Genomic DNA, 57,671 nt, shown 5'->3' with positions numbered 1-57,671 from the left:
CGAGCGCCATAGATATGGGCACCAGTGGCAAGCGCCAGTGCTCCCCATGCGATCAACATAGTTTGATCCATTCTTTGATTAGCGTTGACGGTATCGACCTTCCACGCAGTTCGAGTCGTAATTGCTTTCTTTTCCGGAGCGCAATTTCGCCTACTGGCATGATCTCTTCGTATGATTGGGATTCGGATCGCGTGGGTTGTATTGGCGGTCGCCACCGGGATTCTGGGATCCGCGACGGCACAGTGGCCGCTGTACGAGATCACCGATTGCGAAATAGGCCTCGGCCCGCTCAGTTCTGCCGATTGTTACCGCTCGATTCACGACTACTTCGGGCGGGAGCTCTTCTTGGTGCTGGCGTTGCCGGTGGCTCTGTGCGTTATTCCAGCCGTGATCCCACGACCATTAGTTTCCTGGATCGTCTCGGCGACAATGCTTTGCGCTGCAGTATTGGGTTTCTTTGCAGCTTTCAGCTCTGATATGCCTTCTCTGCTGTCGATGGTGGGGAGCCTCCCTGCTGCAGTGCTGGCATTGGTACTTGCTGCGGTGCATCAGGGGATCGCATTGCGCAACAAGGGCGCCATTGCGCGTGCGCGCAGTGGGGTTCGCGATACGCAGCCGAGTGAGTGATCAGTCGGGGCTGAAGAACAGTTCCATCGAGATCCAGAACCACGCCACCATTGCCGCGACCGGCAGGAACGCGAGCACCAATGGCAATGTAAATTGCCGGCCGGTACGACTGGGAATAGTCATAAGTCCGAGCAAGACGAACACGGCGGCAGGCGCCGCCCAACTTATCCAGTAGGTGAGTGGTGGTGGGTTGGGCCCGAACGACGTGAACGAACGGTTCGGATACAGCTGCGGCTGCGGGACATCGGCGAAGTGTTGCCACAGGAGTACCAATGGCAGGTAGCCGAACAGTCCCAGTAGGAGGCCGACGACGAGTCCCGCGAAGATTCGTTCGCCCCTCATCTCAACGCACCCGTCCGAATCAATCGTCCCACTGCCTATGCGACTTCTGGTAAGTCACGAGGCTGAATCCGTAGAGCCCACGCCCGGGCCGCAACGAACGTCATGGCCAATACGAGAACGACCAGCAGTACGACCGCGATCCAGGTGGGAGTGGTGGTGGAAAAGCCCAGCCTCCACGCAGTACCGACACCTACAGTCGTCGCCGCCAACGCCCCGACCGGAAGCATCGCCGCCACCGCTCGCGTCGTGCGAACAGTAAGTCGATCCCCGGCAGCGCGAAGGACTCCGAACACGGCGGCGACCGAAATGCCATACGCCAGGAGACCGCTGACGGCATAGACCAGGAGCGGGGACCATCCGATATCAACCGACCCGGTGAATGCCATGCCGATCAAGACCAACAGGGGCGTCAACCCAAGCGTGACGCCTGCGAGGCCTGCCACCACAGTTGGAACCATTCGATTGTCCTGGCCTCCGGAGATTCGCACGCCCGCGAGGCGGAGCACGAACCCGGTCAGCGCGCCCAGAAGGGCGCCGATCACCGCAGCCTCGATGGGCCAGGTCCATTGCGATTCACCCGCGAAGCCCGAGATTGTGGTGCCACCCGAAAAGAGGGTGATCGTGGCGGACGCCTGTGCCGATCCCTGTGTCAGCGCCGCCGTGACGATGGCAACGGTCGCACCGAACAAAGCAAACCCGAGTGCCTGTTTCCACATCTAGCCATCTTGACCCATCCCGCGGGAGAATTCGGCACAACGGCAGTCTCATCCGGATGCCTTCTCACTGTGCAGATTGGGGGCGCAGCCGACTTCGGCGATAATTGTGTGAAGGGGCTGGTGGTGACACCCTCGTCGTATCACCACCAGCCACGTTCGACACTCACGACCTGCTGTCACGCACGCAATCGGCGACGTGCTGCCAGTGCTGCCGGAAATCCGAGATCTGCATCGATCACTTCACCGGAGAGACGTTCCGAGATTTCGATCAGTCGACTGCATCCGGTCTCTCCGATCGCTTCGTACGGGTACGACCCCAGCACATCGGTCTGATGCTCAACCCGCTTCCGGCGATCACGACCCACCTCGTTCAGGTGAAGCTCGGGGCCGTCTTCGAGCCATCCACGCGCCCGCACACTTTCGACGCCTTCCGCCCACTGATCGTTGTCCCATGCCCGGCTCATTTGCAGAGCAGCAGCAGGAACATCACCGGTTGCGGCGTGGACTACCAACGCTTCGACACCGTTGAGTCCCTCGGCGTGAAGAAGTGCGACATGAGAATCTCCGCGAAACTCCCGGAGCAAGGATTGGGCATGCCACAACACGAGATGAGGCTCCTCAGGCCACGGCAATGATGCGTGCCCACCGAACAGGGGTCGCCCTTGTGGTCTGTTGCAGGCGCGTTCCGCGGCTCGACGTGCGAGTTCGGCAGCTTCGCGAACTTCGGTGCCGTCGACATGTTCTCCCCAGGCCTTGCGCAGCGAACGGTCGACAGCGTCGAGTCGAGCGGTGAGGATCTGTTCGGGGGTGGCGATTGTCCAGGCTTCCGGCAGCACCGCGTGTACCAGTTCGGGGTTGAAGTTGAAGAACGTAGCGATGGTGACTTCAGCCGCTACTGCGCCCATGGGCGCAGACCGCGAAGCGAAGTAGCCCATTCGAGGGTGTGTAAAGCCCAGTGCGGCATATGCTTCCGCGCCGAAAGGGGTGAAGTAGATCATGCCGTGTATTGGTTCGGCTCCACGGAAGACGCGGCGCGCGGTTTCTGGTGCGATCGAGGTCATCGATAGTCCTTCATGCTGGTGGTGTGGTCTTCGAACAGTCGAGTCGGATGGTTGTTCTACGCCGGCTATCTCCCTCTGACATACATGCGGTCCCGGACGGCATCACCCACTCGGTAGACGGCCAGGACGACCAATGAAATCAGAATGCCGGAGGGGAGAATCTGTTGTGGTGCACTCAAGATGTGCAGGTACGCATCGGATAAGTCACCGCCCCAACTCGGAGTGGGGGGCTGTATTCCCAACCCCAGGAATGAGAGTGCCGCCTGCGCGAGAAAAGTCAGGCCGGTGAGCACGGTCACCTGAACGACAACCGGCCCGATTGCGTGCGGAAGAAGATGACGCAGGAGCACTACGTGCGGCGGGCATCCTGAGAGTCGCGCGCTCAGAACGAAGTCTCGGTTCCTCGTTTCGCTGACCCCGGCAGCCAGAATTCTTGCAATTGTGGGTGCATAGACGACTCCGAGCGCTGACATCGACGTGATCAGACTCGGCCCCAGAACACCGGTAATAGCCACTGCGAGAACCAAACCTGGGAATGCCAGCAATGCGTCCGCCACCCGGAGGAGTGACGCGCCGATCCAGCGTGGCCAATATCCGGCGATCAACCCCCACGGAATTCCCAACAGCAGACTGACAGCGACAGCGATCGCGACGCCGAAGAAGGCGGAGCGTCCTCCCCAGATCAATCGACTGAGCACGTCACGACCGAAGCCGTCAGTGCCAAGCAGGTGCTGTGCACTCGGACCGGCGAACGTGTTGGTCAGGTTCTGATCGGTCGGACTGTGCGGAGCCACGAACGAGGCCAAGACGGACGCCGCTATCAGCGTTCCGAGAAAGCAGTAGCTGAGCCATAATCCGGGGTGCAGTCGAGGGAGAGCCCACTTGGAGCGGGTCTCGCCTGCGCTGGTCAGCGCGAGTTGGCTCACGAGATCGTTCCCTTCCTCAATTGTGGGCTGATCATGTTGTTGACGACGTCGACCAGGATGTTCACGAGAAGCACGATCACGACGAACAGCAACACAATGCCTTGAAGCATCGGATAATCTCGCGTGTCGATCGCAATGACGAGAGCGCTCCCGAGGCCCGGCAGCACGAAGATCTGCTCGAGAATGACCGTCGCACCCAGCATCGCCACGGCGAGCAATCCATAGACAGTGACAATCGTGGGAACGATGTTTCGTAGCGCGTAGCGCCACACGATCTTCCGCTCGTCGATACCCATCGCACGCGCAGTTCGTACGTAGTCACTTGACAGTGTCTCGATCATCGCAGCCCTGGTCTGCCGAACCGCAATCGATGCTGCGCCGGCAGCGAGCGCCGTTGCTGGTAGGACCAAATGGCTCAGGTTGTCGATCACACTGTTCTCGAGAGGAACCCAGCCGAGCACCGGTAGAACTCCCAAACCGAGGGCGAAGACATCGACCAGCACGATAGCGAGGAAGAAGTCCGGTACCGCGAGTCCGATCCCCGAAACCGTGCGGGTCAGACCATCGCTGCGTCGTCCCTGCCGCGTCGCGGTCCACACACCGAGCGGTATGGCGACGACGGCGGACAGTAACAGTGCGAGTACAACGAGCTCGGCGCTCGCCGGCAGGCGCGCAAGGATCTGTGGGCCGACGGGGGCGCTGTTCTGTAGCGACGTTCCCAGATCTCCGTGCAGAGCCGACACCACCCAGTTCCAGTACTGGACCAGCAGAGGTTGATTCAATCCGAGGCGCTCGTTGAGTGCCGCGATGGCTTCATCGCTGCCGTTCGGACCGAGAAGTGCCTCGGCTGGTCCACCGGGGATTATCCGGATAAGGGCAAAGGTTATGAAACTAGCGATGATCGCGGTAGGAATTATCTGTGCGAACCGGACGCCGATCATCCGTATGTAAGGATTCACCGGCGATCGGTGAGGGTTTCGGGTCGGAACGCTCTCAGGCTCGGGGGCCAACGAATTCTCTTGCGATACAACGGTCGTCGTCATGACTTCGAGAGGTACGTCAGATTGGGGGAGCCGTTCAGTGCGGGAACGGCCCCGTGGACGTTCTTGGTGTAGGCGACCACGTCGGGAGTGAAGTACAACGGTACGTACTCAGCGGACTTGATCACGACTTGATTGATCTGTTTGACGATGTCGAGCTGAGCGGTTTCGTCATACGTGTTGTTCAGCAGTGCGATCAGCTTCTCCAACTCCTCGTTGGGGACGGAATTCTGCCGGAAGTACGATCGCGAACCCAGAGAGGCTTCGAAATTGAGCGGTGCGGATGCTCGCGTGGGCCATCCCACGCTGAAGACGTCCGCGCTGTTGTGTGCGACGAACTCCGTAATCGCCTGAGGTCCACTCATTTCGACGAAGTCGACCTTGATGCCGACTTTCTCCCATTGTTCTCCGACAAGGACCGCGTTGGTCGAGTGCGGCGGTAGGTTGCCTGCTAGTCCGCGCACGGTGACCCCATTCGGATACCCCGCCTCCGCTAGCAGCGATTTGGCCTTCTCCGGGTCGTACGGCCATGCATCTTCGGTTTCCTCGTCGTAGAACTGCGAACCGGGAGGATATTGACCGAACGCCGCAGTTCCTTCCGAGCTGTCCAGCGCGGCTCGCGCAATTGCCTTGCGGTCGAGCGCATACTGCATCGCCAGACGAACCCGGACGTCGTTAACCACAGGGTTCTTGTTGTTGATCACGACGAGCGCAACTCCGAGTCTCGGGTCGTGACTGACGTTCAGGTTGGGATTCCGTTCGAGGATCGGAGCACTCGACGGTGTGAGCCCGTATGCAAAATCCGCAGCGTTCGATGTCAGGGCATTTGTCAGCGCTGTGGGATTGGAGATCACCTGGATCTGGATCTTGGCGAGCTGGGGGCTGGGTGGACCTGCCGGTTTGTAATCGTCGAATCGACTGAATGTGTATGAACTGTTCGGGACTGCGCTGGTGAATGTGTACGGCCCTGCGCCTACAGGCTTGTTGGCGAAGTCTGCCCCTGCTGCTGCCAGCGCAGTGGGGGAGACCACCATTCCCAATCTGCCGTTGAGCCAGCCTGGTAAACCGGAGGTAGGTGAACTCAACGAGATCGTGACGTGATCTGGGGACGTTGCTTCGATGCTCTTGATCGTCGGGACGGAAACGATTCCGAGACTCATGCAGTGTTCCATGCTTGCCTTGACGGCTGCTGCATCGACAGCTGTACCGTCGTGGAAGGTCAAGCCGTTCTGCAACGTCATCTCGAACGTCAGGTTGTCCGGTCCGGAGAAGCCCCACTCGCTGGCGATTCCGGGCCGCAACTTCTGGGTGGCAGGTTCCGCATCGATCAGTGGTGCATACATCAACTGTAAGTAGTCGATGTCGTATCCGATGTTTCCCGCACACGGGTCGAGCGAGGCGGGCACGTGCGATGTCGCGACCTTGAGTTCGGCGTTCGGATCGGCAGGTCCGGTATCGCCGGCGGTACCGATGGCGCTGCTCGAACAGCCGCTGAGCACAAGAGCAGAAAGTGCAAACGCAGCTACCAGCACACGTGGGCCACTTTTCCCATGATTCTGGAAGCGTGTGATCGGATATCGGGATCGCAAAGACAGACGCGGATTCATATGGTGGACTTTCGCTTTGGTCTTCTCGGAAGGGGGGAGACTGACGCGGCACGCATTTACTGCGGCGGGTTGGAGATTCCGATCGATGTGGCCGGGGACGATAGATGGCAGGCGGAGCTGTGTGCGGAATTCGAGGCCGCGCGAAGTGACGGCGCTTCCGACGCACAGCGATCCATCGCAAACGGGCAGCGGGTGCGGAATCGACAGCCCGAGGGTGGATTCCGTGGGTCGGGTAACTCGCCCCGCACCAATGCTTTCCGACGACTGCGCCGCTCGAGTTCGATGTGCGGGGCCGCGGCGAGAAGCGCCTGCGTGTAGGGGTGCGATGGAGTCCTCAGGACCGTGGCAACCGGTCCGATCTCGACGATTCGGCCGAGGTACATCACCGCGACGCGATCGGCGATCCGTGCCACCGAACCCAAATCGTGCGAAATGAAGATGTACGTGAGGTCATGTTCTTCTCGGAGATCGGCAAGAAGTTGCAACACCTCTTCCTGAAGCGAAACATCCAGGGAGGCAACAGGTTCGTCGCAGAGAATCAGTGGCGCCTTGGAGGCAAGTGCACGAGCGATGGTCACGCGTTGGCGTTGGCCACCGGAGAGCTGGGTCGGGAGGCGGTCGGCAAGCTCAGCGCCGAGACCGACCCGACGCAACAGCTCGACGGCTTTCGGCCGCAAGGACTGTGGGATGCGCAGACGCCCTGGCGCCATCGGCTCGGCTACGCAAGCCCATGAGGCCATCCGATTGTTCAAGGCCGACGTAGGGTTTTGAAAAATGAGATGGGAAGATCCACCCTTGCCGAACGCCGGGTCGTCGAGATTCATAGTGATGGAGCCTGCGGCCGTAGCCACCAGACCCGCGAGAGCGTGAGCCGTCGAGGATTTTCCCGATCCTGATTCACCGATTATCGCAAGGGTTTCGCCCCTCTGTACGGAGAAGCTGACGTCGTCGACCGCGCGAAGAGCTTTGCGTCCGCGTCCGTACTCGACTGCCAGATTCCGAACGTCGACGATGACGTCGGTGTTGCTCATCAGCTCACCAGTCCGAGCAACTCGAGTTCGTCGCTGCGGTGACATCTTGTTGCCGATTCCGGTGATCCGATCAGAAGTGGATGATCGGATATGCAGAGCTCCTCGGAGTAGTTGCACCGGGCGACGTATCGGCAACCCACGCCGTCAGCAGGGGCTTTGCTGGTGAAATCGCCTTGCGCCTTGGGTGATTGGGAGGAGACTTCTTCGAATGTCGAGCGTGCCGCCTCGAGAAGGCTGAACGTGTAGGGATGCGCGGGCCGCCGAAGCAGCGCGTCCCGCGGCGCGACGTCGACGATCTCGCCGCGAAACATGGTGATGACTCGATCCGCGACCTCGGCGACAACCGCGAGGTCGTGACTGATCAACAACACGGCAAGATCGCGCTGTTCGGCCAGTTCTCGAAGGAGATCGACAATCTGAGCTTGGATGGTGACGTCGAGCGCTGTTGTCGGTTCGTCCGCGATCAGCAACTTCGGACCGCATGCCAGGGCCATCGCGATCATCACCCGCTGACACATCCCGCCGGAAAGCTCGTACCCGAACGACTTCAAGGTTCTGCTCGGGTCGGCCAGTCCGACCTGGTGGAGAAGATCTGTAGCCACGTCCTCCGCATCGACTTTCGTGATGTCGCGGTGGGCCTTCAACACATCGACGATCTGGCGACCGATGCTGACGGAGGGGTTGAGAGCCGAACTCGGGTCCTGGAAGACCATACTGACGTCGCGACCGCGTATTTTCCTCAACTCGGCGGCGGGCAGACCCACAAGTTCCTGTCCTTCCAAACGGATGCTTCCGCTGGTTGTTGCCGTACGGGGCAAGAGACCGAGCAGAGCGAGTCCGGTCAGTGTCTTTCCGCTCCCGCTCTCTCCTACGAGGCCGGTGATTTCGCCCGACCCCAACTCGAAGCTCACTCGGTCGAGGAGTCTGTTCGAAATCGTTTCTGTCCCAATGTCAACCGTGAGGTCTCGTACTTGCAGAAGTGGGCTCATCGTCGGGTCGTCCACGTGTGATCGTTCATCGCATTCCTCCGTAAACAACTGAACTGTTGTGACTGGAATCACGTACCGGGGAACCATAAACACTCACCTGCAACAAAGTCAATGAATGTTGCAACGATTGCCGTCGATGGCGCCGTCTGATCGCCTCCGGCTACCGACCAGCACGTCGTCAGCGATACATTCACTCCATGGCCGAGACACGTGACATCCGCGCGGAAGCGTTGAGTGCCGCCCGACGACAGTTCGCAGCCGGAAAACCGCTCGATGTGAACGCTTTGGCCACCGAGTTGGGGGTGGATCGGACCACCTTGTTCCGGCGTGCAGGGAATCGCGACACAATTACCGGTGACGTGCTCGATTCGCTGGCGCGCCGAACGTGGCGAATGGGCCTCGAGGAGTGCGGTGGAAGCGGAGCGTCAAGGGTTGTCGACGTCCTCACTTACCATGCACGGGCGACAATCGAGACCGAATTCTTCCGGACGTATTTGACTCGGGAACCGCAAAAGGCGTTGTGCATACTCACAACTGGACTGGGGCCGATTCAGGGCACGATGGTCGAATCCGTGCGAAGGCTGATCGAAGCTGAAATACCGGAGCAGATTCGGCCAGACCTGCCCGTCGAGGACATGGCATATCTGCTGGTTCGCGTGGGTGAGTCGTTCATCTACAACGATTTGCTCACTGGTGGCACTCCGGATACGGAGAAGGCTCGCTTGGCGTTCCGGCTCATCCTCTCGCGTGACTAGTGTGCCGAGTTTCCGTTTTCTCAGTTTTCGTGAAAGCGCTTCGAATGCAAGCTATTTCATAGCTATGCCTGGTTGTATGACCCAATCAGGCTGGTGGGATCGGCACAAAGCTCCGCATCTCGTCCCGTCCGGGCCGGATGACGCCTGCGGCGGATTCGGGAACCTCGTTCCAGGCGCCGGGAAGGTCACGTAGTGGCTCGGAGACGACGATTCGGGTCTCCTCACTCAGATGGTGCAGGGCATCCACCTCAGGATGGAGCTTGCGCAACGTGGAAATCTCGGTGGAGAAGAACAACGACCTCGACTGGTGCTCGCTGGAATAGCGAAAGATCCAGGTGGAGATGCCATCCGACGTGGCGACGGTCATCTGAACCGGATTGTCGATTCCCTGCGAGCGGGCCGTGTGCTCGACGAATCCGACGGCCCTCGCGACACCTTCGAACGGATCGTCGGTCAGGCCGAACGTCAGCGCGAGGAAGAACAAGGTTTCCGAGTCCGTCGATCCTTCGAGATCCGGAAAGAGCGACGGATCAATGGCAGTCACCAATTCCCGTTTCATGTCGTGGAATCCGTGTAGTGAACCGTTGTGCATCCACAACCATTGCCGGTGCCGGAACGGGTGACAGTTGCTGCGCTGCACTGCAGTTCCCGTCGAGGCGCGGATGTGAGCGAACAGCAGAGGGGTGCGCAATTGGGAGGTGACTTCGCGCAGGTTCGAGTCGTTCCACGCGGGTTCGATGCTCTTGAAAACTGCCGGTTGGGGGCCTTCCCCGTACCAGCCGATTCCGAAGCCGTCGCCATTTGTCGTCGTGGCCCCGAGTTGAGAATGCAGGCTCTGGTCGATCAGCGAGTGCTGTGGCCTGAACAGCAAGTCATGGGCCAGTATCGGCTCTCCGGAATACGCCATCCACCTACACATACTTTCAACTCAAGCAGATCGAGTCGGCGTTGACGGTGCATGCGTAGCGGCGTGCGTCGTCTGGGTGGGCTTCCATGTCGACACAGCCCAGATCACGACGATGTTCAGGGCGATGATGAGAGTCGACCACCAGGGGTAGTACGGCAGCCACAAGAAGTTCGCGATGATCGAGATCGCGCAGATCACCACTGCCGACACCCGCGCCCAGGCCGCTCCGGTGAACAGTGCAAGCCCGACGAGAGCGACGAGCGCGCCCAACACGAGATGGATCCAACCCCACGTCGTCAGGTCGAACTGATAGACGTAGTCGATCCCGACTACGAACACTTCGTTTTCGGCGACGGCAGCGAGTCCTTGGAAGAACTGCACGATGCCGACCGTCACCAAGATGACGGCTGCCCCGATCGATGTTCCTACCGCGAAACCCTGCTTGACTGATGTTGTATCCGACATGACGGTTTCCCTTGATTCGGTGGGGGGCGACCGGACACGTGCCCGGCACGCTCGTTGTAGTGATCGTTGTTCCACCGGCTGACCGCTATGAAACGGAAATACCTGTCCAATGCGGTGAGAAATCAGTGCGATCTGCTCCGATGTGCGGGCGAAATGTAACTTCTGACCCCTGTTGATCCGATGTACCCCTTGCCGGAACGCGTGTGCGGAGAAATTGCTCGTAACCGAAGTTCACAGAAAACAAGAGGAATTCGGCACGGAATTCGACCTATTTGTCCAGCTGTACTGGTATTTTGACTGAATTGACCGGAAGCTACGGTCCGCGGAAAAAGGTAGCGAGAGAATGACGATCTTCGGCAGGCGTACCGCGGGCATCACCGCGACGGCCTTCGTCTTGGCGACCGTTGTGTCGACAGCACTCCCCGCAGTGGGATCGGCTGCCCCCGTTTCGCTCACCCGCGCGTGCAACTCGGAAATCAACGAAAATTCGATGTCACTCGATCCGGCCGTGATCAACGGTTGGTACGACATCTCGACTGGATCGCCTGGAACGAAAATCAACTCGATCGAGGCGTGGCGGACAGTGCCGGGAGACATCCTCGAGTTTCGCGCATCGGTGACGATCAGAGCCCACGGAAGTCCCGTCCGAGGGACCCTTCGGATCGACGGCGCCGGCTTGACCGGAGATCAGGATTTGATCTCCAGAATGACGTTGACCCAAGATCTCGGCCGGTCAGGGTCAACGGTCACCGACGCTGACGACGGTTCGGTCATCCCCGTACGTGCCAAGCTCGCATTCGACGTCACAACTCCTGGACAAGTCGCGCAGAACCAGACGGTCAACCTCTCGGCAGTCAAGATTGTCTTGGCAGGCGACACCACCGATCCGGGAGGTGAGTGCCCCGGCCCCGGCCCCGGCGGCGGGGGGAATGGAAGCGGTGGCGGAAACGGCAGCGGTGGTGACGGTTCCGGTGGGAACGGTGGGGATTCCGGTGACGCACTTCCCGGTCGTGACGTCGGAAACCGAGTACCAATTTCCCAGATTCCGTCCGGCCCGACTTCTCGTCCGTGACAGCGGCACCTGGATCCACGGCCAGCCGAACGTGGGCCGCTGCAGTAGTGGCGACGATGCTCTTGATCGGCGGATGTTCCGACGACGGTGACTCGCCGACCCGCGTCCTCGCGACCGGCCAACAAGATTTGCCGCCAGAGATTCGCGCGGTGGTCGACGGTCCGGATGTCCCGACCACGCTGCGCACAGGCAACAGCACCGCTGACATCCTGCCGATCAAGACGACGACGGACGGCTCGCTCATTCCGCCCGAGGATGTCAGTGAGATCGGATGGTGGGCAGATTCGGCATTTCCCGGCTCCGGCGCGGGCACCGTGGTGATCACCGGACACATCAACGACATCTATCAGGGTGACGGTTTCGGAAAGAAGTTCTCGACACTGGAAATCGGCTCGGTCGTGACCGTGGCGGGCGCCGGGGGACAGACCTGGAACTACCGTATCGATGCGGTCGATCACTACAGCAAGGACGGCGAGCTGCCGGTCGAGCGATTGAACAGCCTCGACGGACCCGAAACCCTCGCGCTGATCACCTGCGGCGGCGAGTTCGTCGGTCCGCCGTTCGGATACGAGGACAACGACGTCGCGTGGGGAACTCCGGTGCCCGCATAGCCGAAAACCAGACGTCGGAACGGTTGATAAACTGGGTCCCGCGTTCGTGGCCATCCACGCACGTTTCGAAAGTCCGAAGAAGGAGATTGTGCTGTGGTTGACCTCGCCTATGTCATCGCTGGGTCCGAAGCGACTGGCGGTGCCGGCCTGCAGGTCGACCTGAAGACGTTCCAGGCATTGGACGTCTACGGCGTAGCGACCACCACATGTATCGTCTCGTTCGATCCCAAGAACAACTGGGGTCATCGCTTCGTGCCGATCGCTCCTGACGTGATCGCTGATCAGATCGAGGCTGCCACTGCGGCTCACGATCTGGACGTCGTCAAGATCGGCATGTTGGGCACGCCCGCCACCATCGAGGTTGTGGCAGAGGGCCTGCGTCGGCAGTCCTGGCGCCACGTCGTCCTCGACCCGGTCCTGATCTGCAAGGGCCAGGAGCCCGGCGCGGCTCTCGATACCGATACAGCACTTCGTGATTCGATCCTCCCGCTCGCCACCGTCGTCACACCCAACCTGTTCGAGGCACGCACCCTCGCCGGAATGGACAGCATCGAAAGCGTCGACGACCTCATCGAGGCCGCACGTCGTATCCATGACCTCGGACCCAAGTACGTGCTCGCAAAGGGCGGTGTCGAACTCGCCGGTGGCGACGCCGTCGACGTGTTGTTCGACGGGACCGACGTGACGGTTCTCTCCGCCCCCAAGGTCGGCGAAGAGCGCGTCTCGGGTGCCGGTTGCACGCTGGCCGCCGCAGTGACCGCCGAACTGGCAAAGGGCGCCGACGTGGGAGAAGCCGTCGCTCTGGCCAAGAAGTTCGTCACGGCGGGCATCGAAGGCCGCGTCTCGGCACACACGCCGTTCGACACCGTCTGGCAGGGCGCGTTCAAGGGATAGGCGCACGGCGGCTCACATCGCCGCGCGCGGCCTGGCAGGATCGAGTGCGTGAGTACTGCGAACCTGAATCGAAGCGAAGTCGCCGAACGATCTCGAGCCATCTCCGTCGCCGGTTACCGGGTGGAGTTGGATCTGCGATCGGCGGTCGACTCCGCCGTGAAGACCTTTTCGACGGTCACGACAATTGATCTGACGTCCTCGGTGGAGTCCACGTGGCTCGATTTCATCGGTGCTGCAGTCGATTCCGTGGACGTCGACGGTGCGTCGATTCCGGTGGAGTACGACGGATCCCGGATCGGGCTGCGCGGACTCGGCGGATCGAACGTCGTTCGGGTGGCAGCTCACGGCCACTACAGCCGTTCGGGCGAAGGGCTGCACCGATTTGTCGACGACGCTGACGATCAGACGTATCTGTACACGCAATACGAGCCTGCCGATGCCAGGCGTGTTTTCGCCTGCTTCGAGCAGCCGGACCTCAAGGCGCCCTTCACATTCGAGGTGACAGCACCTGACGGCTGGGAAGTCCTGTCGAATCAGCCCGCGACCCAGACTCTCTCCGTGGACGGTGCACAACGCGTCACTTTCGCCCCGACGCTGCCGATCTCGACCTACATCACCGCGATCGCGGCCGGGCCGTATCACCGCGTGGCGTCGTCGTGGAGTCGCGGCGAACTCACTGTCGAGTTGGGTGCGCTGTGCCGGGCGTCGTTGGCTCCACACCTTGATGCAGACAACGTTTTCGACATCACCCGTCAGGGGCTGGACTTCTACGCCGAGTACTTCGACTATCCGTATCCGTTCGGCAAGTACGACCAGATCTTTGTCCCCGAGTACAACCTCGGCGCCATGGAGAACCCGGGACTGGTGACCTTCACCGAGGCATACGTGTTCCGCGGCACCGCAACCGACGAGCAGCATCAGCGCCGCGCCAACACGATCCTGCACGAAATGGCGCACATGTGGTTCGGCGATCTCGTGACCATGGTCTGGTGGGACGACCTGTGGCTCAAGGAATCTTTTGCCGATTTCATGGGATCGCTGGTCAGCGCCGAAGCCACTCGCTTCACCGATGCCTGGGTGGCATTCGCCATCAAGCGAAAAGCGTGGGCGTACCTCCAAGATCAGCTGCCGACGACTCATCCCATCGTCGCCGACATCGTCGATCTCGAAGCTGCGAAGCTGAACTTCGACGGAATCACCTACGCCAAGGGCGCCAGTGTCCTCAAGCAACTTGTGGCGTTCGTCGGCCGTGACGCGTTCTTCGAAGCGGCACGACGGTACTTCAAGGCCCACGCCTTCGGGAACACCACGCTGGTTGATCTGCTCGACGTGCTCACGGAGACTTCCGGACGTGATGTGCGCGAATGGGCCCGAATCTGGTTGCAGACCACCGGAGTGTCCACGCTGTCGCTCGACGGAACAGACCTGGTCCAGACGGACCCGAGGCCGCATCGGCTCGCAGTCGGAATCTACGACTACAACGAGTCCGGAGACCTTGTTCGCACCGAACGCGTCGAACTCGACATCACCGAATCACGCACGTCGGTCGACCTTCCGCCCGGAGCACTCACACTGCTCAACGACGAAGACCTCACCTACGCCAAGGTGCGATTGGACGCGGAATCTCTGTCCACTGTCGAGGCATCCCTGGACCGCGTGAGCGATCCGCTTGCGCGCGGGGTGATCTGGTCGTCGCTATGGAACTCGGTGCGTGATGCGCAGCTCTCGGTGTTCCGGTACCTCGACATGGTGGAACGATTCGCTCCCGCGGAGACAGATCTTGCGATTCTCAGCTCGATCCTGACCGATGCCCAATACGCGGTTATTCACTACGTTCCGAAAAGTTTGCGGCCCAATGTCAGTGCAGGCTGGTTGGAAACGACCTGGAAGGCGGTGTTCGAAGCCGAACCGGAGTCCGGAAGACAGCTGGCATGGGCACGGGCTCTGTCGGCCGCTGCAGCGGTCAACGATGCTCGCGCCGACGAGGTGCGGTCGATACTCGACGGCACCTGCCCGGGGCCGGTCGGACTGGCTCTCGATCCTGATCTGCGGTGGGCTTTGTGGATCGCCCTGTCGGCGACCGGCCATGCGAGTGTGAGCGACTTCGACGGTGAGCTGAGCAAGGACAGCACGTCAGCGGGTCGAACGGCGTACGTCCGCGCCGCGGCGTCGATTCCCGATGCCGAGACCAAGGCGGCTGCCTGGGCGTCGGCGACCACCGATGCCTCACTCTCGAACGACCGCCTGGATGCGACGATCGCCGGATTCCGTTCGGGCACAGACCCGTCGTTGATCGAGGGATATGCGGTCGAGTACTTCTCGTCGCTGGGGAAGTGGTGGTCCGAACGCAGCATCGAGATCGCGCGACGGTTGGTGAACGGGCTCTTCCCGGCAGCTGAAGACACCTCTGCTGTCGATTCCTGGATCCAGGCCAATGCTGAGGCGCCCGCGTCGCTGCGGAGGCTTGTTCTCGAGCGTCGGGATCACCTGGCCCGAGACCTACGTGCCCAGGCGTCGAACGCAGTGATCTGACGCCATCAGCTCCGAAATGTCCTGTTCTTGGATATTGTCTAAACAGGGCTGCGACGGGAGACGACGTGCACACGATCACGGATCTGTCGCTGGTCACGGGCCCGGTTCCGCCCGTGGTGACGGTGCTCGGAATTCTGGCACTTCTGTGGCTGATCTTCTCGAGATCGAGGCGTCACGTGCTGATCTCGATTCCGGTCTGCATCGTCGCGGCAATCGCGATCACTCTCGTGCTGTACTGGCTGATCGAGAAGGTGTGGCACCCGTTCCCCGATCCGATTGCCCGTCCGGTCTACGTGTGGATCGGGTTGGGCATTCTCGGCGTGCTGCTGGGCGTTTCGCGGGTATTTGCGGCGACGCGGATCGACGGCCGCGTGCTCACCGTGGTCTCCGTGCTCCTGGTGGTCGTGTCGAGCGCGGCTCACGTGAATCTGCAGTTCCAGTCGTATCCGACGTTGGGAACAGCGCTGGGACTCTCGGACGCGGAGAAGGTTTCACTCGCCGACCTGGACGACGGCAAGGACGGCGCGGTACCGGTTTCGCAATGGAAGGCTCCCGCGGACATGCCGTCGACCGGCAAGGTCAGCACGGTCACGATTGCGGGGACGGTCTCCGGATTCAGCACCCGCGACGCCGAGATCTACCTACCGCCCGCGTATTTCACCAACCCGCGACCGGAGTTGCCCGTGTTGGTCCTGCTAGCCGGCCAACCAGGCGCGCCCGAGGACTGGCTACAGGGCGGACGTCTCGTCCAGACCATGGACACCTACGCCGCTGCGCATTCGGGCTTGGCTCCCGTTGTCGTCGTTGCTGACGGGACCGGGTCGGAACTGGCGAATCCGCTCTGCGTCGATTCCCAACTCGGGAACGTCGCAACGTACCTTTCGCGCGATGTTCCCGACTGGGTGCGCGGGAACCTCCAGGTGGATCCCGACCCGAGGAAGTGGGCGATCGGGGGACTTTCCTACGGCGGTACCTGCGCGTTCCAGATGGCGACGAACTTCCCCGCGGTCTATCCGACGTTCCTGGATCTGTCCGGTCAGATCGAACCCACACTCGGCGATCGCAAGCAGACGGTCGATGCAGCGTTCGGCGGCAATGAAGCCGCGTTCGTGGCAGTGAATCCGCAGGATCTGCTCCGGGAGAAGAAGTTCCCCGACAGCGCCGGGGTGTTCGTGGTCGGCAAACAGGACAACGACTACCGCCCAGGTCTTCAAACGCTCTACGAAGCCGCAAAAGCCGCAGGGATGGACGTCCAATACGCCGAGGTCGACGGAGGACACAGCTTCCAGGTGTGGTCGGCTGGATTGGCGAGTCAATTAGGTTGGCTGGGAACGCGACTCGGCCTGCCCGGATGAACGATCGTCCGGAAGTTCCGAAGACCCGATGATCAGCGGGTGAATTCTTCCGGTCGCCCCGGCTTCGGAGCCCAATCCCTGCGGATCCGCCACACTCGCGAGCCGAAGGTCGAGTGCGCCGGTCCATTCTCGGGCCAATTGCGCATCGAGTGCGTCGACGCGCTTGAGTAGCGGAGGGTGCTGGTCCGGCGGGCAGGCTTCGAGCAAGGTCGCGAATACCGCGCGTAGACGGCGCTGGACCTGCGCGGAATTGGTACTGAAGTGCCGGATCTCGTCGGTGGCGACGGACACGTAATCGGTCCAGGTGCGTTGCTGCCCTCTGATCAGCGTGAGATCCGAGGTTGATGTGTCGAAGCGGACCCGCGGGGCGAGAAGTACCAGAAGATCTTCGATGTGGTCGAGAGCCTGGACGGCTCGGCCCGGGTCGTTGATGGCGGGTGACAGTGCCTTGAGCGCGATGTCCACGATCGACTGCAGCGCTGCACCGGGGCTGACGACCGGGCTGTGCGTGTCACCGAAGATCAAGCACGACATCAAGGTGTCCGGGCGTACCTTCAGCGAGGGTCCGCGTACCTCGAAGAGGGGCGCGTTCTGGGCGACGAACTCGCCGATGCTGGGGACGACCTCGACCGAGACGTCCCAGCGGCTGGCCAACCGCTGCAGTCGTGCGAGATCGATCGCCAGCAGAATCCGGCCGTCGGGTGAGAGGTGGCGCAGGCGAATCACCAGTGCGTCGGCGCTCTCGGAGGTTTCGGACTCGCGCGGTTGGGGGAGGGGGAGCGGCTGACTGGGTTTCGGTGCGCCGGAAGGTAAGTCCTCGTACAGCGGATAGGCACGAATCGTCGCGCTGCGACCCTGGGCCGCTATCCAACGCAGCAACCGACTGGAATTGAGAATCGACCCGACCTTCGCCACCAACGCGATGAACAGGATCGCACTGGCCAATGCCAGAAGCAGTGCGATCGCCGTGGAGATGGTCGGTGAGGAATTCTCCGAATCGAGCGCCAGATCGAGCGCAATGATCAAGGAGAAGACGAACGTGGCCAGAAACATGCCGATCGACCACCGCATGACTCGCTGTTGCGCAAGCATCGGGACCACCCGCACCGAAATCTGCGAGGCGCCGAACTGCATTGCGAGGGTGATGGCGGTGAACACCAGACCGGTGAGAGTGATCATCCCGCCGGCGATGACGCTGAGCAGCGTTGCGGTGGCCCCGGCGTCCACGCCCTCGGAAATGGTACCGACGTCGCCGTCGCTCACCAGGTCTCCGTCGATCCCGACGAGGATGTTCGCGGTGACGACGGACAGCACGACGAGGATCACGGGGAGGCGCCAGACCGGGACTGTTCGTAATCGTCGGCGAGTTCGGCGCCAGCGAATTCTGTCCGAAAGCCGCCGTGATAGTCCGACTTTCGTCGTAGGCGTCGTGGTGTCGACGACTGGGAGTGGTGGTGGGGTCGGAGGAGTGGAACCGAAACTTCCTGACACCGTTTCCTGAACGTAGATCTTCGCGTGGATCATCGGCTCGCGATACCGCTGCTCACGGGCGACTGCCCGGCTCATCTTCGCGGGCTTGTCGCGGTAACGCGAACGCGCCCACGGCGCACCCGGGCGACTCAACCGAATTGCTCCGACCAACAGAAGCGGGGTGAAGAACAGTCCGATCAAGCCGGTCCAGAGTTTGCCCTTCATCAACGTGATCACGGCGAGTCCGAGTTGGATCACGATCGCGACGACAACGCCGATCAACGTCGCCAGGCTACGGTCCTGCTCATACGGGTCGAACTCTCCCGCGAACCCGATCGGGTGGACTCCGAGAAGGAAAAGGAACGAGATCGCGATGGCAACGAACACCGCGTCGATGGACGAGCGACCCTCTTCGGCCCAGTAGACGTCGCGCAGATGTAGCACGAGTGCGTACTCGTCGAGGACCAGCGCGCTGCCGATACCGAACACCGACGCAAGAACACAGTTGGCGATCGGGGTGTGATAGTCGGCCAGAGCGATGAAGGCAAAGCCGGACACGAGCATCATCATCAAACCGAAAACCATGTGGTGGATGTGCATTCCACCGGGCGTGACATTGCCTGGCCACCACGAGACCTCAGCTCGGATCATTCGAACGCTGAACCGAATGAACAGGAACGTCAGGACAAAGGCGAGCAGAAGGAAGAACAGTGGGAGTCTGCCGGTGTCGACGACCGTGTGCTCGAACCAGGACCGCACGGCGTCAGCTCTTGCTGGTGGCGAGCTTGATCAGCTGAGGAGCTGTCGCGTCCGGAAGGTAAGCACGCGTGAGCGCGATTCCGATTCGAGGCAGGTCGGCCTCGTCGCGGAAACACAGGAAAACGGGTTCGTATCTCGGCTTGAACTTCTTCTTGAATGCGTGAAGAGACCGGAAGCCGTAGAGCGGTTCCATCGCGGCTCCGAGCATGTCGAGCAGGCGGTCCATCGATGCGGCGTCGGCGCCGTCGTCGCTGCGGGCCAGCGGCGCGCCGGACAGTGAGACGAATTGGGCACCTTGTTCTTTGAATTCGAGGGCCGACGATGCGATGAGGAACTCGACCACCGGCCGGAAGCCGTCCGGGCGTCGACGCATGACGTCGAGCGTCCAACCCCGGACCACGCCGCCTTCGCCGTACACCGGCAACCACGAGGTGACGCCGTGAATACTTCCCGTCGGGTCGACGGCCAAACCGACCCGGACGTCGCGATCGAGCGCCTCCTCGACGCTGCCGAGGGTGAACCCCATCTCGGGGAGTCCCTTGTCGCCCACCCATTCCTCGGATATAGCGCGCACTTGAGCCAAGACGGAAAACGGCTCGTCTGCCAGTGTTGTCATCCGGAAGGTGATGTCGTCCTTCTTGGCCTTGTTGAGCGCCGAGCGGATGTCCTGCCAGGACTTTCCGGTGAACTGCAATTCCGGCAGGTCGACGATCGTGTCCTCGGCGACCTGAACGGTGCGCCACCCGCGCCGTGTGGCGGCATCGGCTGTTTCCTTCCCTACGGAGAACAAGCAGGGAGTGAGGCCGTTGGCTTCGGACATCGTCGTGAATTCGTCGACCGCCGCGGCAAGTCGGTCGGGGCTCGCTATCGGATCGGCCAGCACTACGACGACACCGACATGCCGTTGGAATGCAACGACGCTCTCACCCGACTCGCCGAAGTAGTAACTGTTGCCGTCCCACGTCGTCATCCACGACATGGTTCCGCCGCCGTGCTGTTTGAGCAGTTCCCGAGCAGTGGCGCGAGGATCGTTCCCGGACAGCGGTCCGCCTCGAATCTTGCGCCGCATCGGCACGTGAAAAGCGTGACGGCCCTTGATCAGCAAGATGAGTTCGAGAAGCCAGAGCAGCGCGGTACCGACCGTGACGGCTCCGGCGCTTTCGTAGTCGAAGAAGATGACCGAACCGAGGACGAGGGCGGTGGCCAAGACCGTCAGAGAGCCGAACACCACGGCAACCCACCAGGCCCAGCGGCGACCTCGTCGCAACTGATCCGCGATCAGTGCAACGATGATCACGTCGACCAATGCGGTCCAGCCCGAACCGGTTTCGGCTTCCGTCGGCCCGAAGGGTCCACTGCCGGGGAACAACCACACGGCGATCTCGACCACTCCGATCAGGAGCAGGCCGATGAATCCGAGCAGACGGATCTCGCGTCGCGTTCGGGGGATGAACCCGCGCTCTCCGTCGCCGAAGAACTTTTCGCCGACCGGAAGGAAGATCGCGACCGCGATGAGGTGCTGTACGTCGGCGAGGCGACCTTCGAAGAGAAAGGCGATCGCGATGTACGCGCACAGGATGGCGCGCACTCGCATTCGCCAGGGCGAGCGCAGAGTTGCGGTGGTCGCGGCGAGTGCGGCGATGATTGCGGTGGTGACACCGACGTCGCGGTGGGTGGCGAGGTTGCGAGCCCAATCCCAATCGGTGTGGCTGCCCGCCCAGAGGAGGAGCGATGCACCCAGTTCGCCCGCCAACTGACCGCTGATCGTGACGATGGCCGCGTTCTTGGTTCCCAGGCGCCACTCGCACCAGCCGACCGCGAAGGCAAAAACGACGATGATCGAAACATACTGACCCGGCGTCAAGCCGAAGAACCAACCCGTGACGAGAGTCCACCACTTACCTTCCTGCAAGGCAGGGACTCCGTAGGCGATGTCGTCGAACCACGAGTAGGTACGGACGTGATTCCACAAGGCACCGGTTGCGATCCCGACGACGGTGATGGTGAGCACGACGATCGAGGTGAACGGCACGCGACGCAGGACGCTCAGCGCGTCGGAGGCAAAGCGAGAGGCCCGATTCGGCGCGCCTGGCGCGCTCTGGTCGGTCTGCGGGGTGGGGGTCTGGGACTGCTCAGCCATCGAGGTTCTCTTCTCGCCATGCCGCACGGTGGATTCTGCCTGTTCAGCATGACAGGAATACAGACCGATAATCAGGCGAAGCGGTCAAAATGGACGAGACTGGCTGGGGGTCTCAGTCTCGTGGCGCTACTGTCGAGCCATGGTGAACGGAGATTTACTGAATCGGGACCACCTGGTCGCCTCACTTGCCGCTTTCGAACCTCGGTCGGTCGAATTGGACGGAAGGCGCTCGGCGTCGGTGGTCATCGTGGTCATGCGGACTGCGGACGGAACACCCGTGTTCCCGGTGACGAAGCGGCCGAGCAAGATGCGCGCTCACCCCGGTCAGTTCGCGTTGCCAGGCGGAAGCGTCGACCCGGGTGAGTCTTCCGAACAAGCAGCGGTTCGGGAGCTGTCCGAAGAGTTGGGCGTCGACGTCCCTGAGTCGAACATCATCGGCCGGCTCGACGACTACGTCACCCGTTCGGGATTTGTGATCCGACCGTTCGTCGTCTGGTCCGGTGAGGACATCGGGGGACTGGTACCCAATCCCGACGAGGTGGCCCAGGTGTATGCCGTGACGTCGGAGGAACTCGACGTGGACTCGCGATTCGTCACCATCGAGGAATCACCGAACCCGGTGATCCAATGGCCTTTCCGAACGAGCCTGATCCATGCGCCGACCGGAGCCGTCATCTATCAGTTCCGCGAAGTGCTGAACGGACGGAACACGCGCATCGACAACCTCGAGCAGCCGGTGTTCGCCTGGCGATAAGGTCAGCTCGACACGTTCGGGACAGTTCGGGCTACGGCGCCTCGGCGAATAGTCCGTCGTGCTGTGGAAAGCTGGCCGCACGGCAATCGAAAGACGCGAGGTGTGTGCAGTGAACTCTGGCGAACAAGAACTGGTCCCCACGGATCGGATTCTCACTGTTCCCAACGTGCTCAGTATCGTGCGTCTACTCGCTCTGCCGCTGTTCGCCTACCTGCTGCTCGTCACGCACTCGGACGGCTGGGCATTGGCGCTGCTGATGCTCAGCGGGTTCACCGACTGGCTCGACGGCAAGTTGGCCAGGGTGCTCGGGCAGACCTCGCGTCTGGGAGCGCTTCTCGACCCGTTGGTCGATCGCCTGTACGTCGTGACGACACTGGTCACCTTCGTTGCCCGCGATTTCATTCCCTGGTGGGTCGCGGCGATTTTGATCGGCCGTGATCTTCTACTCGCGTTGACGCTGCCGATCTACCGCCGGCGTGGACTGCCGCCGCCCGAGGTCATCTACCTCGGCAAGGCTGCGACCTTCCTCCTGATGTTCGCGCTGCCCTTGATTCTTGCCGGACACGGAGACTGGGCCATCGGACCGTTCACCCATGCCTTCGGTTTCGCTTTCCTGATCTGGGGAACCGTCCTGTACGTGTGGACTGCTGCGATCTACGTGCTCAAAGCCGTTGACGTTGCGCGAACGCACGAGGTCGTGCCTCGATGAAGTCGACCGGGGAGGACGTCCGTCGTAACCCGGTACCGTCGCTGCTTCGGTCGCTCATGACCGAACATCTCGATCCGGGCTACGAAGCGACGGCATTCGAACGCCAACACGAGCACACGACGAACAGATCCTCGAAGACGGGGCCGTGGCTGGCCCTCGGTGCACTGCTGATCGGGTTCATCGTCACGGTCTCTGCAGTTCAGGCCACCAAGCAGGTGACCGGCACCGAGGAGGTTCGAAGCGAGTTGGTCGCCAAGGTCCGTGACGCGGAGGATCGAATCGATTCGCTGGCCGCGTCCCGCGATTCACTCGGCGGCGACGTCGACGCCGCCCGTGGCTTGGCGCTCGAAGGTGATGCCAGAGGCAGCGCGGTCCTCGATCAATTGCGAGCAGTCGAATCCGGCGCAGGAGCCGAAGCTGTTCACGGGGAGGGGCTGGTGGTGACGTTAACGGACCCGGCCGGGCGCCCGAACCTCTCGGATGCGTCCCAGCGCAGCGTCGGCGGTAAGACAGTTGTCCTCGATCGCGATCTGCAGACCGTCGTCAACGCCCTGTGGGCTGGGGGAGCGGAGGCAATCGCCGTCGGCGGCGTGCGAATCGGGCCGACGGTGACCATCCGTCAGGCGGGCGGCGCGATGCTCGTCGACAACCAACCTGTCTTCTCGCCGTACCGCGTCGAGGCGATCGGCGACACGCGCGCGCTGCAGCGAGAGTTCGTCGTGAGCGACGCCTACGTGAGAATGTCGAGCGTCTCGCAACTGTACGGAGTCGGTTTCGCAGTGGCCGAGGACGACTCGTTGACACTGCCGCCCGCGACGCCTCGTGCGGTCCGGGTGGCAACAGAACCCACAGAACCCAAGTGACAGAAGGAGTTCGATGAAGGCCGGTTCCGCCCTGTACGGACTCGCAGCACTGGTCGTCGGCATCGTCTTGGGCGTCGTTTTCAGCCCGCAGGTGCCCGACGTCATCCAGCCCTATCTTCCGATCGCTGTCGTTGCGGCACTCGACGCCGTCTTCGGCGGACTACGCGCGTATCTGGACGAGATCTTCGACGCAAAGGTGTTCGTGGTCTCCTTCGTCTTCAACGTGCTCGTCGCGTCGTTGATCGTCTGGCTCGGCGATCAGTTGGGTGTGGGTACTCAACTTTCGACGGCAATCGTCGTCGTGCTGGGTATCCGGATCTTCGGCAACGCAGCGGCATTGCGACGACGACTGTTCGGAGCGTGAGCCATGTCCGACCACGCAGCGACTGACCCCGAAGAACCACCAGTGACGACTACGGGTGAAGGTCGTCACGAGTTGCGTTCGTCGTCGAAACATCGCACGAACGTCGTGTTCGCGATCCTCGCCGCCGTGCTTCTGGGTGTGCTCGGTGTCGCGATTGCCACACAGGTACGCAGCACCGTGGCCGGAGATTCACTCGACGCCGCGCGCCCTGCCGACCTCCTGGTGGTTCTCGACAACTTGAATCGGCGTGAAGCCGCGCTGAGGCAGGAAGTCGCGAATCTTCAGGAATCGCTTGCCACTTTGGAAGCCGGCGGCAACACCGGAGCAGCGCTCGACGAGGCGCGGGCGCGGCTGACCTCGCTCTCCATTCAGGTGGGGACCGCTCCTGCTACCGGACCGGGTGTGACGATGACCCTGACGGATCCAGCAGGGGGCGTCGGCTCCGAAGTGATTCTCGATCTCATCCAGGAACTACGTGCTGCCGGTGCCGAAGCCATCTCGATCGCAGGTGCGAACGGCGAACCCATTCGTATCGGCGTGAACTCGTGGGTGAGTGGGCGCGGCGGCGAGATCGAATTGGACGGAACCCCGATCGAGCAGCCGTACACTGTGACCGCAATCGGGGATCCACCGACGTTGGCAGCAGCGTTGAACATTCCCGGAGGCGTTTTCGACAACGTCGCACGCAACGGCGGAACTTCCTCAGTCGACCAATCGCAGCAGGTCACGATCTCCGTCTTGCGACAATTGAATCCGCGCCAATACGCTCAACCCGGAAATTGATCTTTTGCGTCCGACTTTCGGACGGCCTGTGAAAGGAAGCCACTGTGAGTGAGCTCGATACACCTACCGATCTGCGCTACACCGCGGAGCACGAGTGGGTGAAGCGGACCGGCCCGACCTCAGTTCGAGTCGGTATCACCGACTTTGCTCAGTCGCAGCTCGGTGACGTCGTGTTCGTCCAGCTTCCTGCTGTCGACGAAGACGTGACCGCCGGTGAATCGCTCGGTGAGGTCGAGTCGACCAAGAGCGTCTCCGACATCTTTGCTCCGTTCACTGCGAAAGTTCTTGCAGCCAACGGTGAATTGGACGGACAGCCTGACCTCGTCAACACCGATCCGTACAACACGGGTTGGTTGGTCGAGCTCGAGGTCGCCGACGAGGCCACACTCGACGCCGCACTCGCGGCAACGCTGGACGCGGAGGCATACAAGGGACTCACGTCCGAGTAGAAAACCTGCGCGTGGACCGGCCAACTCGTGTTGTGTCGCGGCCTGTCTCGCTGCACGCGGCGGTCTGCGCAGGGTACGGTCGTTAGGTACGCATGTGCCGAGTCGGGGCGCAGGGCCGTATCGAACGTGACTGTGAAAGATGCTCGTGAAGAAAGTGCACTGCGTAGTCCAGTGATTCATGATCTGGATGATTGACCCAGGAGGAGAAACAGTGAGCGAGAACGGTAACGACGCGGGCTATGGGGAGTCGCCGGCGGAGACCACTTCGGTTTTCCGTGCGGACTTCCTCAATGAGCTCGACAACACCTCCTCTGCAGCACCGGCCGCCGAGCAGCCGGTTTCGGGCGTGGAAGGCCTTCCCGCCGGAGCCGCCCTTCTGGTGGTCAAGCGGGGACCGAATGCAGGATCCCGCTTCTTGCTCGATCAGCCGACGACGTCGGCAGGTCGACACCCGGACAGCGACATCTTCCTCGACGACGTGACCGTCAGCCGTCGTCACGCCGAGTTCCGTCAGGAAGATGCAGATTTCCACGTCGTCGACGTCGGAAGCCTCAACGGCACCTACGTCAACCGTGAGCCTGTCGATTCGGCAGTTCTCGCGAACGGTGACGAGGTTCAGATCGGCAAGTTCCGTCTGGTGTTCCTCACCGGCCCTCGTGCCGGCGGTTCGCAGGTCGGCGAGTCGTCAGCAGGTGCGGGTAGCTAATGACGGCAGTGCGGCAGCAGAGCCAGCCCGGAATGTCGATTGGTTCCGTGCTGGATCGGTTGCGTCCAGATTTTCCCGACGTGACGATTTCGAAGATCCGTTTCCTCGAGTCCGAGGGTTTGATCAGCCCACAACGGACACCGTCGGGATACCGCAGATTCTCTGTCGAGGACTGCGAGCGTCTTCGCTTCGTGCTGACCGCTCAACGTGATCAGTACCTGCCGCTCAAAGTGATCAAAGAACAACTCGAAGCGATCGACAGCGGCGCAGCGACGGTGAGTGCAGAAGTTCCTGCGCCTCGTCGTGCTCGCGTCCTGTCGATCGCTACGGGCGATGTCTCACCCGAGGCTTTCCGGGTCGATCGCGAAGTTCGAGTCGGTCGTCAGGACCTTCTCGCTCGCGCCGACATCGACGATCGGTTTCTGACCGATCTGATCCGTACCGGTTTGGTCGTTCCCGGCGCAGCGGGCTTCTTCGACGAGGACGCCGTGACGCTGGCGCGCACCGCGAAGGCGATGTCCGAGTACGGCTTGGAGGTTCGTCATCTGCGGGCGTTCAAGTTGGCTGCTGATCGTGAAGCGGGACTCGTGACCCAGATCGCCGGACCGGTTGCCAAGGGTCGTGACGCCGGAGCACGTGATCGAGCCGAGGAAATGGTCCGGGAACTGGCTGCGCTGTCGCTGACATTGCACACATGTCTGGTCAAGTCGGCGGTTCGGGGAAGTCTCGATCGCTGAGTTCCTCGATCAGCGGGGCACACTCGAATAGAATTTCAGTACGACCGCATCGGAGTCGGTTGGCTGGATCACGTCAGGTTGGAGGCAAGCTCGATGGGCGAAATGCGTGTGATCGGAGTTCGTGTCGAGCAGCCTCAGAATCAGCCGGTCCTGTTGCTGCGAGAGTCCGACGGCGATCGGTACCTGCCGATCTGGATCGGGCAAACCGAAGCTACCGCGATTGTTCTCGAACAACAGGGAGTCGAGCCGGCGCGACCGCTGACTCATGACCTGATCAAGATCTTGATCGAATCATTCGGTCGGAGCCTCAAGGAAGTGCGGATCGTGGACCTGCAAGAGGGCACCTTCTACGCGGATCTCGTCTTCGACGAGCAGACCACCGTCTCGGCACGTCCGTCGGACTCGATTGCATTGGCCCTGCGCATCGGCGTTCCGATCTTCGCGTCGGAGGCTGTTCTCGCCGAGGCCGGTCTGGTCATTCCCGACGAGCGCGAAGACGAGGTCGAGAAGTTCAAGGAATTCCTTGACACCATCTCGCCGGACGACTTCAAGGCCACTGACGGTTAGTCCTGTTTGTCCGTAATCAGGCTTTAGTCTTCAACTCTCAAGTAGAGGTTGAGTCTCGGTCGGCGTGTTGCGTTGACCGAGCACCCTCGTGGTCTTACCGTTGCGTGCGGTGGAGATCTTCTCGCCTTGTCGATCGAGGCGTACTCTGGGTAAGTCCACTCATGGAATTACCTGCCTTGGATTCACATCTGAAAGTTCGGTCGGCACGGGATTCTCGTGACTGCTGATAGCACAGGTTGGTTACATGATGGCGAAGCGAGAGGGAGACGGCAGTGGAAGAACAGTCGAATGAGCGCGGAACGGGCATAGCCGATAGTGCCGAGCCGACTGCAGAAATGTCTTCCGAAGAGCTGCAGCCAGGCCTGTTCCCGGACGATTCCATCCCCGACGACCTCGTCGGATATCGAGTACCCAGTGCGTGCCAGATCGCCGGGATCACGTACCGCCAACTCGACTACTGGGCACGGACGTCGTTGGTTGTTCCGTCAATCCGTGGCGCTGCCGGATCCGGTAGCCAACGTCTGTACTCCTTCAAGGACATCCTCGTTCTGAAGATCGTGAAGCGTCTGCTCGACACCGGCATCTCACTGCAGAACATCCGCGTTGCCGTCGATCACCTCCGTAAGCGTGGCGTCCGCGATCTTGCCAACATCACCCTGTTCTCCGACGGCACCACCGTGTACGAATGCACGTCTCCCGAAGAGGTCGTCGACCTCCTCCAGGGTGGGCAGGGTGTATTCGGCATCGCAGTCAGTGGAGCGATGCGTGAACTCACCGGAACGATCGCCGACTTCCCAGCCGAGCGGGCTGACGGCGGCGAAAGCGATCCCAACCCGGAAGACGAGTTGGCTTCGCGACGCAAGAATCGCGCCAGCCGCAAAACCGGATAACGCACGTCACATCTCTTTGGAGGATGCCACGGTGCAGGTAGGCGTTTCGGTCAACTAGACTGGGCCTGCGTCGCCGGCGTACGGGAGAGCCTCGGATACCGATTCACCGAACTTGTCTTTGTTTCAGTCTTTGTCTCAAAGGTCAGTCGTGAGCGGGATCAGGGCGCCGAAGGAGCAATACCTCCCCGTCAATCTCTCAGGCACCAAGGACCGTACGGGCTCCGACGCCTCTGGAAAGCGGTGGGACAACCCACCCGCCGACGGGGAAAGGCTGTGGCTTCCGTCTATCGGCGGATCACTACCGAATCTCTCAGGCGCTCGGGAATCGAGCATGCGACAGAGGGGGAGGAACGCACCGCAGTTCGGTGTGTGTCCTGATCCTCCGATCTGTCTGGGAGTTGTCGTGATCGACGCTGCAAGCCGTATATTTGCCGACCGCCATGTCGGTCCGAACGCCGCGGAACTCGCGCGCATCCTCGAACTCGTCGGTGTCGATTCACTCGACGAACTGGCAACCAAGGCCGTTCCCTCCGTCATCCTCGACGCTGCCCCGAACGGCATCGCGGCCGGACTCGACGCTCTGCCGCTTCCGGTCGGAGAGCACGAGGCACTTGCCGAACTGACTGCACTCGCAGCCCAGAACACTGTCGCGACGTCGATGATCGGCCTCGGCTACTTCGACACGTTGACGCCGCCGGTGTTGTTGCGCAACATCATCGAGAACCCGGCCTGGTACACCGCGTACACCCCGTATCAGCCGGAGATCAGCCAGGGCCGCCTCGAAGCCCTCCTCAACTTCCAGACCATGGTCGCCGATCTCTCCGGCATGGAACTGGCCAACTCGTCGATGCTCGACGAGGCCACCGCCGCTGCCGAAGCCATGACGCTCCTGCGCCGCGCGAACCGCAGCAAGTCCCCACGCTTTGTCGTCGACGCGGACCTGTATCCGCAGACCCTCGCCGTCATCGAGACACGCGCCGAGCCGCTCGGCATCGAGATCGTCTCCGCAGATCTCACTGCCGGACTGCCCGAGGGTGATTTCTTCGGTGTCATCGCCCAGATCCCGGGCGCTTCGGGACGCGTCGTGGACTACACCTCGATCATCGCGGAAGCTCACGAGCGCGGCGCGCTAGTTGCCGTCGGCGCCGACCTTCTTGCGATGACGCTCATCACCTCGCCGGGTGAACTCGGTGCGGACGCGTGCTTCGGCACCACCCAGCGCTTCGGTGTTCCCATGGGGTACGGCGGACCGCACGCCGGTTACCTGGCCGTGCACTCCAAGCACGCGCGTCAGCTGCCCGGCCGTTTGGTCGGCGTCTCCATCGACGCCGACGGAGACAAGGCATACCGCCTCGCGCTGCAGACACGTGAGCAGCACATTCGCCGTGAGAAGGCGACGTCCAACATCTGTACCGCGCAGGTGCTCCTCGCGATCCTCGCTGCGATGTACGCGAGTTACCACGGCGCCGAGGGGCTCAAGGCGATTGCGTTGCGCGTCGCTGCCCGCGCACACGCGTTGGCAAACGGCCTGCGCGAGGGCGGCGTGGCCGTAGTCCACGATTCGTTCTTCGACACTGTGCTGGCTCAGGTTCCGGGTAAGGCGGCCAGCGTTGTCGCTGCGGCCAAGGAATCCGGGATCAACCTGCGTCTGGTCGATGCCGATCATGTCGGTATCTCCTGCGACGAGGCCACCACCGCCGACCACGTCCTTGCCGTGCTCGACGCGTTCGGGATCGAGGATGCTGTTGTCGCCATCGAAGCCGAGGGCAATTCGGTTCCGGCTGCTCAGGAGCGCACCTCCGACTACCTGCAGCACGAAGCCTTCACCCGTTACCGTACGGAAACGGCAATGCTTCGCTACCTGCGCGCGCTCTCCGACAAGGACATCGCCCTCGATCGCAGCATGATCCCGCTGGGTTCGTGCACCATGAAGCTCAATGCGACCGCCGAGATGGAATCCATCACCTGGCCCGCGTTCAACGCGATCCATCCGTTCGCGCCCACGTCGGATGCACCCGGTCTGCTGAAGATCATCAAGGATCTCGAAGACTGGCTGGTCGCGGTCACCGGCTATGACAACGTCAGCCTGCAACCCAACGCCGGCAGCCAGGGGGAGTACGCGGGCCTGCTCGCGATCCGCAACTACCACCTCAGCCGGGGCGACGACCACCGCGACACCTGCCTCATCCCGTCGAGTGCTCACGGCACCAACGCGGCGTCTGCCGTCATGGCCGGGATGCGCGTCGAGGTAGTCGCCTGCCGTCCCAACGGTGACGTCGACGTCGACGATCTGCGCGCGAAGATCGCCGATCACGCCGAGCGTCTCGCCGCGATCATGATCACCTACCCTTCAACACACGGTGTCTACGAGCATGAGATCTCCGACATCTGCGCATCGGTACACGACGCCGGTGGCCAGGTGTACGTCGACGGCGCCAACCTCAATGCGCTTGTCGGCCTTGCCCGTCCGGGCCGATTTGGCGGCGACGTCAGCCACCTGAATCTGCACAAGACCTTCTGCATCCCGCACGGCGGCGGCGGACCCGGCGTCGGCCCGATCGGTGTGCGCTCACACTTGACGCCGTTTTTGCCCGGACACCCGATGGCCCCCGAACTCGGTGGTAGAGGAACGATCTCGGCAGCGCCGTACGGCAGTGCGTCCATTCTGCCCATCACCTGGACCTACATCCGGATGATGGGTGCTCAGGGCCTGCGCCGCGCCAGCCTGACCGCCATCGCGTCGGCCAACTACATCGCGCGTCGACTCGACGAGTACTTCCCGGTTCTCTACACCGGCGAGAACGGCATGGTCGCGCACGAGTGCATCCTCGACCTCCGTGGGTTGACCAAGGACACTGGCGTCACCGTCGACGACGTGGCAAAGCGTCTGGCCGACTACGGTTTCCATGCACCGACCATGAGCTTCCCCGTGGTCGGCACACTGATGGTCGAGCCCACCGAGAGCGAGAACCTCGAAGAGATCGACGAGTTCTGCGAGGCGATGATCGCTATTCGCGGCGAAATCGATCGCGTCGGCGCCGGCGAGTGGACGGTGGAGGACAACCCGCTACGCGGTGCTCCCCACACTGCCGGAAGCATTGCAGCGCAGTGGGATCACCCGTACTCGCGTGAGATCGCCGTCTTCCCGCGAGGCAAGGCTCGCCCGAAGGTGTGGCCGTCCGTGCGTCGTATCGACGGTGCACATGGCGACCGCAACCTGGTCTGCTCGTGCCCGCCGATCGAAGCGTTCGCAGGCAACTAAGGCGTGTGCCCGCCGGAGATCATCACCTCTCGCGTACGAGTTCGAGAACGGTGATCTCCGGCGTTGCGCCGACGCGTACCGGCGGGCCCCAAGCCCCGGCGCCACGCGTCGTGTACAGCACTGTGTTTCCGACCCTGTCCAAGCCTTGCACCGAAGGCTGCTGCAGCGGAACGAGATACCTCAGCGGCCACATCTGACCGCCGTGAGTGTGCCCGGACAGCTGCAGATCGATACCCATCTCGGACGCCTCGATCGCCTGACGCGGTTCGTGCGCGAGAAGCAAGGCGAAAGTATTCGGATCGCGACCTGCGAGCGCGGCAGTAAGGTTCGGCTCGTACGGGGCCGGCGACGTGTAGTCGTGGATGCCCACGATGTCGATGGTGTCGCCGTCATGCTTGATCGAGGCGCGACTGTTGCGAAGTGTGGTGATCCCCAATGTTTCCCACACGTCGAGCCATTTGCCACCGTCGTCCGCGTAGAACTCGTGGTTTCCGCTGACTCCGAAGATTCCGTCCGGCGCCTGAAGATCGGCGAGCGGAGCAAGATCGGGAGCAACTTTTGCGACGGTGCCGTCCACGAGATCGCCGCCGATCGCGATCAGATCGACATTCTGCGAGTTCACGATCTCGACCACCTTGCGGGTGAAGTCGACCCCGCGGGCCGGTCCCACGTGCAGGTCGGTGATCAAGGCGATCCGGTATCCGTTGAAGCCCTCAGGTAGGCGAGCAAGCGGCACGCGGACGCGTGAAATCTTGGGGCCCGACGCCTCGTAGACGCCGTAGCCGGCGGTGCCGATCGCCGCGAGAGTGACTGCTGCTGTAGCCAACTGCAACGTACGACGCTTGGCCGGGTCGACTTCGGTCGTGGTATCCGTGCGGCGTGCACGTAGTCGACTGATCCCGGCAAACAGCCCGATCACGAGCAGTCCGGGAATCAGGTACAGCCACGAAGCCAGCCAGACCCATCCGAGAAATCCGATCGGTCGCGCCCAGGACGTCGGGAAGATTTCGCCGCTGCCGACCCCGATGAGCGTCGAGACAGCCAAGACCACAAGCGCAGTGTCGGCAAGACGAGCCCATCGCCTCGGGATGCCGGTGGCGCGAACGAGTCGGCGGTGCAGGAACCAGGTCAGAAGGGCGAGAAGGACCGCAAAAACCGCGACGCGCCCCATCAGGACAGCATCTTGGTCACTGCGGCCGCGAGAGCGGGGTCGGACGTCGAATCGACGCGAACCAAGGTTCCGCCGGTCCGATCCGAGACGTCTTGGAGTGTGGAGACGTCGTCGCCCGCACCGACGACGATCACGTCGACCTGTACCGGACGCGACGGATTGCCCGCAGCGGCGATCGCGCTGAGCAGTTCGGCTCGCGTCGTGGTGGATTCGTCAGGTGTACTCGAGGTGATCAGCAGCACCGAGTTGACTCGTCCCGCGTCGAAACCGTCAACCGCGGCTTTGTACGAACTGGCAAGCGCCGGGTACTTGGAGGTCTTTCCGCCGGCTCGAAGCCCGTTGAGGAAATCGGTGATGGTGGCACGCCGATTCGGCTCGGACAGTGAACCGCCCGGAACCAGGATGCGCTCGGACGGTTTTCCGTCGGTGCCCGTGCTGAACTCGCGAAGGCCGATGTCCGAAGCGTCAGGGCTGCGACCCAATTGCGTGTTCACTGCCGCGGCAACGTTCGCCAAGCGGGTAGTGCCACCGTCGTCGGTACCCATCGACGCCGACGTGTCCATCAGGATGGTGGCACTACGCGGAGAGACCGGATTGGCGACGATGTCACCGAGCGCAGCTGCGGTTTCGGCCGAAGCCGGTTTCAACGTGGACGAGATCTTGGCCGGAGACACCGCACCGAGATCGGGAAGATCTTGACCCTCGACCCGGAAACCGGCGCCGACGAACAACTGTGACTGATTCGGCTCACGCATGAAATCGGCAAACTGCGCCGCTGCGCGCGAGGCAGTTTCGTCGATCCCGCTGCCCGAGACGATGACCGCCGGATAGTCCGCGACTGGCGTTGCGCCGGCGGGGGAGTACGTCGTCATCGCCGCGTTCGCGCTCTGCGCTATCGACTGTTCCGTGGCCGGAACGGCTTTCACCGAATCCGGTGTTCCGGCGCTCAGTGCTCCGAGGGCTTCGGCGGTGGACGTCGGGGGAGTCGGCAAGGATTGGAACTGCAATGCCCGCGCACTGAGCGCAGCGTTGACCTGCGCGGACTTCGCCTGATCCGTCGTGACCGGACCGGCACCCGCATCGGCGACGTCGGCAGCGATTGCCTGTGCGGCCATCGAGGTTTCGGTACTTCCGACCGGCAGGGCGACCGTCAGATCGGAAGGCAATGACTTCCAACTCGATGCTGCGCCGGCCAATGCTGCCGCGGTCTCGGGGCCGGTTGCCAGAACGATCGGGGAACTCGCGAGCGAGCGAGGATCACCGTTGATCACGGCCTTGCCCGCCAGCGGCGCGAGTTCGAACGAGCTCGTCGGGATCCACAGGGAGGGACGCGGTCCCAATGCTGCGTCGTCCCAGGATGCCGCCGGACCGGCTTCGAGTGCCGTCGAGACCGACGCGGACGGCGCACCGTGCACCACGACGGTGATGCAGTGATCGCGCACGACCGGAGAGGTCTGGGTGTACCGCTTGGCCAGTTCCTCGATCTGTGGGGCGATGGACGGATCCGCGGTGACGTCGAGTGTCTTGTTGCCTTCGACGCACGTACCTGCTGCCTGCTGGCCCTGATCGTCGATCCGGTTGCTGAGGGCCTTCCACCCGAAGAAGCCTGCAACGATCAAGACGATCAGCACGACGACGAGAATCGGCCCCTTGCTGATACCTCTGGCGCCTGACCCGCCGCGATGTTCGCCCACGTACCTTGCCCTACCTTGGTCACTCGAAGAATGTCTGCTGAACGGACTGTGTCCTCAGCCAGTCTAGTGACGAATCTTCGGGGCCTACGCGAACAGCCTCGACACCGGTTAGCGGTGCCGAGGCTGTTCGGGTTCAGCTTCGAGTTCGAAGAGGGTGAAATCAGGCGTTGGCAGCCTTGTACTCGCGGCGGCGGCGATGCAGGATCGGCTCCGTGTATCCGCTGGGCTGCTTCGCGCCTTCGAGGATGAGTTCCTTGGCAGCCTGGAACGCGATGTTGGAATCGAAATCAGGTGCCATGTTGCGGTACTCGGCGTCGCCCTCGTTCTGACGGTCGACAACCGGGGCCATGCGCTCGAGTGCACTGACAACGTCGCTCTCGCTGACGATGCCGTGACGCAGCCAGTTGGCGAGCAGCTGGCTCGAGATGCGCAGGGTGGCGCGGTCCTCCATGAGCGCGACATCGTGGATGTCGGGAACCTTGGAGCAGCCGACACCCGCGTCGATCCAGCGGACGACGTAGCCGAGGATGGACTGGCAGTTGTTGTCGAGCTCTTCCTTCTTCTCCGCGTCCGTCCAGTCGGTGCTGGGAGCGAGCGGGATGGTCAGGATGTCGTCGACGCTCGCACGCGGCTTGCCCTTCAGGCTGTCCTGAACAGCGAACACGTCGACGCGGTGGTAGTGCGTCGCGTGCAGCGTTGCGCCGGTCGGCGAAGGAACCCACGCGGTGTTGGCGCCGGCCTTGGGGTGGCCGATCTTCTGCTCGAGCATGTCTGCCATCAGCTCGGTCATGGCCCACATGCCCTTGCCGATCTGCGCCTTGCCCTGCAGGCCGCAGGCCAGTCCGGTGTCGACGTTCCAGTCCTCGTAGGCACCGATCCACTTCTGCTTCTTCATCTCGGCCTTGCGCACCATCGCGCCGGCTTCCATGGAGGTGTGGATCTCGTCGCCGGTGCGGTCGAGGAAGCCGGTGTTGATGAACACGACGCGGTCGACGGCTTCCTTGATGCAGGCAGCGAGGTTGACTGTCGTGCGACGCTCCTCGTCCATGATGCCGACCTTGAGCGTGTTCTCGGGAAGCCCGAGGACCTGCTCGACGCGGCCGAACAGTTCGGTGGTGAAGGCAACTTCCTCGGGGCCGTGCTGCTTGGGCTTGACGATGTAGATCGAGCCGGTGCGGCTGTTGTCGAGCGGGCCGTTGGCGTCACTGATCGAGAGGCCGTGCACTGCACAGGTGCTCGTGATCAAAGCGTCGAGAATGCCCTCGGGGACCTCGTTGCCGTCGGCATCGAGGATCGCGGGGTTGGTCATGAGGTGACCGACGTTGCGGACGAACAGGAGCGAACGACCGTGCAGGCTGAGTTCGCTGCCGTCGACGGCGGTGTACTTACGGTCGCCGTTGAGCGTACGAGTGAAGGACTTGGCGCCCTTCTTGATCTCCTCGGACAGATCACCGCGATTGAGGCCCAACCAGTTCCGGTAACCGACAACCTTGTCGTCGGCGTCGACAGCGGCGACCGAGTCCTCGAAGTCCATGATCGTGGTGACGGCCGATTCGAGAACGACGTCCTTGACACCGGCGGCGTCGGTGCTGCCGATCGGGGAGGACGCGTCGATCTGGATCTCGGCGTGCAATCCGTTGTTGAGCAGCAGGATGCTCGTCGGTGCGTCCTTCTCGCCGAGGTAGCCGACGAACTTCTCCGGCTGGGCGAGGGTGGTGACCGTACCGTCTGCCAACGTGATCTTCAGTTCGCTGCCGTCGATCACGTACTTGGTCGAATCTGCATGCGACCCCGACGCGAGAGGTGCTGCCGCGTCGAGGAATTCACGCGCCCAGGCGATGACCTTGTCGCCGCGGACCTTGTTGTAGCCGGAACCCTTCTCGGCGCCGTTCTCCTCCGAGATGGCGTTGGTGCCGTACAGCGCGTCGTACAACGAACCCCAGCGGGCGTTGGACGCGTTGAGAGCGAAGCGCGCGTTGAGGATCGGCACGACCAACTGCGGGCCGGCCGTCGAGGTGATCTCGGTGTCGACGTTCGCGGTGGTGACCGAGAACTCGGCAGGCGTCGGCAGGAGGTAGCCGATCTCTTGCAGGAACGCCTTGTATGCGGCAGCGTCGATGGGAGCGCCGGCATGATCGCGATGCCACTGATCGATCTGAGCCTGCAGATCGTCACGCTTGGCAAGCAAATCGCGGTTCTTCGGTGCGAGCTCGGTGATGACCTTGTCGGCGCCGGCCCAGAACGTCTCGGCGTCTACACCGGTGCCGGGAAGAGCCTCCTCGACCACGAAGTCGTAGAGAACCTTGGCAACCTGAAGACTGCCGACCTGAACGCGCTCAGTCATGAATAGCCTCACTTTTCCGAAAGCGGAGCACCACATATGGATGCCATGAACCAACATCAATGTTACCTGGGAGTATTCCCACCGCTGTCCGCGCCCTGAGCTGCGATAATCGGGCGCGAAGAGCTGAAACGATCAAGTGAAATTCGTTCTGTCTAGAGTTTGCGCGCGGAAATCTCGAAACCGGCCTTGGTTAGACGCTCGACCAGGACGTCGCCGAGCGCTGTCGATGGAGTCAATACGCCGGTGGCCGCGGGGAGATCCTTGTGGTCCTTCGCCAATGACAACGCAGATTCGCCGAGCATTACCGCCGTCGCGCTGTATCCCGGGTCGCCCTTCGCCTTCACTCGTGAGGTGTATCGAGCGCCGGTCGTGGTCGTGGTGAACACATCGAGCGTGAAGTGCCCCTTCTTCTGGGTGCTCTCGCTCGGGCCCTCGCCGGGCGCAGGCAATACCTTGTCGAGAAGGAAACGCGTCGGAGGAAGAGCGAGTCCGGCGACCAGCGCGCCGAGGCCGATTGCGACACCGCCCGCGATTACCGGTGACACCACCGAGGAACCGACACTCATCACCTCGCTGTACTTGAACTTCTTGCCGTACGCCCACTCTCGGAGCGCATTGCTGCGACGGACGACTCGTGTGTTGTACGACGCCATCACGAACGGTGCCTTCCAACCCTTCAACGAAGGATCGATCTTCTTGCCGTCGACCACGCTCACGTCGCTCTGTCGTCCGAGGTCAGGCTCGCGGTCACGATCGGGGCTCAATGAATACGGCGAGGCCGCGAGTTTCCTTAGGCGCGCATCGTCTTTCGACACGTCGATCTGATTGCGAAGCGAATCGATCGTGCCACCGCTCACTCCGCCGCGCAGCGCCGTGACCACCAGCGTTGTGTCGGTGAGCTCACCGGCGCCGTCGGCAGTGACCTTCTCGTGGAGGACGTGAACTCCGAGATCGGAAGGGATGGAATCGAATCCGCAGGAATGGACGATCTTTGCGCCGGTCGAGACCGCCAGCTCATGGTTGGCGTCGATGCTCTCGCGGTGGAACAGCACCTCACCGGTGAGGTCAACGTAATGAGTTCCGGCGGAGGCGCATTCGTGAACAAGGGTGTGACCGTACTTGGCGTACGGGCCGACCGTGGTGGCGACGACCCGAGTTCGCTGCGCGAGCGCCTTCAATGCGGTGGCGTCGTCGGCGTCGGCGATGATCAAGGGGAGATCGGCCGCGGCGGTACCCAGATCGGCGCGAGTGGCTGCCAACTTCTCGAGGGAGCGGCCACCGAGGCCGATCTTCGTGCCTTCGGGAGCATGTTTGACGAGGTAGTCGGCGAGTAGCTTTCCGACGAAGCCGCTCGCTCCGTAGACGATGATGTCGAGTTCTCGGGCGGGCGAGGTTCCAGTCATGGAGCCAGCCTACAAACGCGCACTCGAAAGTGATGTGACCGAGGTCACTCAGCAGGGAGGGGTTCCTTGACGACGAGGATCGGAGCCTCCACTTCGAGCAGGAGACGCTGCAGCGGGCGTTCGAGGAGGAACTTGCCGATGGGGGACATCCGGCGTGTTCCGACGATCAGGAGATCGACACCCGCGCCGTGGACCAGATTGACGAGCGCGGTCACCGGATCGCCGTCGTGCTCGGTGGTGCGCAGATCCCACTTCGTCTCCGAGAATCCACCGGCGTCGAGCGCTGACTGAATCTCGCCGCGAAGAGCGGCCCGATCGTCCTCGGTGTCTCCGGTGTCGGCCGTGTCCCCGATGTTGACATCGTCCAGGACGTGCAGAACCAGCAGTTCCTCGCTTCGACCCGCGGATTCCCGTGCGGCGGCCACGATTGCGGCGCGGCCTTCCGGGCTGTCCTTGTGTACGACGGCGATCGTCATGGTTCCTCCGAGTCGGTGAGCAGGTTCGCAGTCCATTATCGCCTGCAATGCTGTGCCCTACCTGAATTGAGCTACTCGACACGGGGGTTTGGCGGTGACGAGATCGCCACATCGGGGCGCCTAGGTGCTGCCTGTCACCACTGAGGGGTGCCGCCCATCACCACGGCGAGGGTTTGTAATCCTTGAGGAAGCAGCCGTGCAGGTCGACGCCCAACTCGCCCTGAACGATGGGGTCGTAGACGCGGGCTGCACCGTCGACGAGGTCGAGTGGTGCGTGGAAACCTTCGTCGGCCAACCGCATCTTGGTGAAGTGCGGGCGTTCGTCGGTGATCCAGCCGGTGTCGACGGCGGTCATGAGGATGCCGTCGTCGAGCATTTCCTTGGAGCTGGTGCGGGTCAGCATGTTCAGTGCTGCCTTGGCCATGTTGGTGTGCGGGTGGCCAGGGCCCTTGTACGCGCGGCTGAACTGGCCTTCCATGGCGGAGACATTCACGACGTACTTGCGTCGCGCAGCTGCCGCGGCCATCGACGGGCGCAGGCGTGAAACGAGGATGAAGGGCGCTACCGAGTTGCAGAGCTGGACTTCGAGAAGCTCGATCGGATCGACTTCCTCGACGGTCTGGACCCAACTGTTGGTGTGCGCGAGGTCCGGCAGCAGCCCGCCGGCGTCGATGGCGATGCCTTGCTCGATGCGATCGGGTGAAGCCGACTTGGCGACGAGTGCGAGTGAACTGACCGCGTCGGCGGACAGATTTCCGGAGGTGATGCTTGCGACGTCCGACAGCGATCCGGCCAGAGCCGCGGGGTGGGCGTCGCTCGTCTTGCCGAAAGTCAGGACATCAGGGAGTTCACCGGCGGGAAGCGCACCGGACTCGGCGTCGACCAAGGCGCCGTAAGCACCGGGGGAGCGTCGAACAGTTTGTGCGGCGTTGTTGATCAGGATGTCGAGCGGACCCTGTGCGGCAACGGAATCCGCGAGTGCAACAACCTGGGCGGGGTCGCGGAGGTCGATGCCGACGATGCGCAGACGGTGAATCCAGTCGTTGCTGTCTTCCATCGCCTTGAATCGGCGGATCGCGTCGTTGGGGAATCGCGTCGTGATGGTCAGATGTGCGCCGTCACGCAGCAGGCGCAGCGCGATGTACATACCGATCTTCGCGCGGCCGCCGGTCAGAAGTGCGCGTCGGCCGGTGAGATCAGTGCTCGCATCACGTTTGCTGCGGCTGGTGGCAGCGCAATCGGGGCACAGTTGGTGGTAGAAGGCGTCGACTGCGGTGTAGCGCTGCTTGCAGATGTAGCACGGTCGCGCCTTGATGAGCGTGCCGGCGGAAGCGCCCGCGGTGTTCGACTTGATGGGAATGCCTGCGGTCTCGTCGTCGATGCGATCGGGTGAACCTGTGGCAGTCGCGGCGACTACTTGGCGGTCCGCTTCGTTGACGGCTGCGCGCGAGGCGAGGCGGCGCTTCTTCTTGAGTCGCTTGAACAGATGGCCGACAGCTCGCTGCATGGTGATCGAATCGGGATGCTCGTCGTCGAGTTCGGCGGCTTCGGAAAGGACCTTCAGGCAGATTTCGAGTTCTGCGGGGTCGAGGCCGGTGAGTTCGGCTCGAGCAGATTCTGAATCGGCTGTTTCCAGCGAATCTGCCTGCAGTGCATCCGACTTCTTGGTGTCTGTATCCACTTCGAACTTCTGTTCCATCTCGATCGCCGCTCGCGCGGACTGTTCCCTGGTGCGGGAACTTCGCCAATTACGAGAAAAGCTCCGGTTCGATGAACCGGAGCTTTTCCTGTCTGTCTCAACACAGAGTGTCCGAGGGGGGACTTGAACCCCCACGTCCGTTAATAGGACACTAGCACCTCAAGCTAGCGCGTCTGCCATTCCGCCACTCGGACTCGGCCCCGATTTCTCGGTGCTGGGAAAGAGTATCCGATGCCATCGCCAGGTCCCAAATCGCCCCACTGCTGTGCGCCTTTATTAACCGCCGGGGGTTAATAAAGGCGCACAGCAAAAAGACCCCAACCTGATCAGGCTGGGGTCTTTTTGCTGTATTCGAGTGTCCGAGGGGGGACTTGAACCCCCACGTCCGTTAATAGGACACTAGCACCTCAAGCTAGCGCGTCTGCCATTCCGCCACTCGGACTCGGCCCCGATTTCTCGGTGCTGGGAAAGAGTATCCGATTAGGTGAGCTGCCCCAAATCGCCAGGTTGCGGGCCATTCCGGTCGCCCGCGTCGTTTGATTCGATGGTAGGAAAGTGGAATGACCACAACCCCGAATAATCCGAATCCGAGCAGAGCCGAAGCAGAAGTAGTCGAACTGGTCAGTTCTCTCATCCGCTTCGACACCTCGAACACGGGAGAACTCGAAACCACCAAGGGTGAGCGTGCGTGCGCGGAGTGGGTTGCCGCGCAGCTTCAAGAAGTCGGCTACGAGACGGAATACGTCGAGTCCGGTGCGCCCGGCCGCGGGAACGTCTTTGCCCGCTTGAAGGGAGCTGAGTCGGGTCGAGGTGCATTGATGCTTCACGGTCACCTCGACGTCGTTCCGGCCGAGCCCGCCGACTGGAGCGTCCATCCCTTTGCCGGCACCGTCCAGGACGGTTACGTCTGGGGGCGCGGCGCCGTGGACATGAAGGACATGGTCGGGATGATCCTGGCCCTCGCCAGACAGTTCAAGGCGGAAGGCGTCGTACCGCCGCGTGATCTGGTGTTCGCCTTCGTGGCGGACGAGGAAGCGGGCGGAAAGTACGGATGCCAGTGGCTGGTCGAGCACCGCCCGGATCTGTTCGAGGGAGTGACCGAAGCCGTCGGTGAGGTGGGCGGTTTCTCGCTGACGGTTCCGCGGCCGGACGGAACCGACCGACGGCTCTACCTCGTGGAGACTGCGGAAAAGGGCCTCGGTTGGATGCGTCTGACGGCCAAGGGACGTGCCGGGCACGGCTCCTTCCTCCACGACGACAACGCAGTCGCGACACTCGCCGGCGCGGTCTCGAGACTCGCTGCTCATCAGTTCCCGATCGTGATCTCGGATTCGGTTGCCGAGTTCCTTACCGCCGTCGGCGAAGAGACCGGATTGGACTTCGATCCGGGATCACCTGACATCGACGGGACTCTCGCGAAGTTGGGGACGATAGCCAACATCATCGGGGCGACGTTCCGTGACACGGCGAACCCGACGATGCTCAAGGCCGGATACAAGGCGAACGTCATTCCGCAGACTGCCGAGGCGGTCTTCGACTGCCGCGTGCTGCCGGGACGGCAGGCCGAATTCGAGCGCACGGTGGACCAGCTGATCGGCCCCGACGTGACCCGCGAGTGGATCACCAAGCTGGATTCGTACGAAACAACGTTCGACGGCCATCTCGTCGACGCCATGAACGAGGCGATCCTCGCCCACGATCCGGAGGCTCGCACAGTTCCGTACATGCTCTCCGGCGGAACCGACGCGAAGGCATTCGCGAAACTCGGCATTCGCTGCTTCGGCTTCGCACCTTTGCAGTTGCCGCCCGAGCTGGATTTCAGCGCGCTGTTCCACGGCGTCGACGAGCGAGTTCCGGTGGACGCACTACTGTTCGGGACACGTGTTCTGGAACATTTCCTGCTCAATTCCTGACGAGCACGTAGATAGATCCGTGAGCTCGACGCACATCGAGCTCTCTTGTCACAGAAAGGATTCGCATGGCGCACGATCCGTACGAACCATTGCCGAAGTTGCCGAGTTTCGAGCTGACCAGTGACGACATCACTGCGGGCCAGCCGCTGAAGCTTGCTCAGGCCAGTGGAGCCTTCGGAGTTCCCGGTGGCGAAGACATCTCACCGCAGCTCTCGTGGTCCGGCTTTCCAGCCGAGACGAAGAGCTTCGTGGTGACGGTGTTCGATCCGGACGCACCGACGGCGTCAGGATTCTGGCACTGGGCCGTGGCGAACATCCCCGCTTCCGTCACCGAACTCCCGGCCGGTGCCGGCGCGGCGGACAGCGATGTCCTGCCTGCCGGAACCGTCACCCTCCGCCACGACGGTGGCGGGTTCGGTTTCATCGGTGCAGGCCCGCCTCCCGGGCACGGTCCGCATCGCTACATCGTGGCGGTGCATGCCCTCGACGTGGAGACGCTCGACGGAGTCACCCCTGACTCGTCGCCGGCGTTCCTCGGTTTCAACGTGTTCCATCACGCGATTGCGCGTGCAACCCTGACCGGGACGTTCGAGGTCGAGTAATCACTTTGCTGTGCGCCTTTATTAACCGCGGGCGGTTAATAAAGGCGCACAGCAGTTTCTAGCGAGGGTTCTCAGCTCCCACAGCCTGGGCAATTGACGAGAAACCGGCTGCGCGGACCCGCTTGGCTATGCCCTTGTGGATGCTGCGAGCCCAGAACGGTCCGCCGTAGATGAAGCCGGTGTACCCCTGCACCAGCGTCGCGCCGGCGAGGATGCGCTCCCACGCCTGGTCGGCTGTCTCGATACCGCCGACCGAGATGATGGTCATCTTGTCGCCGACTCGGGCGTACAGGCGCCGGAGCACCTCGAGCGAGCGGTCGGCAACCGGTGCACCGGACAGCCCGCCAGCGCCGAGTGCAGCTACCTCGGCATCCGGGGTCTTCAAACCGTCGCGGCGGATCGTGGTGTTGGTCGCGACAATTCCGGCAAGCCCGAGCTCGACTGCCAGATCGGCGACAGCGTCGACGTCCTCGTCCGAGAGATCGGGCGCGATCTTCACCAGTACCGGCACGCTGACGGTGTCGAGCACGGCCTGCAGGATCGGGCGCAGAGATTCGACGGCCTGCAGATCACGGAGTCCGGGTGTGTTCGGCGAGCTGACATTCACGACCATGAAGTCGGCCAGCGGACCCAGAAGCCGTGCGCTGGCGGTGTAGTCGGCAGCGGCGTCGGCAGCTTCGACGATCTTGGTCTTGCCGATGTTGGCACCGATCGGCACCGTGACGCGGCGCTGTCGCAGGAAATTCGCCGCGTGACCAGCGCCGTGGTTGTTGAAGCCCATTCGGTTGATCAGAGCGCGGTCGGCCGGAAGTCGGAAGAGACGCGGCGCGGGGTTACCGGGCTGAGCTTGGGCCGTTACTGTTCCGACCTCGGCGAAACCGAATCCCAACGGGCCCCAGGCGTCGACTCCGGTGGCGTCCTTGTCGAATCCTGCGGCCAGACCGAGAGGTGCCGGGAACGTCAGACCGAAAGCCTGACTGCGCAGAACCGGGTCGTCGACGACAAGGACTTTTGCGACCAGCCAGCGAAGGGGAGCGAACCGTGTCACCAGTTTCATCGCGGTGAAGGCAATGTGGTGGATGCGTTCCGGTGGGACTCGGAACATCAGGCTCAGCAGCAGTTGGTACACGATTCTCCAGCTCTTCGATGGTGTGATTTTGTCAGCGGTTTCGATAGCGGCGGGTTCTGGTCGTCTGTTGAACGATCAGTGCTGAATGCCGTCCGGATCGGTCACGTGCAGCGGCGTCTTCTTTCGCTTGAGGAGCACGCGACGGCTGCCGTCGGGGTAGAGACGGACTCGGGAGAGTTCCCACCCGCCGAACTCGGCGGAGATCGCCAGGCGCATCGACGCCGTGACCCGCGAAACGTTCGGCGGTAGCCGGAGCGGCACGTAGTCGAACTTGTCGTCCGACGTCTCCCACTGCGCGGGGATCCCGCGCGTACGCTTTTCCATCAGTTCTCCCGTGACGGGATGACCTGCAGCCCGTCACCGGTTGCCGATCCGACGATCAGATTGCCGTTGGAAGAGTCTACGGCCAACGAATTCGGCTGTCGCACCGTCTTGAACCGTCCGGTCTCCACGGGGATGCCGGACGACAGATCGAAGCCGACCACTTCATTGGTCGCGGTCAGTGTCACCCACACCCGATCCGCGGTCTCGTCGTAGGCGACGGCGTATGGCGACTCGCCGACGGGGTAGCGCTGGTGCATCAGGAGCGGATCGGCCGTGAAGACGAGCAGTTCGTCGCCGGTGGTGTCGGTGACAAGGATGCGTCCGAAGCGATCGGTGGCCAGATGAGTTGCGCCTTCACCGGCGCGGAGAGCGACGCCGAGTTTGCCGTCTTCGAGATTGATCGCCGTCAGCGAGGTCTGACGGTGATCGAGGGCGCTCAGGTTGTCGCCGGTCACCGCAAGTTCGTCGACGGATGCAAACCCCGAAACCGTCTGTGACTGATCGGTCTTCGGGTCGACGATGTGAACTGAACCATTGTCCGTGCCGATCGCGATGCGGCCGTCGGTCAGCTCGACCGCGGAGTTCGCCTGGCCGTCGACCGGTATGGACGTCTGTTCGCCCGATGTCAGATTCAGCTTCACTACCTGGCGATCCATCGCCAGCAGAGCGCTACCGTCGGAGCCGATCGAAACGTCGCGTACGTCTGAATCCAGAGCTATCGGACGACCTGCGGAGGCGGGGTCGGCGCCGGCCAAACTGTCCGAAGGAACGACCAGCACCGATCGTGGGTCGTTGGCAACCAGAACAGCGCTGCGCGTGATCGGGTCGAATGTGATGGAATCGATCAGACCTGAATACGGGTGAACCACGCCGTCCGGGGTGCTGGTGGTGGCCGGTGAGACCGCTGCCGTAGCGGGATCGATCGTGATGAGGTCGTCTCCGCCATCTCCGGAAGAACATCCTGTGACCAGCAGAACCGCCGCCCCCATTGCTGCTGCAGTGGTGCGGATCCCTAGGCGAGCCATGTGTAGTTCCTCTTTTTCTTGTCATCTGTTCTTCACGCAGTGCGACTGTCATCGATCATCCCTGATCGCAGTCGGGCGCCGTTCATCGCGTCGAGGAACTACCGACCATTCCGCTCACACCCTTGACGCGATACCGTACGAACAGCGGTTGCGGTTGACGCTGCAATCACCGAGGAGATCATTGTGATTCCCACAGAACCCACCGATTCCGGCGCACAGCCGCCCGAACCGGCGCGGCCGGGCTTCGAGATCGAGGACCTCACCGTCGGCGCTCATGCACACGGTTTCGGCAGGTCCGACGGTCGAACTTTCGCGTTCCGCGTACGCAAGAGCGTGCTGTTCGTCGAGGTATACGGCGAATACTGCGAGCACAGTGTGCCGACCCCTTCGGACGTTGTCGCCACGGCGGAGCGATCGGTCACCGACATCGATCTGACCGACGAGCGAAGCATCGCCGGTGTGGTGCGCGACGCAGTTCTCTCGACCGAGACTGATTGGTCACATCCGGACGTCGGTGACGGCGTTCGTCAGGGCGAGGGTCGCAGCCTGCCGACGGTGAGAGCAGTCCTGAACAGGCTGGGATCGATCATCGATTCTGTTCGGTGAATTCTCGGCGCGGGATAACCAGCGTTGCTCCGGTTGTCGGATGCGGGAACACCTCGACCGGATAACCGTAGACGCGGGTCAGAAGCTCTTCGTGTAGCACCGATTCCGGGGGACCGTCGGCGGCGATGCGTCCATTCTCGAGTACGACGATTCGGTCGGCATACGCCGCTGCCAACGCGAGATCGTGCAAAACGACGACGACGGCATCGCCGTCCGCAGCGCGAGCGCGCGCCACGGACATCACCGCTTCCTGGTGTCCGAGATCGAGTGCTGCAGTCGGCTCGTCCAGCAGGATGGTCGACGTTTCCTGTGCCAGTACCCGGGCAAGAGCGACCCGCGCCTGCTCGCCACCGGACAGCACGGCGAACGGCCGATTGGCGAACCCCTCGACATCGCAGGTCTTCATCGCCGCGGTGATAGCAGCGCCGTCGCGGTCTTCTCGGCGCGTTCCGGCCCATGGCGCACGTCCCATGCGAACGACCTGGCGAGCGCTGAACGAAAATCCGATCGTGTGTTTCTGGGGGAGAACCGCGCGTCGGCGCGCCATGTCGATCGGCGACCACTGAGTGAGGTCAGTGCCTTCGACGTCCACCCGCCCAGCGATGACGGGCTGATCACCGGCCAACGCCGCAAGAAGAGTCGACTTACCGGCGCCGTTCGGTCCGACGAGGACGACGAGCTCGCCTGCCCGGACTTCGATGGATACGCCTTCGAGAATGTGTCGACCACCGCGTTCGACGGTGATGTCGCGCGCTTCGAGGGTGACATCACCGACGCCAGGGCTTTCCGGTTCGGGGGTGACGCGGCCGAACAGTTCGCGCCAGTTTCTTACGAGGCTGCTCATGCCCACCCGCCCTGTTGCGCGCGTGTTCGTCGGAGAAGCCAGAAGAAAAAGGGGCCGCCAACCAGAGCGGTCAGCATTCCGAGGGGCAGGTCTGCGTTGTCGATCAGCGACCGCGAGCCGAGATCTGCGACAAGCAGAACCAGTGCGCCGGCAAGGGCGCTCGCCGGAATCAGCGCGCGGTGGCCGGGGCCGACAAGAATGCGCATCAGGTGCGGAACGACCAGGCCGACGAAGAGGATGATGCCGGTGAAGGCAACACTCGCCGAGACCAGGAGAGCGACGATCAGAACCGCGAACTGGCGCAGCCGTTCGACGTTGACACCCAGGTGACGAGCTGCGTGTTCACCGAGTGCGAGAAGGTCCAGACGCGGAGCGATCATGACCGTCGCGGCAATTCCGACAACGGTCATCGGCGCCACGATCATGACGGCATTCCACGACGCTCCGTTGAGTGAGCCGAGTTGCCAGAACACGATCTGATCGCGAGCGGACGGGCTGGCGACGAAGGTGAAGAACGCGATGAGTCCGCCGGCGAACGCATTGATCGCGACGCCGGTCAGCACCAATGTCACTACTTCGGTTCGGCCTTCGTGGCGCGCAAGCAGGTAGACCGCCGCGGTGGTGAACAGCCCGGCGACGAACGCTGCCGCAGCAACGGCCCAGCCGGCCACGAACGTGCCGCCGACGACGATGACAGCGCTCGCGCCAACTGCAGCGCCCGCGGACACTCCGATCACCCCGGGCTCCGCGAGTGGATTGGAGAACACACCCTGCAGGAGCGCACCGGAACATCCCAGCGCCGCGCCGACACAGATGGCGAGCACGACGCGGGGGAAGCGAACCTCCCACAAAGTCACTTCACCGCTGGGATGGGCGGGCATCGGACCGAGATCGATCCCGATGCGGTGCAGGATGCTGCCCAAAACCTCGAGAGGCGATGTCGGAACTTGACCGATGCACGCCGACAGCACTGCGACGATCACCAGGGCGAGAGTCAAGCTGACCAGAACCGCACTCACCCGCGACCGCGACGCGGGGCCAGACGCCGATTTGTCGGCGCCCCCGACGTCATGTGAATCCTCGGCTGCGGACACAGACTTACCTGCTTCGGAACTACCTGTTTCTGTACTCACGAATCAGCACTCACAAATCTTTGCTCACGATCCACCGGGCTCGTAGATCGCTTCGGCGAGTGCCGCCATGACGCGTCCGGTGTTCGGCCCGAAGCTGAGCAGGACACCGTCCTCCATGTCGACTACTCGTTTGTTCTTTCCGGCCGGCGTCTGAGCGATGCCAGGGACCTTTTCGAGGCCGTCGATTCCGCCGATCGATGCCAATCCGTCCGTCATCATCAGCAGGGCGTCAGGCGCTGCGGCGATGAGCGCTTCGCTGGTGATGGGTACGAACTGTTGTGTGATGCCCGAGGCGGTACCCGCATCTGTGGCGCCGAGGGCCTCGATCAAGGAATCGGCACCCGAACCTTCACCACCGATCATGGTGATGGCCGATCCGCGCATGTAGAGGAACGCGATCTTCAGTGGATCGCCGTCGTTGGGAACCAGATCGCGCGCAGCAGCGATCTCCGATTCGGTTCGATCGATCAGCGCTGCGCCCTGGGCCGGAACGCCGAGCGCGTCGGCGACTGCTTGGATCTGCCCCGGCACACCTTCGAGGGTTCGGGTCGGGTCGAAGAACACCACGGGAACACCGGCGGCGCGCAACTGATCCTGGACGCTCTTGGGCCCGATGCTCGTGTCAGTGAGAACCACGGTGGGATTCAAATCGAGGATGGCTTCGGTATTGAGCGATTGGCCGCCGACCGTGACAACCGGTACGTCCGCGACCGCGGGGAACTTGGCGGCGGTGTCGCGGCCGACAAGGTTGTCACCGAGGCCGAGCGCCACCGTTGTCGTTGCGAGCGTCCCGTAGCGGTCGGCCGCAACGATCCGGCTGTTGTCGGTGATGGTCACGTCGACGCCGTCGAAGCTCTTCACCGTCACGGGCAGCGTTGCGGTCGGGTTGTCGGACACGGGAACCGGGCTGGAATCTTCGAGTACTGCGGTCCGGGCACCCTGAGATGTCGTGGAGTTGTCGCTCGATCCGCAAGCCACCAGACCGAAACCGGCTGCTGCGACCAGTGCCGCCGCGGCCAAGCGCTTCATCATTTGACGAGGTAGCTCTCGATGTCGCCTTCGAGGTCGGCGAACAGGTCACCGTTGAGGCGGTACGCCAGATTCACCTCGTCGATGAAACGCTGCTGTTCTTCGGCCGGAATCTGCAGCGCATCCAGATTCGAGCGGTAGTCGTCCTTGAAAGGCTTCGGCTTGGGGATGCCTTCGAAGATGTAGAAGCGAAGTCCGTCGGTCTCGAATCCGTAGGCGCGCTCGAGCATCCGGCGGATGATCTGTCCGCCCGAGAGGTCACCCATGTATCGCAGGTAGTGATGTGCGACGAAGCCGGCGGGCCAGTCGAACGCCACTTCCTTCAGGCGGGCGATGTAACGCTCGGTTGCCGGCAAGGCCACGAGTTCGTCGCGCCAGTTCGGTCCGCCGAGGAACTCGAGATCGGCTTCGAGCGAAGCCACCCGCAACAGATCCTCGGACAGGAACGGAGCGACCAACTCGTTGTCGGCGTGTGTGCGGCCGGCCTCTTCGAGGCTCGTGTAGACGAGGTACGTCTGTCCCAGAAGAGCGGCGTAGCCAGCCGTGGTCAGCTCACCGCCGAGAAGCGCGCCTACGAATCGGGACTGCTCCGTCTCGCGGTGTGCTGCGTCCGTCTCGGTCTTGATTCGTTCGGAGAAGGCGGGGCCTGCGTCTGCGGAAAGGCTGTCTACGTCGAGCGTGGTCATTGATTCTCCTGAGGCTGTAGTCAAGCGTTGCCTACTAGGTTAGCCTGCCCTGGCCAACACGATACCTTCGGTATTTCGATCAGCGGGACAGATCAAGCGCTCACATCGTCGAGAGCCGCGGCAATCGCTTTCGGAAGTTCCAATTCTTCGGTTGCCAGTACTCCTGTCAACTGGGCGAGATCCCGCGTGCCGACGACGGCGCTGGCCACCCCGGCGCGATCGCGCGCCCAGGCCAGTGCCACCGCCAGTGGGGAAGTACCCAGACCGTCGGCGGCGGTAACGACGGCGTCGACCACCCGGATCGAGGAATCGGTCAGATAGCTCTGTACATCTTGCGAATGTGCTTCGTCGGCGCCGCGGGAATCGACGGGAATGCCGTCGCGGTACTTGCCGGTCAGAACACCGCCCGCCAGGGGTACTGCGGCGAACACTCCGACGCCGTGGTGGGCCGCCGCTGCGAACAATTCTTCCTCGACGCCGCGCGCGAGCAACGAGTACTCGGCCTGCGTCGCGGCGAGTGTTGTTGCGCCACCGGCTCCGACGGCCGTCGCGAGCTGCCAGCCGAGGTAGCCGCGCACGCCCACATACCGCACCTTGCCGCTCGAGACCGCGTAGTCGAGGGTTGCTGCAACCTCGTCGACGGGCGTGAGCGGATCCCAGGTTGCGACCTGCCACATGTCGAGGAAGTCGGTTCCGAGTTCACGAAGAGTCGCGTCGAGCTGACGGAGCAATCCGCGCCGCGAGCAGTCGACGCGGTCGGTGCCGATCGGAGTGGGATCGATGCCGGCGCTCGAGCTGATGATGAGTTCGTCACGTGGAACGACGTCGTCGAGCAACTCGGCGAGGATCCGTTGCGCCGCACCGGCGCCGTATGCGGGCGAGGTGTCGACCAAGGTTCCGCCGGCCTCGGCGAAGGCGAGCAGCTGCGCCGCAGCCTCGTCGCCGTCCGTGTCGCGTCCCCATGTCAGTGTGCCGAGCCCAAGTCGCGAGACCCGAAGTCCGCTCGTTCCGACAGATCTGTGCTTCATAACCGCCTGCATCTCGCGCCCGACTCGTGTGCGCAAGTGCGGCACCCGAGAGATCTCACCACGTGCAGACTAGTAGGCGCTCGCCTCGAGTCGGGGTATTCGGACACGGACGTGCCGGGCGCGGCGCGGCGTCGTGGGCCCCGGTAGCGTGGCGCCGGTGAAACGTGAACCCGACACACGAAACCTGTGTGCAGTAACCCCATTCGAATCAGCCGGGATCGGTGAGTGATGGGCGAAGCGATGACCTGGCTCCAGGCCGTGATCCTGGGCCTCGTGCAGGGATTGACCGAGTTCTTGCCCATCTCGTCTTCCGGACATTTGCGAATCGTGTCGGAGATATTCTTCGGCAGTGACGCCGGTGCGTCGTTCACCGCGGTGACGCAGCTCGGCACCGAACTGGCTGTGTTGATCTACTTCGCGCGCGACATCGTGAGGATCATCACTGCCTGGTTCCGGGGTGTGTTCAATGCCGAGCACCGGGGCGATCTCGATTACCGGATGGGCTGGTACGTCATCATCGGTACCATTCCGGTCGGCATCCTCGGGTTTCTGTTCAAAGACCAGATCCGTACCGGCGCACGCAATCTGTGGCTGATTGCCACGATGTTGATCGTGTTCGCGCTCGTCATCGCCGCTGCCGAGTACTACGGACGCAAGACGCGCCCGATCGAATCGCTCACAGCGCGCGACGGCATCATCATGGGTTCGGCTCAGGCGCTCGCGCTCATCCCGGGTGTCTCACGTTCGGGTGGCACGATCAGTGCCGGTCTTTTCCTCGGACTCACCCGTGAGGCCGCAGCTCGTTACTCGTTCCTGCTGGCGATCCCGGCGGTTCTCGCCTCCGGTTTGTTCAGCCTCCCGGATGCCTTCGAGCCGGCCGGTGAGGGTCTGAACGCGAGCGGTCCGCAGTTGCTGGTGGCAACCGTCATCGCCTTCGCGGTCGGTTACGCAGCGATCGCCTGGCTGCTTCGATTTGTTGTCGATCACTCCATGTACTGGTTCGTGGGATACAGAATCGCTCTCGGCGTAGTCGTCCTTGCGCTGCTGGCCACAGGGGTCGTGTCCGCGACATAGAGCCCGTTTCGACGTCGACCACCCGTCCGTGCGGCCACCGCCCCATTAGGGTTGTGGAATGACAGTTGTCCTACTGCGGCACGGGCGGTCGACGTCCAACACTGCCCATACCCTGGCCGGTCGAACGCCGGGTGTGGAACTCGACGACCACGGCCGGAAACAGGCCGAAGGCGTCGTCGATCGGCTGGTCGGTCTGGACATCGCGGAGATCGTCCGCTCGCCGCTGTTGCGGTGCGAGCAGACGGTCGGCCCCATTGCCGTCGACCGTGGTCTGACGCCGGTGGTCGAGGATCGCCTCATCGAGGTCGATTACGGCGACTGGACGGGTCGCCCGCTGAAGGAACTCTTGGAAGAACCGCTCTGGAAAGTGGTGCAGCGCCACGCTTCCGGTGCGGTCTTTCCCGGCGGTGAAGGGCTGGCCCAGGTACAGGCGCGAGCCGTTGCCGCGATCCGAGAGCACGATGCACGGCTGGCCGAAGAGCACGGCAAGGACGTCGTCTGGATCGCTTGCACACACGGTGACGTCATCAAATCGGTTCTCGCCGACGCGTTTGCGATGCACCTCGATTCGTTCCAGCGGATCGTCGCCGAGCCGGCCTCGGTCAGCGTGATTCGCTACACGGCCACACTGCCGTTCGTTCTTCGAGTCAACGACACCGGAGACGTGCTCGCAGCGATCAGTGCAGCGAAGACCGCGACCAACGGTTCGGCTCCCGCGCAGGAGTCCGTCCCCGGTGGAGAGGTCGGTGCGTGAGCTGTGACGGATAATGGGTATTCAGTGATGTTCTGCTCGAACTCGAGGAGGTGCAATGTCGCGCGCGATTCACGTATTTCGCACTCCTGACCGATTTGTCGCAGGAACGGTGGGCGAGCCCGGTGACAGGTCTTTCTATCTCCAAGCCGTGCACGATTCACGGGTGGTGAGTGTGCTGCTCGAGAAGCAGCAGGTTCAGGTCCTCGCCGATCGCATGGGCCTTCTCCTCGAAGAGGTACATCGACGCTTCGGAACCGAGGTTCCGCCGCAGGCCGACGATGTCTCCGATCTCAGCCCGCTGGTCACACCGCTCGACGCGGAGTTCCGGGTCGGCACGATGGGGCTCGGTTGGGACGCCGATGCCGGTGCGGTCGTCGTGGAGTTGCTTGCCGTCAGCGAGACGGAGTTCGACGAATCGGTTGTCCTCGACGACGCCGACGACGGTCCGGACGCGGTCCGTGTGTTCCTGACCCCGGAACAAGCGCGCGAATTCTCGCTCCGATCCGAACGCGTCATCGCGGCGGGACGCGCGCCATGCCCTCTGTGTGGTGAGCCGCTGGCGCCCGAGGGGCACGTGTGCATCCGAACCAACGGATACCGGCGCGGCGAGTCCTTCGGTTTTGCGATCGACGACGCAGACGACGACGAGGTCTGACGTCGTGTCCGAACCTGGAGTGCCGGACGTTCTGCTCGAGGGAGATCTGACCCTGATCGGCCAGATCACCACGGCAAGCAACGCCACGCTGGTGTGCGAGTCGACTCTGGGGGAGCAGTCCACCCGTGTGGTCTACAAACCGGTGCGGGGTGAACGCCCACTGTGGGATTTCCCGGACGGCACTCTGGCCGGGCGTGAGGTTGCGTCGTACCGCGTGTCCGAGGCGCTGGGCTGGGGAGTGATTCCGCGAACAGTGTTGCGGGACGGCCCTTTCGGGACAGGCATGGTGCAGCGCTGGATTGACACCGTCGATCGCCGCGCGGATGGATCCGGCGGACTCGAGATGGTCGACCTGTGCAGTCCCGGCAATGTTCCGCCAGGGTGGTTCGAGGTCCTGCAGGCCTTCGACTCGGAGGGCGAACCAGTCTCTCTGATCCATGCGGACGATCCACGGCTGCAGCGAATGGCCGTTCTGGACGTCCTCATCAACAACGCCGACCGCAAAGGTGGTCACGCCCTCGAAGGCGTCGACGGCTCGGTGTACGGCGTTGATCACGGAATCTGTCTTCACTCGGAGAACAAGCTGCGGACCGTGTTGTGGGGGTGGGCGGGGCAGCCCGTACCCGGTGCTTTGATCGCCGACGTCGCCGAATTCGCGACAACTCTCGATGGAGATCTCGGGGACGAGTTGTCCGAACTGATCACCGAAGAGGAAATCGTGGCCTTGGCGGTCCGGGCGATGCAGTTCGCAGAGTCGGCCGTGATGCCCGAACCGAACGGCCATCGAACGATTCCCTGGCCGGCTTTCTAGTCTCGAGACGTTTCCTGCTGTTCGCGAGTTGCCGTCTTCAATCCGGGTGAGCGAACCAATCGCAGTAGTTGTTCGCGCAGCGCGGCGACGTCCCCGACGCCGACGGTCAACGCCGCATCTTCCTTCTCGAGCGTCAGTAGTCGCTCGTACGTCAGTCTTCCGGCGTCGGTTATCGCGATCACGCGCCGGCGCTCGTCCCGCGGATCGGTGTCACGCGTGACGTAACCCGCTCGTTCGAGACGGTCGATCGTGCGGCTCATCGTCTGATCGGTGACGCGGGCGTTCTTCGCGATGTCGCGTTGAGATGCCGCCCCACCGGCGATCGAGTGGAGCACGATCAGGCCCGCGTGCGTCATGTCCTGAGACCGCAGAACCTTCTCCCACGAGTGCTCTACCAGGCGCGCAGCGGTGGACAACAGCCGGCCGGTTGGCCAGTCGTCCAGGCCGTCGCTGCTCATGTTTTTGCCTTCCGTTTGCAATTACTCAGCATGCTGAACAAAATAGTCGGCAAGTCCTCTCTGCTGCCGATCCCTGGAGACCCAGTGAGCACACCAGTACAAAATCGTCCTGTTCGTCGCCTTCGATGGATTGTGCCAGCTCTCCTCGTCATCGGCTGGCTGGCAATCGGAGGATTCGGCGGCCCGTTCGCCGGAAAGCTCAGCACCGTGCAGCAGAACGACAACACGTCGTTCCTGCCGGCGTCGGCCGAAGCCACCGAGGTGGCAAAGCTTCAAGAGAGCTTCACGGACACCCGCTTCGTGCCGGCCATCGTCGTGGCGGAACGACCAGGTGGCCTCGAGCCCACCGACTCCACCTTCCTGTCCCAGACCGTCGATTCGTTTGTCGGTACCGAGGGATTCGGTGACGCGTCATCGCCGCCGATCCCGTCGGCCGACGGCCAGGCGTTGCAGATGTTCCTGCCGGTCGACAGCACCCTCGAGGTCAAGGACAGCGTGAAAGCGCTGCGCGCGGCGCTGGAGTCGAGCCCTGACGGACTGACAGTCAAGGTCACCGGCCCCGCTGGGCAGGTTGCGGATCTGTCGGCAGCATTCGCCGGTATCGACGGACTGCTGTTGTTGGTAGCCGGATCGGTCGTGATCCTGATCCTGATCATCGTCTACCGGAGCCCGATCCTGCCGTTCGTGGTGATCTTTTCGGCGATCTTCGCACTCGGATTGTCGAGCTTGCTCGTGTATCTGCTCGCCGACGCGGACGTCATCGCACTGAACGGTCAGAGCCAGGGCATCCTGTTCATCCTCGTGTTCGGTGCCGCCACCGACTACGCGCTGCTTCTGGTCTCTCGCTACCGGGAAGAATTGCGGATCGAGAAGGACAAGTACGCAGCAATGCGGACTGCGTGGCGCGCGACGCTCGAACCCGTCGCGGCGTCTGCCGGAACGGTCATCGCGGGCGTTCTGTGCCTGTTGCTCTCCGACCTGAACTCGAACCGCGGGCTGGGCCCGGTGGCCGCCATCGGTATCGCCGCGTCCTTCCTCGCGTCGATGACGTTCCTACCCGCTGTCCTCGTTCTGTTCGGGCGGACTGCGTACTGGCCGACCAAGCCGAAGTTCGACGCCGACCGCGAGCACCACGACGAGGCGAACGATCACCGGTTCTGGGCCGGGCTCGCTGCTCGAATCGGACGGCACCCGCGCCGCTTCTGGGTGGCGTCGACGCTGGTGCTTGTGATCTTCGCGCTGATGATGCCGCAGTTCAAAGCCAGCGGTGTCTCTTCGTCCGACATCTTCTTGCTCGACGTCGATTCGGTTGCAGGCCAGGAGATTCTCGGCGAGCACTTCGAGGCGGGTTCGGGTTCCCCGGCCGTGGTCATCGCGAATGCGGATCAGGTGGACGCCGTCGCGGCAGCCAGTCGCGTGGAGGGCGTCAGCGACGTAAGCGTCGTACAGAACGGGGGAGTCCCTCTGGTTGTCGACGGACGAGTCTCACTGCAGGCGACGTTGACTGACGCTGCCGACTCACTCGAGGCCGAAGACACCATCGTGCGACTACGTGATGCAGTTCACTCCGTGGACGGTGCCGACGCGTTGGTCGGTGGCGTCACTGCGACCGACCTCGACACGAAGACCACCTCGACACGGGACCGGACACTCATCATTCCCGTGGTGATCATCGTGGTGTTCGTGATTCTCTCCTTGTTGCTGCGTTCGCTTCTCGCACCGCTGCTTCTCATGGGCACCGTTGTGCTCTCGTTTGCTGCGACACTGGGCATTTCGTCGCTGGTGTTCGACCACGTCTTCGGGTTCCCCGGCGCGGATCCGGTGGTCCCGCTGTTTGCGTTCGTGTTCCTGGTGGCTCTGGGAATCGACTACAACATCTTCCTCATGACGAGGGTGCGTGAGGAAGCGCTGAAGATCGGCACTCGGGCGGGTGCGCTGCGGGGACTCACCGTGACCGGCGGGGTGATCACGTCTGCCGGAGTTGTTCTGGCAGCAACCTTCTCGGCGTTGGCGGTGATCCCGCTGTTGTTCCTCGCGCAGATCGCGTTCATCGTGGCGTTCGGTGTCCTGCTCGACGCTCTGATCGTCCGATCCTTGCTGGTCCCGGCCCTGACCTATGACATCGGTCAGAAGATCTGGTGGCCGAGCAAGCTCGCGTCGACGCCCGAACCGGAGCAGGATCAGCCAGCACCTTCCCAGCCTCAGAGCAGTCTCCACTAGGCTCGGCAGCATGCAGTCTTGGTCCGATACCGCACTCCCGTCCGTTCCCGGTCAGGGGCCGCCGTTGCGGCTGTACGACACAGCCGACCGTCAGGTTCGCCCCGTCACCCCGGGCAAGAAGGCGACGATGTACGTCTGCGGCATCACCCCGTACGACGCCACCCACCTCGGTCACGCGGCCACCTACCTCACGTTCGACCTCGTGAACCGCATCTGGCGCGACGCCGGACACGACGTCCATTACGTCCAGAACGTGACCGACGTGGACGACCCGCTGTTCGAGCGCGCCAATCGCGACGGCGAGGACTGGATCGTCCTCGGCATGCGTGAGACCGCGCTCTTCCGGGAGGACATGGAAGCGCTGCGCGTGCTTCCGCCGAAGGACTACATCGGCGCCGTCGAATCGGTGAACGAAGTAGTCGAGTTGGTGGAGAAATTCGTGGCGTCCGGCGCCGCGTACATCGTCGACGACGCGGAGTTCCCCGACGTCTACTTCCGCGCCGACGCGACCGAGCAGTTCGGCTACGAGTCGGGCTACGACCGCGCGACGATGGAGAAGTTCTTTGCCGAACGTGGCGGAGATCCCGATCGCGTCGGAAAGCGCAATCCGCTCGACGCACTCGTCTGGCGGGCGGAGCGTCCGGGCGAGCCTTCTTGGCCCTCACCCTTCGGGCCGGGGCGCCCCGGTTGGCACATCGAGTGCGCGGCCATTGCTCTCAACCGCATCGGCTCCGGCTTCGACGTCCAGGGCGGTGGCAGCGACCTGATCTTCCCGCACCACGAGTTCTCGGCAGCACATGCCGAATCGGCAACGGGTGATCGCCGTTTCGCGCGGCACTACGTGCACACCGGCATGATCGGCCTCGACGGCGAGAAGATGTCGAAGAGTCGCGGAAACCTGGTCTTCGTCTCCAAGCTGCGCGGCGAGGGGGTAGACCCAGCGGCAATCCGTCTCGGATTGCTCTCCGGCCACTACCGCCAGGATCGCGCGTGGACCGATCAGGTCCTCGAGGATGCTCAGTCGCGTCTGAAGGTATGGCGCGAGGCCGCGGCTCTCGATGCCGCGCCGTCAGCCACCGACACTGTTGCGCGTTTGCGTCAGCATTTGGCCGACGATCTCGACACTCCGAAGGCGCTCGACGCGCTCGACGGTTGGGCACGCCGCGCCATCGAGGGCGGCGGATCCGACACGCAGGCACCCGGCGAGTTC

54 protein-coding genes, 2 tRNA genes and 1 riboswitch (1 of these 57 cut by a window edge) are annotated in these 57,671 nt (G+C 62.7%); of the genes, 27 read left to right on the top strand and 29 right to left on the bottom strand.

Going from position 1 to position 57,671, the window contains the following annotated elements:
- Window positions 1–171 precede the first annotated feature (171 nt).
- Window positions 172–627 (top strand): hypothetical protein, encoded by a 456-nt coding sequence (locus tag H7C86_RS05845; RefSeq protein WP_063316363.1) that lies wholly within the window; start codon window positions 172–174, stop codon window positions 625–627.
- Here H7C86_RS05845 and H7C86_RS05840 read toward each other — a convergent pair whose 3' ends face one another.
- The 8 genes from H7C86_RS05840 to H7C86_RS05805 form a co-directional block, all read right to left on the bottom strand.
- Window positions 628–969, bottom strand: coding sequence for a hypothetical protein (locus H7C86_RS05840; protein WP_162114856.1), 342 nt, complete (start codon window positions 967–969; stop codon window positions 628–630). It lies immediately after the preceding gene.
- Window positions 970–1,004: 35 nt separating this feature from the next.
- Window positions 1,005–1,685, bottom strand: coding sequence for a hypothetical protein (locus tag H7C86_RS05835; protein WP_063316364.1), 681 nt, complete (start codon window positions 1,683–1,685; stop codon window positions 1,005–1,007).
- Window positions 1,686–1,861: 176 nt separating this feature from the next.
- Window positions 1,862–2,746, bottom strand: a complete 885-nt coding sequence (locus tag H7C86_RS05830; protein WP_030537506.1) for an SCO6745 family protein — start codon at window positions 2,744–2,746, stop codon at window positions 1,862–1,864.
- A gap of 65 nt (window positions 2,747–2,811) precedes the next feature.
- On the bottom strand, window positions 2,812–3,672 hold the full coding sequence (locus tag H7C86_RS05825; RefSeq protein ID WP_064688165.1) for an ABC transporter permease: 861 nt from the start codon (window positions 3,670–3,672) through the stop codon (window positions 2,812–2,814).
- The gene (locus H7C86_RS05820) at window positions 3,669–4,631 is read right to left on the bottom strand and encodes an ABC transporter permease (protein WP_158510646.1); all 963 of its coding nucleotides are present in this window, start codon (window positions 4,629–4,631) and stop codon (window positions 3,669–3,671) included. Before H7C86_RS05820 ends, H7C86_RS05825 begins: the two co-directional genes overlap by 4 nt.
- Before the next feature lie 80 nt (window positions 4,632–4,711).
- Window positions 4,712–6,244, bottom strand: coding sequence for an ABC transporter substrate-binding protein (locus H7C86_RS05815; protein WP_182261228.1), 1,533 nt, complete (start codon window positions 6,242–6,244; stop codon window positions 4,712–4,714).
- A gap of 131 nt (window positions 6,245–6,375) precedes the next feature.
- Complete coding sequence (locus H7C86_RS05810) at window positions 6,376–7,350, bottom strand: ABC transporter ATP-binding protein (RefSeq protein WP_007731960.1); 975 nt, start codon at window positions 7,348–7,350, stop codon at window positions 6,376–6,378.
- Window positions 7,350–8,261 (bottom strand): ABC transporter ATP-binding protein, encoded by a 912-nt coding sequence (locus tag H7C86_RS05805; RefSeq protein WP_259349041.1) that lies wholly within the window; start codon window positions 8,259–8,261, stop codon window positions 7,350–7,352. Before H7C86_RS05805 ends, H7C86_RS05810 begins: the two co-directional genes overlap by 1 nt.
- 275 nt (window positions 8,262–8,536) lie before the next feature.
- Here H7C86_RS05805 and H7C86_RS05800 point away from each other — a divergent pair, with 275 nt between their 5' ends.
- Window positions 8,537–9,094 (top strand): QsdR family transcriptional regulator, encoded by a 558-nt coding sequence (locus H7C86_RS05800; RefSeq protein ID WP_021333511.1) that lies wholly within the window; start codon window positions 8,537–8,539, stop codon window positions 9,092–9,094.
- Window positions 9,095–9,179: 85 nt separating this feature from the next.
- On the opposite strand, the gene H7C86_RS05795 is transcribed toward H7C86_RS05800, so the two are convergent.
- The gene (locus H7C86_RS05795) at window positions 9,180–10,001 is read right to left on the bottom strand and encodes a class II glutamine amidotransferase (RefSeq protein ID WP_031331541.1); all 822 of its coding nucleotides are present in this window, start codon (window positions 9,999–10,001) and stop codon (window positions 9,180–9,182) included.
- Between the two features lie 21 nt (window positions 10,002–10,022).
- Window positions 10,023–10,466, bottom strand: a complete 444-nt coding sequence (locus H7C86_RS05790; RefSeq protein ID WP_042451026.1) for a hypothetical protein — start codon at window positions 10,464–10,466, stop codon at window positions 10,023–10,025.
- Window positions 10,467–10,809: 343 nt separating this feature from the next.
- Here H7C86_RS05790 and H7C86_RS05785 point away from each other — a divergent pair, with 343 nt between their 5' ends.
- The 5 genes from H7C86_RS05785 to H7C86_RS05765 all read left to right on the top strand — a co-directional run bounded on the left by H7C86_RS05785 (window position 10,810) and on the right by H7C86_RS05765 (window position 16,930).
- Entirely contained in the window at window positions 10,810–11,538 is a 729-nt protein-coding gene (locus H7C86_RS05785) for a hypothetical protein (RefSeq protein ID WP_182261226.1), read from the top strand.
- Complete coding sequence (locus tag H7C86_RS05780) at window positions 11,535–12,149, top strand: class F sortase (protein WP_231783390.1); 615 nt, start codon at window positions 11,535–11,537, stop codon at window positions 12,147–12,149. The genes H7C86_RS05785 and H7C86_RS05780 overlap by 4 nt, the downstream gene beginning before the upstream one ends.
- 93 nt (window positions 12,150–12,242) lie before the next feature.
- Window positions 12,243–13,043 carry a bifunctional hydroxymethylpyrimidine kinase/phosphomethylpyrimidine kinase gene (gene thiD, locus H7C86_RS05775; protein WP_003946192.1) on the top strand — a complete coding sequence of 267 codons (801 nt, stop codon included), beginning with the start codon at window positions 12,243–12,245 and terminating at the stop codon, window positions 13,041–13,043.
- A 48-nt stretch (window positions 13,044–13,091) separates the two neighbouring features.
- On the top strand, window positions 13,092–15,575 hold the full coding sequence (gene pepN, locus H7C86_RS05770; protein ID WP_182261225.1) for an aminopeptidase N: 2,484 nt from the start codon (window positions 13,092–13,094) through the stop codon (window positions 15,573–15,575).
- A gap of 65 nt (window positions 15,576–15,640) precedes the next feature.
- Complete coding sequence (locus H7C86_RS05765) at window positions 15,641–16,930, top strand: esterase family protein (RefSeq protein ID WP_182261224.1); 1,290 nt, start codon at window positions 15,641–15,643, stop codon at window positions 16,928–16,930.
- Here the strand turns inward: H7C86_RS05765 and H7C86_RS05760 are convergent.
- Both H7C86_RS05760 and H7C86_RS05755 read right to left on the bottom strand, forming a co-directional pair.
- Window positions 16,892–19,159 carry a DUF2254 family protein gene (locus tag H7C86_RS05760; protein WP_182261223.1) on the bottom strand — a complete coding sequence of 756 codons (2,268 nt, stop codon included), beginning with the start codon at window positions 19,157–19,159 and terminating at the stop codon, window positions 16,892–16,894. The two genes, H7C86_RS05765 and H7C86_RS05760, sit on opposite strands and share 39 nt — an antisense overlap.
- 4 nt (window positions 19,160–19,163) lie before the next feature.
- Window positions 19,164–21,299 (bottom strand): bifunctional lysylphosphatidylglycerol flippase/synthetase MprF, encoded by a 2,136-nt coding sequence (locus tag H7C86_RS05755; protein ID WP_020969693.1) that lies wholly within the window; start codon window positions 21,297–21,299, stop codon window positions 19,164–19,166.
- Between the two features lie 139 nt (window positions 21,300–21,438).
- Between H7C86_RS05755 and H7C86_RS05750 the strand changes: the two genes are divergently transcribed.
- The 11 genes from H7C86_RS05750 to gcvP all read left to right on the top strand — a co-directional run bounded on the left by H7C86_RS05750 (window position 21,439) and on the right by gcvP (window position 31,383).
- Window positions 21,439–22,053 carry a CoA pyrophosphatase gene (locus tag H7C86_RS05750; RefSeq protein WP_020969692.1) on the top strand — a complete coding sequence of 205 codons (615 nt, stop codon included), beginning with the start codon at window positions 21,439–21,441 and terminating at the stop codon, window positions 22,051–22,053.
- Window positions 22,054–22,162: 109 nt separating this feature from the next.
- Entirely contained in the window at window positions 22,163–22,762 is a 600-nt protein-coding gene (locus H7C86_RS05745) for a CDP-alcohol phosphatidyltransferase family protein (protein ID WP_020969691.1), read from the top strand.
- Complete coding sequence (locus H7C86_RS05740) at window positions 22,759–23,625, top strand: DUF881 domain-containing protein (protein ID WP_019748559.1); 867 nt, start codon at window positions 22,759–22,761, stop codon at window positions 23,623–23,625. Before H7C86_RS05745 ends, H7C86_RS05740 begins: the two co-directional genes overlap by 4 nt.
- A gap of 13 nt (window positions 23,626–23,638) precedes the next feature.
- Window positions 23,639–23,989 carry a small basic family protein gene (locus H7C86_RS05735; RefSeq protein ID WP_003946178.1) on the top strand — a complete coding sequence of 117 codons (351 nt, stop codon included), beginning with the start codon at window positions 23,639–23,641 and terminating at the stop codon, window positions 23,987–23,989.
- A 3-nt stretch (window positions 23,990–23,992) separates the two neighbouring features.
- Window positions 23,993–24,772 (top strand): DUF881 domain-containing protein, encoded by a 780-nt coding sequence (locus H7C86_RS05730; protein ID WP_182261222.1) that lies wholly within the window; start codon window positions 23,993–23,995, stop codon window positions 24,770–24,772.
- 44 nt (window positions 24,773–24,816) lie between these two features.
- Window positions 24,817–25,221, top strand: coding sequence for a glycine cleavage system protein GcvH (gcvH, locus tag H7C86_RS05725; protein ID WP_019748557.1), 405 nt, complete (start codon window positions 24,817–24,819; stop codon window positions 25,219–25,221).
- Between the two features lie 211 nt (window positions 25,222–25,432).
- Window positions 25,433–25,927, top strand: coding sequence for a glycogen accumulation regulator GarA (gene garA, locus H7C86_RS05720; protein ID WP_003946166.1), 495 nt, complete (start codon window positions 25,433–25,435; stop codon window positions 25,925–25,927).
- A complete protein-coding gene (locus H7C86_RS05715) occupies window positions 25,927–26,664 on the top strand; it encodes a MerR family transcriptional regulator (RefSeq protein WP_003946161.1) in 738 nt (245 codons plus the stop codon). The genes garA and H7C86_RS05715 overlap by 1 nt, the downstream gene beginning before the upstream one ends.
- 93 nt (window positions 26,665–26,757) lie before the next feature.
- On the top strand, window positions 26,758–27,231 hold the full coding sequence (locus H7C86_RS05710) for a bifunctional nuclease family protein (protein ID WP_003946194.1): 474 nt from the start codon (window positions 26,758–26,760) through the stop codon (window positions 27,229–27,231).
- A 335-nt stretch (window positions 27,232–27,566) separates the two neighbouring features.
- Window positions 27,567–28,121 (top strand): MerR family transcriptional regulator, encoded by a 555-nt coding sequence (locus H7C86_RS05705; RefSeq protein ID WP_021344354.1) that lies wholly within the window; start codon window positions 27,567–27,569, stop codon window positions 28,119–28,121.
- Window positions 28,122–28,341: 220 nt separating this feature from the next.
- A riboswitch (glycine riboswitch) is annotated at window positions 28,342–28,471 on the top strand.
- 53 nt (window positions 28,472–28,524) lie between these two features.
- Entirely contained in the window at window positions 28,525–31,383 is a 2,859-nt protein-coding gene (gene gcvP / locus H7C86_RS05700) for an aminomethyl-transferring glycine dehydrogenase (protein ID WP_182261221.1), read from the top strand.
- A 22-nt stretch (window positions 31,384–31,405) separates the two neighbouring features.
- On the opposite strand, the gene H7C86_RS05695 is transcribed toward gcvP, so the two are convergent.
- From H7C86_RS05695 to H7C86_RS05660, 8 genes are all read right to left on the bottom strand, one after another.
- Complete coding sequence (locus H7C86_RS05695) at window positions 31,406–32,554, bottom strand: metallophosphoesterase (protein WP_021344353.1); 1,149 nt, start codon at window positions 32,552–32,554, stop codon at window positions 31,406–31,408.
- The gene (locus tag H7C86_RS05690; protein ID WP_021344352.1) at window positions 32,554–34,248 is read right to left on the bottom strand and encodes a VWA domain-containing protein; all 1,695 of its coding nucleotides are present in this window, start codon (window positions 34,246–34,248) and stop codon (window positions 32,554–32,556) included. The genes H7C86_RS05695 and H7C86_RS05690 overlap by 1 nt, the downstream gene beginning before the upstream one ends.
- A gap of 160 nt (window positions 34,249–34,408) precedes the next feature.
- A complete protein-coding gene (locus H7C86_RS05685) occupies window positions 34,409–36,592 on the bottom strand; it encodes a malate synthase G (protein ID WP_019748551.1) in 2,184 nt (727 codons plus the stop codon).
- A gap of 152 nt (window positions 36,593–36,744) precedes the next feature.
- Window positions 36,745–37,995, bottom strand: coding sequence for a trans-acting enoyl reductase family protein (locus H7C86_RS05680; RefSeq protein WP_182261220.1), 1,251 nt, complete (start codon window positions 37,993–37,995; stop codon window positions 36,745–36,747).
- Between the two features lie 44 nt (window positions 37,996–38,039).
- Window positions 38,040–38,471 (bottom strand): universal stress protein, encoded by a 432-nt coding sequence (locus H7C86_RS05675; RefSeq protein WP_182261219.1) that lies wholly within the window; start codon window positions 38,469–38,471, stop codon window positions 38,040–38,042.
- A gap of 157 nt (window positions 38,472–38,628) precedes the next feature.
- Window positions 38,629–40,170, bottom strand: a complete 1,542-nt coding sequence (locus tag H7C86_RS05670; RefSeq protein WP_074447104.1) for an SDR family NAD(P)-dependent oxidoreductase — start codon at window positions 40,168–40,170, stop codon at window positions 38,629–38,631.
- A 108-nt stretch (window positions 40,171–40,278) separates the two neighbouring features.
- Window positions 40,279–40,364: transfer RNA gene (locus H7C86_RS05665), tRNA-Leu, on the bottom strand.
- 162 nt (window positions 40,365–40,526) lie between these two features.
- A tRNA-Leu gene (locus H7C86_RS05660) sits at window positions 40,527–40,612 on the bottom strand.
- Window positions 40,613–40,730: 118 nt separating this feature from the next.
- Here H7C86_RS05660 and H7C86_RS05655 point away from each other — a divergent pair.
- Together H7C86_RS05655 and H7C86_RS05650 are read left to right on the top strand one after the other, a co-directional pair.
- Window positions 40,731–42,083, top strand: a complete 1,353-nt coding sequence (locus H7C86_RS05655; protein ID WP_003946170.1) for a M20/M25/M40 family metallo-hydrolase — start codon at window positions 40,731–40,733, stop codon at window positions 42,081–42,083.
- A 65-nt stretch (window positions 42,084–42,148) separates the two neighbouring features.
- Entirely contained in the window at window positions 42,149–42,685 is a 537-nt protein-coding gene (locus tag H7C86_RS05650) for a YbhB/YbcL family Raf kinase inhibitor-like protein (RefSeq protein WP_007733394.1), read from the top strand.
- Window positions 42,686–42,743: 58 nt separating this feature from the next.
- On the opposite strand, the gene H7C86_RS05645 is transcribed toward H7C86_RS05650, so the two are convergent.
- The 3 genes from H7C86_RS05645 to H7C86_RS05635 all read right to left on the bottom strand — a co-directional run bounded on the left by H7C86_RS05645 (window position 42,744) and on the right by H7C86_RS05635 (window position 45,163).
- Complete coding sequence (locus H7C86_RS05645) at window positions 42,744–43,814, bottom strand: quinone-dependent dihydroorotate dehydrogenase (RefSeq protein WP_182261218.1); 1,071 nt, start codon at window positions 43,812–43,814, stop codon at window positions 42,744–42,746.
- Between the two features lie 75 nt (window positions 43,815–43,889).
- Window positions 43,890–44,138 carry a DUF5703 family protein gene (locus tag H7C86_RS05640; protein ID WP_003946171.1) on the bottom strand — a complete coding sequence of 83 codons (249 nt, stop codon included), beginning with the start codon at window positions 44,136–44,138 and terminating at the stop codon, window positions 43,890–43,892.
- Window positions 44,138–45,163, bottom strand: a complete 1,026-nt coding sequence (locus H7C86_RS05635; protein ID WP_182261217.1) for a hypothetical protein — start codon at window positions 45,161–45,163, stop codon at window positions 44,138–44,140. Before H7C86_RS05635 ends, H7C86_RS05640 begins: the two co-directional genes overlap by 1 nt.
- Window positions 45,164–45,346: 183 nt before the next feature.
- Here H7C86_RS05635 and H7C86_RS05630 point away from each other — a divergent pair, with 183 nt between their 5' ends.
- Complete coding sequence (locus H7C86_RS05630) at window positions 45,347–45,769, top strand: hypothetical protein (protein WP_020969683.1); 423 nt, start codon at window positions 45,347–45,349, stop codon at window positions 45,767–45,769.
- On the opposite strand, the gene H7C86_RS05625 is transcribed toward H7C86_RS05630, so the two are convergent.
- The 5 genes from H7C86_RS05625 to H7C86_RS05605 form a co-directional block, all read right to left on the bottom strand.
- A complete protein-coding gene (locus tag H7C86_RS05625) occupies window positions 45,750–46,613 on the bottom strand; it encodes a heme ABC transporter ATP-binding protein (RefSeq protein WP_020969682.1) in 864 nt (287 codons plus the stop codon). The genes H7C86_RS05630 and H7C86_RS05625 overlap by 20 nt on opposite strands.
- On the bottom strand, window positions 46,610–47,707 hold the full coding sequence (locus tag H7C86_RS05620; RefSeq protein WP_021333494.1) for an iron ABC transporter permease: 1,098 nt from the start codon (window positions 47,705–47,707) through the stop codon (window positions 46,610–46,612). Before H7C86_RS05620 ends, H7C86_RS05625 begins: the two co-directional genes overlap by 4 nt.
- Window positions 47,708–47,770: 63 nt before the next feature.
- Window positions 47,771–48,778 carry a hemin ABC transporter substrate-binding protein gene (locus H7C86_RS05615; RefSeq protein ID WP_019748542.1) on the bottom strand — a complete coding sequence of 336 codons (1,008 nt, stop codon included), beginning with the start codon at window positions 48,776–48,778 and terminating at the stop codon, window positions 47,771–47,773.
- On the bottom strand, window positions 48,775–49,461 hold the full coding sequence (locus H7C86_RS05610; protein WP_003946162.1) for a heme oxygenase (biliverdin-producing): 687 nt from the start codon (window positions 49,459–49,461) through the stop codon (window positions 48,775–48,777). The genes H7C86_RS05615 and H7C86_RS05610 overlap by 4 nt, the downstream gene beginning before the upstream one ends.
- Window positions 49,462–49,553: 92 nt before the next feature.
- Entirely contained in the window at window positions 49,554–50,489 is a 936-nt protein-coding gene (locus H7C86_RS05605; RefSeq protein WP_003946175.1) for an aldo/keto reductase, read from the bottom strand.
- Between the two features lie 228 nt (window positions 50,490–50,717).
- Here H7C86_RS05605 and H7C86_RS05600 point away from each other — a divergent pair, with 228 nt between their 5' ends.
- Genes H7C86_RS05600 through H7C86_RS05585 form a run of 4 tightly spaced genes read left to right on the top strand, consistent with a single transcriptional unit; the run spans window position 50,718 to window position 53,783 of the window.
- Window positions 50,718–51,563, top strand: a complete 846-nt coding sequence (locus H7C86_RS05600; protein WP_019748539.1) for an undecaprenyl-diphosphate phosphatase — start codon at window positions 50,718–50,720, stop codon at window positions 51,561–51,563.
- A 58-nt stretch (window positions 51,564–51,621) separates the two neighbouring features.
- Window positions 51,622–52,317 (top strand): histidine phosphatase family protein, encoded by a 696-nt coding sequence (locus H7C86_RS05595; RefSeq protein ID WP_019748538.1) that lies wholly within the window; start codon window positions 51,622–51,624, stop codon window positions 52,315–52,317.
- A 55-nt stretch (window positions 52,318–52,372) separates the two neighbouring features.
- Entirely contained in the window at window positions 52,373–52,972 is a 600-nt protein-coding gene (locus H7C86_RS05590; protein ID WP_019748537.1) for a DUF3090 domain-containing protein, read from the top strand.
- Window positions 52,973–52,976: 4 nt separating this feature from the next.
- Complete coding sequence (locus H7C86_RS05585; protein ID WP_019748536.1) at window positions 52,977–53,783, top strand: SCO1664 family protein; 807 nt, start codon at window positions 52,977–52,979, stop codon at window positions 53,781–53,783.
- Here H7C86_RS05585 and H7C86_RS05580 read toward each other — a convergent pair.
- Window positions 53,780–54,241 (bottom strand): MarR family winged helix-turn-helix transcriptional regulator, encoded by a 462-nt coding sequence (locus H7C86_RS05580; protein WP_003946187.1) that lies wholly within the window; start codon window positions 54,239–54,241, stop codon window positions 53,780–53,782. The genes H7C86_RS05585 and H7C86_RS05580 overlap by 4 nt on opposite strands.
- Before the next feature lie 30 nt (window positions 54,242–54,271).
- Here H7C86_RS05580 and H7C86_RS05575 point away from each other — a divergent pair, with 30 nt between their 5' ends.
- Together H7C86_RS05575 and mshC are read left to right on the top strand one after the other, a co-directional pair.
- Window positions 54,272–56,461: an MMPL family transporter gene (locus H7C86_RS05575; protein ID WP_202022891.1), complete on the top strand. Its 2,190-nt coding sequence runs from the start codon at window positions 54,272–54,274 to the stop codon at window positions 56,459–56,461.
- Window positions 56,462–56,471: 10 nt separating this feature from the next.
- On the top strand, window positions 56,472–57,671 hold the 5' portion of the coding sequence (mshC, locus tag H7C86_RS05570; protein ID WP_172932879.1) for a cysteine--1-D-myo-inosityl 2-amino-2-deoxy-alpha-D-glucopyranoside ligase. 42 nt of this gene lie beyond the right edge of the window; the window shows 1,200 of its 1,242 coding nt (coding positions 1–1,200); it begins with the start codon at window positions 56,472–56,474; its stop codon lies off the right edge, out of view.

It is taken from the genome of Rhodococcus sp. UFZ-B548 (assembly GCF_903819475.1).
Classification (GTDB): Bacteria; Actinomycetota; Actinomycetes; order Mycobacteriales; family Mycobacteriaceae; genus Rhodococcus_F; species Rhodococcus_F erythropolis.
This window is presented reverse-complemented; position numbering and strand designations above follow the sequence as displayed.

Bases quoted from the DNA above. Each gene is read 5' to 3' on its own strand.
- H7C86_RS05845 (WP_063316363.1), top strand. From the start codon at position 172: ATGATTGGGATTCGGATCGCGTGGGTTGTATTGGCGGTCGCCACCGGG.
- H7C86_RS05840 (WP_162114856.1), bottom strand. From the start codon at position 969: ATGAGGGGCGAACGAATCTTCGCGGGACTCGTCGTCGGCCTCCTACTG.
- H7C86_RS05835 (WP_063316364.1), bottom strand. From the start codon at position 1,685: ATGTGGAAACAGGCACTCGGGTTTGCTTTGTTCGGTGCGACCGTTGCC.
- H7C86_RS05830 (WP_030537506.1), bottom strand. From the start codon at position 2,746: ATGACCTCGATCGCACCAGAAACCGCGCGCCGCGTCTTCCGTGGAGCC.
- H7C86_RS05810 (WP_007731960.1), bottom strand. From the start codon at position 7,350: ATGAGCAACACCGACGTCATCGTCGACGTTCGGAATCTGGCAGTCGAG.
- H7C86_RS05800 (WP_021333511.1), top strand. From the start codon at position 8,537: ATGGCCGAGACACGTGACATCCGCGCGGAAGCGTTGAGTGCCGCCCGA.
- H7C86_RS05795 (WP_031331541.1), bottom strand. From the start codon at position 10,001: ATGGCGTATTCCGGAGAGCCGATACTGGCCCATGACTTGCTGTTCAGG.
- H7C86_RS05790 (WP_042451026.1), bottom strand. From the start codon at position 10,466: ATGTCGGATACAACATCAGTCAAGCAGGGTTTCGCGGTAGGAACATCG.
- H7C86_RS05785 (WP_182261226.1), top strand. From the start codon at position 10,810: ATGACGATCTTCGGCAGGCGTACCGCGGGCATCACCGCGACGGCCTTC.
- H7C86_RS05755 (WP_020969693.1), bottom strand. From the start codon at position 21,299: ATGGCTGAGCAGTCCCAGACCCCCACCCCGCAGACCGACCAGAGCGCG.
- H7C86_RS05750 (WP_020969692.1), top strand. From the start codon at position 21,439: ATGGTGAACGGAGATTTACTGAATCGGGACCACCTGGTCGCCTCACTT.
- H7C86_RS05740 (WP_019748559.1), top strand. From the start codon at position 22,759: ATGAAGTCGACCGGGGAGGACGTCCGTCGTAACCCGGTACCGTCGCTG.
- H7C86_RS05735 (WP_003946178.1), top strand. From the start codon at position 23,639: ATGAAGGCCGGTTCCGCCCTGTACGGACTCGCAGCACTGGTCGTCGGC.
- H7C86_RS05730 (WP_182261222.1), top strand. From the start codon at position 23,993: ATGTCCGACCACGCAGCGACTGACCCCGAAGAACCACCAGTGACGACT.
- H7C86_RS05715 (WP_003946161.1), top strand. From the start codon at position 25,927: ATGACGGCAGTGCGGCAGCAGAGCCAGCCCGGAATGTCGATTGGTTCC.
- H7C86_RS05710 (WP_003946194.1), top strand. From the start codon at position 26,758: ATGGGCGAAATGCGTGTGATCGGAGTTCGTGTCGAGCAGCCTCAGAAT.
- H7C86_RS05705 (WP_021344354.1), top strand. From the start codon at position 27,567: ATGTCTTCCGAAGAGCTGCAGCCAGGCCTGTTCCCGGACGATTCCATC.
- H7C86_RS05695 (WP_021344353.1), bottom strand. From the start codon at position 32,554: ATGGGGCGCGTCGCGGTTTTTGCGGTCCTTCTCGCCCTTCTGACCTGG.
- H7C86_RS05685 (WP_019748551.1), bottom strand. From the start codon at position 36,592: ATGACTGAGCGCGTTCAGGTCGGCAGTCTTCAGGTTGCCAAGGTTCTC.
- H7C86_RS05680 (WP_182261220.1), bottom strand. From the start codon at position 37,995: ATGACTGGAACCTCGCCCGCCCGAGAACTCGACATCATCGTCTACGGA.
- H7C86_RS05675 (WP_182261219.1), bottom strand. From the start codon at position 38,471: ATGACGATCGCCGTCGTACACAAGGACAGCCCGGAAGGCCGCGCCGCA.
- H7C86_RS05670 (WP_074447104.1), bottom strand. From the start codon at position 40,170: ATGGAACAGAAGTTCGAAGTGGATACAGACACCAAGAAGTCGGATGCA.
- H7C86_RS05655 (WP_003946170.1), top strand. From the start codon at position 40,731: ATGACCACAACCCCGAATAATCCGAATCCGAGCAGAGCCGAAGCAGAA.
- H7C86_RS05650 (WP_007733394.1), top strand. From the start codon at position 42,149: ATGGCGCACGATCCGTACGAACCATTGCCGAAGTTGCCGAGTTTCGAG.
- H7C86_RS05640 (WP_003946171.1), bottom strand. From the start codon at position 44,138: ATGGAAAAGCGTACGCGCGGGATCCCCGCGCAGTGGGAGACGTCGGAC.
- H7C86_RS05635 (WP_182261217.1), bottom strand. From the start codon at position 45,163: ATGGCTCGCCTAGGGATCCGCACCACTGCAGCAGCAATGGGGGCGGCG.
- H7C86_RS05625 (WP_020969682.1), bottom strand. From the start codon at position 46,613: ATGAGCAGCCTCGTAAGAAACTGGCGCGAACTGTTCGGCCGCGTCACC.
- H7C86_RS05615 (WP_019748542.1), bottom strand. From the start codon at position 48,778: ATGATGAAGCGCTTGGCCGCGGCGGCACTGGTCGCAGCAGCCGGTTTC.
- H7C86_RS05610 (WP_003946162.1), bottom strand. From the start codon at position 49,461: ATGACCACGCTCGACGTAGACAGCCTTTCCGCAGACGCAGGCCCCGCC.
- H7C86_RS05605 (WP_003946175.1), bottom strand. From the start codon at position 50,489: ATGAAGCACAGATCTGTCGGAACGAGCGGACTTCGGGTCTCGCGACTT.
- H7C86_RS05600 (WP_019748539.1), top strand. From the start codon at position 50,718: ATGGGCGAAGCGATGACCTGGCTCCAGGCCGTGATCCTGGGCCTCGTG.
- H7C86_RS05595 (WP_019748538.1), top strand. From the start codon at position 51,622: ATGACAGTTGTCCTACTGCGGCACGGGCGGTCGACGTCCAACACTGCC.
- H7C86_RS05590 (WP_019748537.1), top strand. From the start codon at position 52,373: ATGTCGCGCGCGATTCACGTATTTCGCACTCCTGACCGATTTGTCGCA.
- H7C86_RS05580 (WP_003946187.1), bottom strand. From the start codon at position 54,241: ATGAGCAGCGACGGCCTGGACGACTGGCCAACCGGCCGGCTGTTGTCC.
- H7C86_RS05575 (WP_202022891.1), top strand. From the start codon at position 54,272: ATGCTGAACAAAATAGTCGGCAAGTCCTCTCTGCTGCCGATCCCTGGA.